General features: G+C 39.9%; 49 protein-coding genes and 4 tRNA genes (1 of these 53 running past the window's edge). 21 read left to right on the top strand and 32 right to left on the bottom strand.

Going from position 1 to position 57,671, the window contains the following annotated elements; translation table 11 throughout:
- The 5 genes from I6751_RS11245 to I6751_RS11225 form a co-directional block, all read right to left on the bottom strand.
- On the bottom strand, positions 1 to 618 hold the start of the coding sequence (locus I6751_RS11245) for an amidohydrolase family protein (RefSeq protein WP_231037776.1). 720 nt of this gene lie to the left of the window's left edge; the window shows 618 of its 1,338 coding nt (coding positions 1–618); it begins with the start codon at positions 616 to 618; its stop codon lies off the left edge, out of view.
- A 1-nt stretch (position 619) separates the two neighbouring features.
- Positions 620 to 1,891 carry a Zn-dependent hydrolase gene (locus I6751_RS11240; protein ID WP_196590295.1) on the bottom strand — a complete coding sequence of 424 codons (1,272 nt, stop codon included), beginning with the start codon at positions 1,889 to 1,891 and terminating at the stop codon, positions 620 to 622.
- 176 nt (positions 1,892 to 2,067) lie between these two features.
- Positions 2,068 to 2,928, bottom strand: a complete 861-nt coding sequence (locus tag I6751_RS11235) for a MurR/RpiR family transcriptional regulator (protein WP_196590294.1) — start codon at positions 2,926 to 2,928, stop codon at positions 2,068 to 2,070.
- Positions 2,929 to 3,056: 128 nt separating this feature from the next.
- Complete coding sequence (locus tag I6751_RS11230) at positions 3,057 to 3,629, bottom strand: HutD/Ves family protein (RefSeq protein WP_196590293.1); 573 nt, start codon at positions 3,627 to 3,629, stop codon at positions 3,057 to 3,059.
- Between the two features lie 316 nt (positions 3,630 to 3,945).
- Positions 3,946 to 4,236: a TIM barrel protein gene (locus I6751_RS11225; RefSeq protein ID WP_231037775.1), complete on the bottom strand. Its 291-nt coding sequence runs from the start codon at positions 4,234 to 4,236 to the stop codon at positions 3,946 to 3,948.
- 59 nt (positions 4,237 to 4,295) lie between these two features.
- Between I6751_RS11225 and iolG the strand changes: the two genes are divergently transcribed.
- Positions 4,296 to 5,330 (top strand): inositol 2-dehydrogenase, encoded by a 1,035-nt coding sequence (gene iolG, locus I6751_RS11220; protein WP_196590292.1) that lies wholly within the window; start codon positions 4,296 to 4,298, stop codon positions 5,328 to 5,330.
- Positions 5,331 to 5,467: 137 nt separating this feature from the next.
- Here iolG and I6751_RS11215 read toward each other — a convergent pair whose 3' ends face one another.
- Positions 5,468 to 7,309 carry an APC family permease gene (locus tag I6751_RS11215; RefSeq protein ID WP_196590291.1) on the bottom strand — a complete coding sequence of 614 codons (1,842 nt, stop codon included), beginning with the start codon at positions 7,307 to 7,309 and terminating at the stop codon, positions 5,468 to 5,470.
- Positions 7,310 to 7,596: 287 nt separating this feature from the next.
- Between I6751_RS11215 and fusA the strand changes: the two genes are divergently transcribed.
- From fusA to I6751_RS11190, 5 genes are all read left to right on the top strand, one after another.
- Complete coding sequence (gene fusA, locus I6751_RS11210; RefSeq protein ID WP_196590290.1) at positions 7,597 to 9,645, top strand: elongation factor G; 2,049 nt, start codon at positions 7,597 to 7,599, stop codon at positions 9,643 to 9,645.
- A gap of 79 nt (positions 9,646 to 9,724) precedes the next feature.
- On the top strand, positions 9,725 to 11,779 hold the full coding sequence (gene uvrB / locus I6751_RS11205; RefSeq protein WP_196590289.1) for an excinuclease ABC subunit UvrB: 2,055 nt from the start codon (positions 9,725 to 9,727) through the stop codon (positions 11,777 to 11,779).
- A 76-nt stretch (positions 11,780 to 11,855) separates the two neighbouring features.
- Entirely contained in the window at positions 11,856 to 12,761 is a 906-nt protein-coding gene (locus tag I6751_RS11200; RefSeq protein WP_182185981.1) for a LysR family transcriptional regulator, read from the top strand.
- A 177-nt stretch (positions 12,762 to 12,938) separates the two neighbouring features.
- Complete coding sequence (gene metE, locus I6751_RS11195) at positions 12,939 to 15,224, top strand: 5-methyltetrahydropteroyltriglutamate--homocysteine S-methyltransferase (RefSeq protein ID WP_196590288.1); 2,286 nt, start codon at positions 12,939 to 12,941, stop codon at positions 15,222 to 15,224.
- The gene (locus I6751_RS11190) at positions 15,221 to 16,333 is read left to right on the top strand and encodes a 5-methyltetrahydropteroyltriglutamate--homocysteine S-methyltransferase (protein WP_196590287.1); all 1,113 of its coding nucleotides are present in this window, start codon (positions 15,221 to 15,223) and stop codon (positions 16,331 to 16,333) included. The genes metE and I6751_RS11190 overlap by 4 nt, the downstream gene beginning before the upstream one ends.
- A 274-nt stretch (positions 16,334 to 16,607) precedes the next feature.
- On the opposite strand, the gene I6751_RS11185 is transcribed toward I6751_RS11190, so the two are convergent.
- Positions 16,608 to 16,832, bottom strand: a complete 225-nt coding sequence (locus I6751_RS11185) for a YjbQ family protein (protein ID WP_330998168.1) — start codon at positions 16,830 to 16,832, stop codon at positions 16,608 to 16,610.
- A gap of 284 nt (positions 16,833 to 17,116) precedes the next feature.
- Here I6751_RS11185 and uvrA point away from each other — a divergent pair, with 284 nt between their 5' ends.
- Positions 17,117 to 19,981 carry an excinuclease ABC subunit UvrA gene (gene uvrA, locus I6751_RS11180; protein ID WP_196590286.1) on the top strand — a complete coding sequence of 955 codons (2,865 nt, stop codon included), beginning with the start codon at positions 17,117 to 17,119 and terminating at the stop codon, positions 19,979 to 19,981.
- A gap of 123 nt (positions 19,982 to 20,104) precedes the next feature.
- Here the strand turns inward: uvrA and I6751_RS11175 are convergent, their stop codons facing one another.
- A complete protein-coding gene (locus I6751_RS11175) occupies positions 20,105 to 21,631 on the bottom strand; it encodes a diguanylate cyclase domain-containing protein (RefSeq protein ID WP_196599100.1) in 1,527 nt (508 codons plus the stop codon).
- 454 nt (positions 21,632 to 22,085) lie between these two features.
- On the opposite strand from I6751_RS11175, the gene I6751_RS11170 reads away from it, so the two are divergent.
- From I6751_RS11170 to lysS, 4 genes are all read left to right on the top strand, one after another.
- Positions 22,086 to 22,280 (top strand): hypothetical protein, encoded by a 195-nt coding sequence (locus I6751_RS11170; protein WP_196590284.1) that lies wholly within the window; start codon positions 22,086 to 22,088, stop codon positions 22,278 to 22,280.
- Positions 22,281 to 22,290: 10 nt separating this feature from the next.
- Positions 22,291 to 23,097 carry a Cof-type HAD-IIB family hydrolase gene (locus I6751_RS11165; protein WP_182186009.1) on the top strand — a complete coding sequence of 269 codons (807 nt, stop codon included), beginning with the start codon at positions 22,291 to 22,293 and terminating at the stop codon, positions 23,095 to 23,097.
- A 302-nt stretch (positions 23,098 to 23,399) separates the two neighbouring features.
- The gene (gene greA / locus I6751_RS11160) at positions 23,400 to 23,876 is read left to right on the top strand and encodes a transcription elongation factor GreA (protein WP_196590283.1); all 477 of its coding nucleotides are present in this window, start codon (positions 23,400 to 23,402) and stop codon (positions 23,874 to 23,876) included.
- A gap of 18 nt (positions 23,877 to 23,894) precedes the next feature.
- On the top strand, positions 23,895 to 25,388 hold the full coding sequence (gene lysS, locus I6751_RS11155) for a lysine--tRNA ligase (RefSeq protein ID WP_196590282.1): 1,494 nt from the start codon (positions 23,895 to 23,897) through the stop codon (positions 25,386 to 25,388).
- Positions 25,389 to 25,460: 72 nt separating this feature from the next.
- Here the strand turns inward: lysS and I6751_RS11150 are convergent, their stop codons facing one another.
- Positions 25,461 to 26,069: a hypothetical protein gene (locus I6751_RS11150; RefSeq protein ID WP_196590281.1), complete on the bottom strand. Its 609-nt coding sequence runs from the start codon at positions 26,067 to 26,069 to the stop codon at positions 25,461 to 25,463.
- Between the two features lie 228 nt (positions 26,070 to 26,297).
- On the opposite strand from I6751_RS11150, the gene I6751_RS11145 reads away from it, so the two are divergent.
- The 8 genes from I6751_RS11145 to I6751_RS11110 all read left to right on the top strand — a co-directional run bounded on the left by I6751_RS11145 (position 26,298) and on the right by I6751_RS11110 (position 28,792).
- Positions 26,298 to 26,371 (top strand) — tRNA-Gly (locus tag I6751_RS11145).
- Positions 26,372 to 26,385: 14 nt separating this feature from the next.
- Positions 26,386 to 26,474: transfer RNA gene (locus I6751_RS11140), tRNA-Leu, on the top strand.
- A gap of 15 nt (positions 26,475 to 26,489) precedes the next feature.
- Positions 26,490 to 26,575 (top strand) — tRNA-Leu (locus tag I6751_RS11135).
- 27 nt (positions 26,576 to 26,602) lie between these two features.
- A tRNA-Leu gene (locus tag I6751_RS11130) sits at positions 26,603 to 26,688 on the top strand.
- A 294-nt stretch (positions 26,689 to 26,982) separates the two neighbouring features.
- Positions 26,983 to 27,144 (top strand): rubredoxin, encoded by a 162-nt coding sequence (rd, locus tag I6751_RS11125; RefSeq protein ID WP_182186017.1) that lies wholly within the window; start codon positions 26,983 to 26,985, stop codon positions 27,142 to 27,144.
- 203 nt (positions 27,145 to 27,347) lie between these two features.
- Entirely contained in the window at positions 27,348 to 27,635 is a 288-nt protein-coding gene (locus I6751_RS11120) for a late competence development ComFB family protein (RefSeq protein WP_182186019.1), read from the top strand.
- An 11-nt stretch (positions 27,636 to 27,646) separates the two neighbouring features.
- Positions 27,647 to 28,297, top strand: coding sequence for an endonuclease III (gene nth / locus I6751_RS11115; RefSeq protein ID WP_182186021.1), 651 nt, complete (start codon positions 27,647 to 27,649; stop codon positions 28,295 to 28,297).
- A 42-nt stretch (positions 28,298 to 28,339) separates the two neighbouring features.
- Positions 28,340 to 28,792 carry an N-acetyltransferase gene (locus I6751_RS11110; RefSeq protein WP_196590366.1) on the top strand — a complete coding sequence of 151 codons (453 nt, stop codon included), beginning with the start codon at positions 28,340 to 28,342 and terminating at the stop codon, positions 28,790 to 28,792.
- A 227-nt stretch (positions 28,793 to 29,019) separates the two neighbouring features.
- Here I6751_RS11110 and htpX read toward each other — a convergent pair whose 3' ends face one another.
- From htpX to I6751_RS11090, 4 genes are all read right to left on the bottom strand, one after another.
- Complete coding sequence (gene htpX, locus I6751_RS11105; protein WP_182186022.1) at positions 29,020 to 29,886, bottom strand: zinc metalloprotease HtpX; 867 nt, start codon at positions 29,884 to 29,886, stop codon at positions 29,020 to 29,022.
- Positions 29,887 to 30,089: 203 nt separating this feature from the next.
- On the bottom strand, positions 30,090 to 31,091 hold the full coding sequence (locus tag I6751_RS11100; RefSeq protein ID WP_196590280.1) for a methyl-accepting chemotaxis protein: 1,002 nt from the start codon (positions 31,089 to 31,091) through the stop codon (positions 30,090 to 30,092).
- Positions 31,092 to 31,312: 221 nt separating this feature from the next.
- Entirely contained in the window at positions 31,313 to 31,633 is a 321-nt protein-coding gene (locus tag I6751_RS11095) for an SMR family transporter (RefSeq protein WP_196590279.1), read from the bottom strand.
- Positions 31,626 to 31,964: a DMT family transporter gene (locus I6751_RS11090; RefSeq protein ID WP_196590278.1), complete on the bottom strand. Its 339-nt coding sequence runs from the start codon at positions 31,962 to 31,964 to the stop codon at positions 31,626 to 31,628. Before I6751_RS11090 ends, I6751_RS11095 begins: the two co-directional genes overlap by 8 nt.
- A 579-nt stretch (positions 31,965 to 32,543) precedes the next feature.
- Here I6751_RS11090 and I6751_RS11085 point away from each other — a divergent pair.
- Complete coding sequence (locus tag I6751_RS11085; protein WP_231037774.1) at positions 32,544 to 33,446, top strand: DMT family transporter; 903 nt, start codon at positions 32,544 to 32,546, stop codon at positions 33,444 to 33,446.
- A 125-nt stretch (positions 33,447 to 33,571) separates the two neighbouring features.
- Here the strand turns inward: I6751_RS11085 and I6751_RS11080 are convergent, their stop codons facing one another.
- The 4 genes from I6751_RS11080 to kdpF form a co-directional block, all read right to left on the bottom strand.
- Positions 33,572 to 34,207: a K(+)-transporting ATPase subunit C gene (locus I6751_RS11080; protein WP_196590276.1), complete on the bottom strand. Its 636-nt coding sequence runs from the start codon at positions 34,205 to 34,207 to the stop codon at positions 33,572 to 33,574.
- Positions 34,208 to 34,420: 213 nt separating this feature from the next.
- Positions 34,421 to 36,475 (bottom strand): potassium-transporting ATPase subunit KdpB, encoded by a 2,055-nt coding sequence (gene kdpB, locus I6751_RS11075; protein ID WP_196590275.1) that lies wholly within the window; start codon positions 36,473 to 36,475, stop codon positions 34,421 to 34,423.
- A 14-nt stretch (positions 36,476 to 36,489) separates the two neighbouring features.
- Complete coding sequence (gene kdpA / locus I6751_RS11070; protein ID WP_196590274.1) at positions 36,490 to 38,211, bottom strand: potassium-transporting ATPase subunit KdpA; 1,722 nt, start codon at positions 38,209 to 38,211, stop codon at positions 36,490 to 36,492.
- Between the two features lie 17 nt (positions 38,212 to 38,228).
- Complete coding sequence (gene kdpF / locus I6751_RS14145) at positions 38,229 to 38,306, bottom strand: K(+)-transporting ATPase subunit F (protein WP_182188697.1); 78 nt, start codon at positions 38,304 to 38,306, stop codon at positions 38,229 to 38,231.
- 353 nt (positions 38,307 to 38,659) lie between these two features.
- Between kdpF and addB the strand changes: the two genes are divergently transcribed.
- Positions 38,660 to 42,091, top strand: a complete 3,432-nt coding sequence (addB, locus tag I6751_RS11060; RefSeq protein ID WP_231037773.1) for a helicase-exonuclease AddAB subunit AddB — start codon at positions 38,660 to 38,662, stop codon at positions 42,089 to 42,091.
- A 78-nt stretch (positions 42,092 to 42,169) separates the two neighbouring features.
- Here addB and I6751_RS11055 read toward each other — a convergent pair whose 3' ends face one another.
- The 15 genes from I6751_RS11055 to I6751_RS10985 all read right to left on the bottom strand — a co-directional run bounded on the left by I6751_RS11055 (position 42,170) and on the right by I6751_RS10985 (position 57,286).
- Complete coding sequence (locus I6751_RS11055) at positions 42,170 to 43,930, bottom strand: GGDEF domain-containing protein (protein ID WP_196590273.1); 1,761 nt, start codon at positions 43,928 to 43,930, stop codon at positions 42,170 to 42,172.
- 214 nt (positions 43,931 to 44,144) lie between these two features.
- Positions 44,145 to 44,678 carry a ferredoxin domain-containing protein gene (locus tag I6751_RS11050; protein WP_182186039.1) on the bottom strand — a complete coding sequence of 178 codons (534 nt, stop codon included), beginning with the start codon at positions 44,676 to 44,678 and terminating at the stop codon, positions 44,145 to 44,147.
- 251 nt (positions 44,679 to 44,929) lie between these two features.
- A complete protein-coding gene (locus I6751_RS11045) occupies positions 44,930 to 46,636 on the bottom strand; it encodes a proline--tRNA ligase (RefSeq protein ID WP_196590272.1) in 1,707 nt (568 codons plus the stop codon).
- Between the two features lie 39 nt (positions 46,637 to 46,675).
- Positions 46,676 to 47,731 (bottom strand): flavodoxin-dependent (E)-4-hydroxy-3-methylbut-2-enyl-diphosphate synthase, encoded by a 1,056-nt coding sequence (ispG, locus tag I6751_RS11040; RefSeq protein ID WP_196590271.1) that lies wholly within the window; start codon positions 47,729 to 47,731, stop codon positions 46,676 to 46,678.
- A gap of 83 nt (positions 47,732 to 47,814) precedes the next feature.
- A complete protein-coding gene (gene rseP, locus I6751_RS11035) occupies positions 47,815 to 48,852 on the bottom strand; it encodes an RIP metalloprotease RseP (RefSeq protein ID WP_229711315.1) in 1,038 nt (345 codons plus the stop codon).
- Positions 48,853 to 48,920: 68 nt separating this feature from the next.
- Entirely contained in the window at positions 48,921 to 50,081 is a 1,161-nt protein-coding gene (locus I6751_RS11030; protein WP_196590270.1) for a 1-deoxy-D-xylulose-5-phosphate reductoisomerase, read from the bottom strand.
- Between the two features lie 607 nt (positions 50,082 to 50,688).
- Positions 50,689 to 51,525, bottom strand: coding sequence for a phosphatidate cytidylyltransferase (locus tag I6751_RS11025; RefSeq protein ID WP_196590269.1), 837 nt, complete (start codon positions 51,523 to 51,525; stop codon positions 50,689 to 50,691).
- Between the two features lie 15 nt (positions 51,526 to 51,540).
- Entirely contained in the window at positions 51,541 to 52,314 is a 774-nt protein-coding gene (locus I6751_RS11020; protein ID WP_196590268.1) for an isoprenyl transferase, read from the bottom strand.
- Between the two features lie 81 nt (positions 52,315 to 52,395).
- Complete coding sequence (locus I6751_RS11015) at positions 52,396 to 52,566, bottom strand: DUF362 domain-containing protein (protein ID WP_182186051.1); 171 nt, start codon at positions 52,564 to 52,566, stop codon at positions 52,396 to 52,398.
- A gap of 3 nt (positions 52,567 to 52,569) precedes the next feature.
- Entirely contained in the window at positions 52,570 to 52,773 is a 204-nt protein-coding gene (locus I6751_RS11010; protein ID WP_182186052.1) for a hypothetical protein, read from the bottom strand.
- 2 nt (positions 52,774 to 52,775) lie between these two features.
- Entirely contained in the window at positions 52,776 to 53,333 is a 558-nt protein-coding gene (gene frr / locus I6751_RS11005; protein WP_182188700.1) for a ribosome recycling factor, read from the bottom strand.
- Positions 53,333 to 54,058 (bottom strand): UMP kinase, encoded by a 726-nt coding sequence (gene pyrH / locus I6751_RS11000; protein ID WP_182186054.1) that lies wholly within the window; start codon positions 54,056 to 54,058, stop codon positions 53,333 to 53,335. The genes frr and pyrH overlap by 1 nt, the downstream gene beginning before the upstream one ends.
- Positions 54,059 to 54,188: 130 nt before the next feature.
- Positions 54,189 to 54,842 carry a translation elongation factor Ts gene (gene tsf / locus I6751_RS10995; protein ID WP_196590267.1) on the bottom strand — a complete coding sequence of 218 codons (654 nt, stop codon included), beginning with the start codon at positions 54,840 to 54,842 and terminating at the stop codon, positions 54,189 to 54,191.
- An 81-nt stretch (positions 54,843 to 54,923) separates the two neighbouring features.
- Positions 54,924 to 55,658 carry a 30S ribosomal protein S2 gene (gene rpsB, locus I6751_RS10990; RefSeq protein WP_196590266.1) on the bottom strand — a complete coding sequence of 245 codons (735 nt, stop codon included), beginning with the start codon at positions 55,656 to 55,658 and terminating at the stop codon, positions 54,924 to 54,926.
- 230 nt (positions 55,659 to 55,888) lie between these two features.
- Positions 55,889 to 57,286 (bottom strand): S-layer homology domain-containing protein, encoded by a 1,398-nt coding sequence (locus I6751_RS10985; RefSeq protein ID WP_196599099.1) that lies wholly within the window; start codon positions 57,284 to 57,286, stop codon positions 55,889 to 55,891.
- Between the last annotated feature and the right edge of the window lie 385 nt (positions 57,287 to 57,671).

The following is a 57,671-nucleotide window of genomic DNA, read 5'->3' as shown; positions in this document are numbered from 1 at the left end:
TATCATTTCCGGTGAAGCTGCATGAAGGCTATGTGGTGCCGGTATTACTTTTACCATGCCGCCGGAATATTTTTTCATCAAGATTTCAGTACGTTTCCTAGCTATTTTTACATTTTCTACATAACCTGAAGGTGCTCCGCTCCAATCATACATAGTACTGGCAACAACCAGCCGTATACCGGCATCCTTTGCCGCTTGAATTACCGCTTCATCACTCTGGCTGCCAAACTGATGCAGATAAAAAAAATCTGACACGGTAGTAACACCGCATTTCATCATTTCAGTAAAAGCAAATAAAGCTCCTGTATAGATATCGTCGAGACGCATTCGCGGCGAAAACTTGTAAAGAGAATTATCCCGCCATTCTAAAAAAGGTCTGTCAGCAGCTATACCTCTCAATAGACTCTGAAAGCTATGATTATGAGCATTAACACTCCCCGGGACAATTATAAGCTCTCCCCAGTCCTCTATGTCTGCATCTGAATATTCCTGCTGCAACTCTTCAAATAGGCCTATTTTCTTGATATCACCTGTATCCATATTCACAGCAACAGCTCTTTTATTTTTTAGAATATTATCATTAAAAATTGCTGACGCTTTTATTATTTTTACCGTCATATTATTTTAACTCCCTATCCAAGATCAATAATGTATCAAGATAAACCTGTGCTGCTATTTCAATTTCCTGTGATGCTGTATATTCTTCCGGACAATGGCTGTATCCTTTCACACTTTGTACAAACAGCATTGCTGTCTTAGTAAGGCGTGCCATATTAGCCGCATCATGCCCAGCCATACTCACAAGCTGTATTGACTGCTGTTCTTCAAGTTCTGATGCCCGTAAAACAGCATTTATCACTTCCTTATCCATAGGCATTTCCGACTGATCAAGATTAAGTTCACGTATAATTTTTACACCGCGCCTATCAGTTATTTCTTTTACCTTTTCTGTCAATATTGCCAATGCCTGTCTTTTTCTCCCGGGATAAGCAGTTCTCATATCTATTGTGAATTTTGCTTCACCAGGTATTATATTAGAAGCATTTGGCTTTATTTGTATACGTCCAACTGTAACAGATACATCATTCAATCGTTTCATTATAGCCTCAATGGCAAGACACAATTCCGAGGCTGCGCACAATGCATCGCGTCTGTCCTGCAAATGAGTCGTTCCAGCATGATTAGCCTCACCTTTTACCGTTATTATTTCACGATATATGCCTGTGATACAGTTTACGGCAGCAACAGCCTTTTCCATCTTGTACAAACATTGCCCTTGTTCAATATGCATTTCCAAAAAAGCTGTCATCATACCTGGCACAAGCTTAGCCTCATCTATTCTCTGACTGCTGCCGCCAAGCTCATCAATAGTTTCCGTTAAAGTTTTTCCTGTATTCTTATCACTCAATAAATCTATATTCTTTTTAGTCAAGCGTCCGCACAATACTTTACTTCCTAGAGTTGATACAGAAAAGCTATTTGGTTCTTCACCTGTGAAAGAAATAATTTCCAACGGATGCTGCGTTGCAATATTATTTTCTTTTATCGTCTGAATAGCCTCCATTGCTATCAAAACACCTAATGCACCATCAAATCTGCCCCCATTAGGAACGCTATCGTGATGCGAACCAAAAACAATAGGCCTGTTTTTTAAATGCTGTCCATAGCTTCCCCAAATATTGGCAATAGCATCCACTGTAACATTGAGCCTCATTTCATTATTCCATATATTCTTCAGCCATTTTCTTGTATCTTTATCAGCCTGGCTGCCAAGCTGACGGTCAATTCCACCTGTTTTCTTATTCAATCCAAACTGTGACATTTCTTCTAAACGATATAGAAGTCTCTCTTTATTAATTGAGACAGTTCTTTTTTTCATCTGTTCTATCACAAGCATCATCCTCTGTTAAAATATATATCTCATTGCTAAATCGTTTCATTCACAAATGTTTTATAATGAAAATATCATTCAATAAATAATAAAAAAAAAGCACTCTATTCCCTTTTGAATAAAGCGCCGTTGCTTCTTATTGATATATCATATTATAAATTTCTATTAAATAAATGTCAATAGTAAACTTTATTTTGCAGTTCTATCTTCTCTATTTTATCCATGCGCATAGAAATTCCCGGTATTTTCTTTGCTGCATCCCGTAATAATATATTGAAAAAAATCATAGGTGTACTGTAAATATCAAAGATTGACGATACCGTAAGCGGTACACATACCGCAGCATCACTACATTCTATCAACGGAGAAAATTCACTATCAGTAATGCCATATATATGAAACCCTTTTTCTTTAAGCCGTTGACATTTTTCAACAAGTACACGCGGATAGCGCGGAAACATAACTGCCATTATATTTACTTTTTCAGGATCCATAAGTTCTACTGTATCCCATTGCGGCGTCGACGGCTTATATTCATAAACCATATTTCTCATTTTGTTCAATATATACCGTACATACGGAACAATAGTAGCCGACATTCTGGCTGACATTAAAATCAACTGTCTGTCAGAAGCTATCATATCAACTATTTTTTTGTAATTATCTGTTTCCATTATGCTGCCAAGCTTTTCCATATTAGCTAATTCATTGTCAAAAATTGAATGCATATATTTATCTTTTACACCATGCTTTTCAGTGAATTGAAGCCTCTTAGGAGCTGTTAATTCCTTACTTACTATATTCTGCAGATTCTGCAAAAAGTCATTATATCCTCTGTACCCTAAAGCCATAAAAAATCTTGATATACTGCCTTGGCTCACCCCAACCTGCTCCGCCAATTCATTTGTAGTCATGAATACTATCTGCAGATAATTATCATTTATATACATAGCAATCTTTTTATAGGTCGGAGATGTATCTGCAATAAGCTTAAGCATATTTGTCAGCTGCCCAAAGGTCTCAATATTCTTTCCCATATGTGTTTCCCTTAATAATATAATAATTAATTTTCATTGATTAATACTCAAGACATTATGCAAAACACAGCACTTACCTGCAGCCATTATTTCAATCAACGCTTATGGACTTAATGCCTGCATAAATGTTACCAATTAATTTTAAATACTACCATCTTTGACTGCATATCCAGTCTTATAATTTTTCCCGCAGAAAAATCATCAAGATGCATCATATGTAAAGCCTGAAGTGTATAACTGCTGCCATCTTGTGTTATTACCTTGTATTCACCTTTATATACATATAAAAAACACTCATCTGCATCACCATACAGATCGAATTGCCCTGCCTCATTAAGAAAAAGCTTTGCTTTATTATATGAACCGTGCTTAAGCATGACATTAAAGTCCTCACAACATCCATAGCTCATAGTTTTATCGCCGCCGCTGAAATAATATGCCTCAAAAGGTTTCAATATGACCTTTTCCTGCTTATTATGCTCGAGTTCTATCTTTTTATTAAGACTCATCAAAATACGGTCTATATTCTTCAAATCAGTAAATTCGGATACTGGTGTTTTTACAGTTGCTGAACTTAGCCGCAATTTAAAATTTCTTTTATTATACTCAGCGTTTTCCGGAAATATATACATCTGCGTAGTGGTTCCGCCGCTCCAATCAGTGACAGTATAGTTCTCTTTTAAAAACACCTCAACAGCCATCTATAATATCGCCCTTCTTTTAAAAATAAAAAGGCACTTACCCTTCTGATAAGCACCATTGCTCAGCATCAGTATAAAATTAACCGTCCAAAATGTCAAGATGGTTTATTATTAACAAATGTGCGAATATCTAATGATCTGTATCTCATATTCACCGTTACAATCTCACAAAACAGTGAGATTCATATTGACAACTCATATGCATCTTTTTATTACTAATAAAATTCTCTTTACTAAATTACTTAAACAAAAAATGCCTGAGTTATTATAAGATACCCCAAGCATTTCTATATTACAAGTATTACTTTCACTAAAATTAAATATTTGCTATCTTTTCAACATATTCATGTGCCTTTAATGCATATTCCAATGGGTTTGCAACAGCCGGATCTTGTTCGGCTTCTACTAATGCCCATCCACTATAATTGTTTTTATTTAAGATATCAAATATTGGTCTAAAATCAATGTCTCCATCACCGGGAACAGTAAACATTCCCATTCTTACACCTTTTAAGAAACTTAAATTTTCATTTTTTACTTTTTCAACAATACCTTTACGGACATCTTTTAGGTGCACATGTTTAATTCTACCAATATATTTATCCAATACACGTAAATGATCTTCACCTGAACAAACCAAATATTAATTAATAACAGGTGATATAAATGGTAAACATTGGTATTATTGGTATAGGACGAATCGGACGTGTTCACGGTGAAAGCATCACAAAATTTGTTAAAAATGCAAAGATCAAAGCTGTCGCAGATCCTTTTTTAAATGATAATAGCAAACAATGGGCAGCTTCCCTAGATATTGAGAACACTTATATCGATTACAAAAAAATCTTGGCTGATCCAGATATTGATGCCGTTCTTATATGTTCCTCAACGGATACTCACTCATCAATATCTATAGAAGCAATTAAATCTGGTAAACATGTATTTTGCGAAAAACCTATAGACCATGACGTAAAAAAAATAAAAGAAGTTTTGGATGTAGTAAAAACTTCCGGATTAAAGTATCAAGTCGGATTCAATCGTCGTTTTGATCATAATTTCAAGGCTGTAAAAGATGCCGTTACTGCTGGTAAAATAGGCAGACAGCAAATAATAAAAATAACCTCCCGCGATCCACAAGCTCCCCCTATAGAATACATAAAAGTATCCGGTGGTATTTTTCTTGATATGACTATACATGATTTTGACATGGTGCGTTATCTGTCTGGCAGCGAAGTAGAAGAAGTATTTGCTATTGGTTCTGTGACTGTTAATCCTGAGATTGGCAAAGCTGGTGACATAGATACCGCAGTGATAACAATGAAGCTAGCCAATGGTGCAACCGCCATAATAGATAACTGTCGTCAAGCTGCTTATGGTTATGATCAACGAGCCGAAGTATTTGGCACCAAAGGTGCTGTTTCAATAAATAATGATAGTAATTCTACCGCTGTAATTAGTGATAAAGATGGCGTTACAGGTGAAAAACCAATGTATTTTTTCCTTGAACGTTATATGATGGCCTACGCCGCTGAAATCAATTCTTTTGTCGATTCAATCAGCAATAACACCCCAACCACCGTGAATGCCAACGACGGATTACAGCCTGTACTCATCGGTCTTGCTGCCAAAAGATCTGTTGAGGAAAACAGACCTGTCACAATAGCTGAAATAAAAAAAGCCTTCAATCTGTCTATTGACTGACTATAATATAGATACTCACTATTTTATTTAATAAATTCCAATATAAATACCCCTTTATTGTTAGTTCTGCACAGCAAAAAAGCTTTTGTACCAAAATCGTACAAAAGCTTTTTTTGCTGTTTATCTCAATAATCAAGTCACATTTTTAATCTAAATGGTACGGTTACCACGATAACATTTTCCTTGTGTATCAACAAAGTCCGTAAAATCAAACCGGTCTGATTGTGTAAAAGACGATGCCACCATTTATTCGTCTGTACTTCAGGAATTAATACCGTAACATAATCTTCCGGATTTTTATCAACAAGCACCTTTTTAATAAAATCCAGCAACGGTTGTATAACCATCCGATAAGGTGATTTGATTGTAACAATACCAATCTCAGGATCTTGTATATGCCAGACTTTTTTCACATATTCAGCATTTTGCTCATCTGCCGCAATATGCACAGCTATGACTTCATCACCAATTTTTCTGGCATAACGCATGGCTTCTATAACACTTCGTGTCGGATAAGATATCGGCAGTATTACATAGTTTTTAGCAATAGGTGAACTTATATACCTAAATTTTTCACCGGGTTTAAGTGCCAGTTCTTTACCCATTTCCGTATAATGCGAATTAATCTTCTTAAAGCAATATATCGTCGCCGGAATAAAAATAAGAACGATCCACGCCCCATAAAAAAATTTAGTCACCGCTATAATAACAACAACAATACCCGTTATTACAGCACCAAAAGCATTTATAGCCGCCCGCCAATGCCAATGCTGTATCTTATTTCTCGACCAATATACCACCATACCGGACTGGGCAATTGTAAAGGAAAGGAAAACACCTATTGCATACAAGGAAATCAAATGTTCCGTATTTCCATTAAATGCAATAAGTAATACAGCTGTTGCTAAACTGAGCAATATTATGCCATTGGAAAAGTTCAAACGTTCACCGCGTTGTCCCAAATAGCGCGGCAGATAACCATCTTTGGCAATTATTGACATAAGCGGCGGAAGTCCGTTATAAGCGGTATTAGCCGCCAAAAATAATATCAACATCGTTGCCAGCTGAAAAAAATAATAAAAATATCCCCGGCCTACCGTCATTTCCGCAATCTGAGACAACATCGTTATATCGGGATTAGGCATGACATGATAATGTAATACCAAAAATGAAATTCCCACCATCATCGTTGCCAATAAGCCCGACATATAATATGTCGTATGAATGGCATTTTCATATGCAGGTTCTTTGAACATTGGCACACCATTGGCTATTGCTTCCAAGCCGGTCATGGAACTGCACCCATTGGCAAAAGCCCGCAATATCAGGAAAAATATCATCATATTCATTGGCTGACGCTGCATAGACACTTCCGGTACAACCGGTGCCGTACCAGTCAAAGCCTGAACCACACCAACCAATATTATCGCTAACATACTGCCGACAAATAAATATGTTGGCAGCACAAAAAATTTAGCAGATTCACTTACCCCACGCAAATTAATAATAGTAAGGACGCCAAACAAAACAAACAAATCCAAAGCAATCTTATAATCACCTAAAAAAGGAAAAGCCGAAGTAAGTGCAGCTGTCCCGGATGTTATACTAACAGCTACAGTGAGCACATAATCAGTAAACAATGCAGCACCTGCCACTAAAGCCGGTCCCTCTCCCAGATTTTCCCTGGCAACCGAATAAGAACCGCCGCCGCCCGGATTTGCTCTAGCCACTTGTGTATAAGAAATAGTTACTACTGCCAGTAGTATTACTATCGGAATAAGTGAATAAAGATAGTAACCATAAGTTACCATACCAGATAATGCCAATACGACAGCTATCTGTTCCGGGCCATAACTTACAGACGACAACGCATCTGATGAAAATATTGCCAAGGCTTTCCACTTTGGCAGACGCTGATAAAGGGCCTCTTCATTTTTGAGCGGACGCCCTATCAGCAGTCTTCTTATTCTGCTAAACACCGCAAAGTCCTCCAGTACACTAATTACATATTAAGATTGTATAAATTCAGCCTATTTACTATAATATACATTACTGTTTTATGCAATATAATATCCTTATAAAATTAAGATTAAATTAAAAATTTATAAAGATTGTATAAATATGATTCTAGCACATTTGATAATAAAATGTATACTATTGATAAAATTTCTCTAAACTTTCCCTTTTTGAATATATTACTATTAGAGGGAATTTTCTTTTTATACAGAATTATTATAATAATAAATTATACTAGGAGGCTGGAATTATGACGGAATTCAGCAGTGTTCAATTGAGAAACATCAGTGTAGTAGGACATAGCAAATGCGGTAAAACATCTATAGTCGAAAATTGCCTCTACAAATCAGGTTCGATCAACCGTATTGGTAAAACCGCTGATGGCAGTTCTGTTCTTGACTATGAACCGGAAGAAATAAAACACAAAATGACTATCAATACCACATTGGCTGCCTGTGAATGGCATGGTTATAAAATAAATTTTCTCGACACACCCGGTTATCCTGACTTTACAGCACAGGTTCAGTCAGCGATGTCTGTTTCCGAAGCGGCTTTAATCATTGTTTCAGCATCCTCCGGCGTGGAAGTTGAAACAGATAAAGCCTGGCAGTATGCCGAAAAAATCTCCCTGCCACGTGCAATTTTTATAAATAAGCTTGACCGTGATAATGTTGATTTCAATAATATAATAGATGAATTGCGCATACACTTTGGTAAAGGAGTTGTCCCTATACAGCTGCCCATTGGGCAGGCAAACAGTTTTCATGGTGTAGCTGATCTTATAACTATGAATACAAAAGTGCTGATTAAAAATCAGACCCAGATTTATAAAATACCGGACTATATGCAGTCGACCGTGACAGATGCCCGGCATATACTGATTGAATCATTGGCTGAATTTAATGATGAACTTTTGGAAAAATACCTGAATGGAGAAGAAATAAGTGAAACCGAAACGGCAGCAGCCCTTATCGAAGGCATTGTAACCGGAAAAATTTTCCCGGTATTATGTGGCTCGGCAGAAAAAGGCATCGGCTTCAGGCAGCTTTTAAATAGTATTATAGAATACCTACCGACACCTTATTTCAGGACATCTGTCGGCAGCAACCCCTTTACTAATAGTCTTGAGGAACGCAATACAGAAGATGCTTTTTCTGCTGTCATATTCAAAACTGTCGTTGATCAATTTATCGGTCGAACCAGCTATATAAAGATATTATCCGGTAGTATGCGGGAAAATAGCACATTATACAATTCGTCATCACAAAAAACTGAACGTATTGGCACTATCTGTACTGCCTGCGGTAAAAACATCCTGCCGATAAAAAGAGTATCTGCCGGGGATATAATTACTGTGACTAAACTCCAGTCCAGTAAAACCGGTGACACGCTCTGCTATGAAGAGACACCCATCTGTTATGAAAAACCAGATTATCCTGAACCAATGCTAAAGCTGGCTATAACCGCCAAAGATAAGACAGATGAGGATAAAATCAGTCCCGCTTTATCCCGATTGATTGACGAGGAACCATCATTAAAACTTGAAAAAGACAACAGAACCGGAGAATTATGTATAAGCGGCATCGGAGAACTTCATCTTGATATTGCTCTGGAAAAACTCCAGCGTAAATTTGGCGTATCAGCTTATCTTACTGAGCCGGCTGTTGCTTATCGCGAAACCATTAAGACTGCCGCTAAAGCTGAAGGTAAATACAAAAAACAAAGCGGCGGTCATGGTCAGTATGGTGATGTCTGGCTGGAAATATCTCCCTTGGAACGTGGCTGCGGCATACAATTCACCGAAACAATTTTTGGCGGAGCTGTCCCCCGTCAATACATTCCCGCCGTTGAAAAAGGTATCAGAGAAACATTAGCAAAAGGATTATTTTCCAACTATCCAATGACTGATATAAAAACAAATCTTACCGATGGTTCTTATCACACTGTCGATTCATCAGAAATGGCTTTTAAGACGGCCGCCGGATTGGCCTTGAAAAAGGCTGTTTCAGAAGCATCACCAACAATACTGGAACCATATTGTTCCATAAAAATAACAGTTCCTGAATACTATATAGGTACGGTTATCGGTGGCTTGAACACCAAGAGAGGTCGTATTCTCAATACAAGCAGCCCTGCCCATGATATCAGCATCATTGAAGCTCAAGTACCTGAAGCTGAACTTATAAAATATGCTACGGAACTTCGCTCACAGACACAGGGAAGAGGCAGCTACAGCATAGATTTTTCTCACTATGAAGAAGTCCCCGATAAAATTCGTGACAAATTACTGAAAAAATAACCGCAAAATAGATTTCAAAATCAGTGCTGTTACGCTATACTAAAAATAGTACTGATTTTTTTATTTCGAGGGATGTAATATGGCTACTGTACCAAAATTAAACACACTTCATTTGGTGGAAAAAACACCATTCAAAGTCGTTGCCCCATATCAACCTACAGGTGACCAGCCTGCAGCGATAAAAGATCTTGCCGCCGGCATTGAAAACGGACAGACTGCCCAGGTCCTGCTTGGCGCCACAGGTACCGGCAAGACCTTTACCATTGCCAAAGTTATTGAAAAAGTACAAAAACCGACTCTGGTAATAGCTCACAACAAAACTCTGGCAGCGCAGCTTGCCAGCGAGTTCAAGGAATTTTTCCCCAACAATGCTGTAGAATATTTTGTAAGTTATTATGATTACTATCAGCCGGAAGCTTATATTGCCCAGACTGATACCTATATTGCCAAAGATTCTTCGATCAACGATGAGATTGATAAACTGCGCCATTCAGCCACTTGTTCATTATTTGAACGGCGTGATGTCATAATTGTGGCCAGCGTATCCTGTATTTATGGTTTAGGTTCACCGGAACAATATTATGAATTGGTGTTATCGGTACGCCGTGGTGAAGACTATCCCCGCGACGCCATGCTGCGCAAGCTGGTGCAAATACAATATGAAAGAAATGATATCAACTTTGTCCGTGGTAAATTCCGTGTACACGGCGATATAATTGAAGTCTACCCGGCCGGTTATCAAGATCGCGCCGTTCGTATTGAATTGTTTGGTGATGAAGTGGATCGCATAAGTGAATTTGATCCACTGACCGGTGAGATACTCGGTGAACGCAAAAGCATAACAATTTTTCCCGCTTCACACTATGTCACTTCACCGGAAAACATGGACAGAGCCGTAAAAACTATAGAAGAAGAACTAAATGAGCAACTCAAATATCTTACAAGTGAAGGCAAACTGCTGGAAGCTCAAAGGCTCAAGCAGCGCACTAATTATGATTTGGAAATCATGCAGGAAATGGGGTACTGCTCCGGTATCGAAAACTATTCACGTCATTTGACCGGACGTAAAAAAGGCGAATCACCTTACACCCTTTTAGACTACTTTCCTGATGACTTTCTTATTGTCATCGATGAATCTCATGTCACACTACCTCAGTTGCGCGCAATGTATGCCGGTGACCGTTCCCGCAAGGTTTCTCTAGTCGATAACGGATTTCGTCTGCCGTCTGCCTTCGACAACCGACCATTGCGTTTTGAAGAATTTGTAGAAAGAATCAATCAAATAATTTATGTATCAGCTACACCGGCACCATATGAACTTTCACAAGCCAGTCAGATAGTTGAACAAATTATTCGTCCCACTGGTCTGCTAGACCCCAAAATCGAAATACGACCGCTGGAAGGTCAAATGGATGATCTGCTAAGTGAAATAAAAATCCGTATGGATAAAAAAGAACGTGTGCTGATTACCACTTTGACTAAAAAAATGGCCGAAAATCTGACAGATTATTTAAAGGAAATGGGCATAAAAGTCCGTTATCTTCATTCTGATATTGCCACTATTGAACGCGCTGAAATAATAAGGGATTTGCGCCTGGGCGTTTTCGATGTGCTCATCGGCATAAATTTATTGCGCGAGGGTCTTGATATGCCGGAAGTTTCGCTGGTAGCCATTCTTGACGCCGATAAAGAAGGCTTTTTACGCTCAGAAACTTCCTTGGTTCAAACTATTGGCCGGGCAGCTCGCAATTCACACGGCACAGTAATCATGTATGCTGATCGCATCACTGATTCCATGCAAAAAGCCATTGATGAAACAGATCGCCGCCGTGAAATTCAAGATAAATACAATAAAAAATATGGTATCATCCCCAAGACCATTCAAAAAAAAGTTAAAAATCTCATCGAAACAACAATGGTTGCAGAAAATAATTCACAATATAAACCCGGACGGAAGAAATTAAAAATGACTGCCAAGGAAAAGCAAAAACTGCTCAACACCCTTACCAAAGAAATGCAGGCAGCTTCACGGGCCTTAGAATTTGAAAAAGCAGCCGAACTGCGTGACGTAATTTTCGAACTGCAAAACGAAAAAAACAGCAAAAAGAAAAACACACCCTCGCAAACTGCCTGAATTTATGCCATTTATAACTCTATAGACAAACCATCAATTATTTTGACTCAGTCAGGAGGAATGTAGAACGACTTTATTGCAACTAAAATATATCGTAACCGTCGCTGCCGTGGGAACTATCAGTAAAGCCGCCAAACAGCTTTATATTACCCAGCCCAGCCTCACAGCTGCTATAAAAGAACTGGAAAATGAGCTGGGTATTACTATCTTCGTCCGTACCAATAAAGGTGTTATACTTTCGACTGACGGTGAAGAATTTCTTGGTTACGCCCGTCAGGTTATCGAACAAACCGACTTAATAGAAGAAAAATATTTTGGCATCACACCAACAAAGCATCAATTTTGTATATCCACCCAGCATTATTCTTTTGCCGTAGAAGCATTTGTTACACTGCTGAAAAATCATGGCGGTGAAGAATATGATTTTCGTATCCGGGAGACTCAGACTTATGAGATTATTGAAGATGTTGCTAAATTGCACAGCGAAGTAGGTATTTTATATCTTAACAAATTCAATGAAACTGTCCTTCGCAAAACTCTGCGGGAAAATGATTTGACTTTTCAACGGCTTTTTATTGCCAAACCTCATGTGTTTGTCAGCACTTTTAGTCCGCTTGCCGGCCAACACACCGTATCACTTGAAGATCTTGCTCCCTACCCTCGTTTATCTTACGAGCAGGGTACACATAATTCTTTTTATTTTTCAGAGGAAATTCTAAGTACCCGGGACAGCAAAAAAGATATTATGGTTTCTGACCGCGCTACTTTATTCAATCTACTCATTGGACTCAATGGTTATACGATCTGCAGCGGAGTTATCAGTGAAGAATTAAATGGAAAAAATATCTTGGCTTTACCACTCACTGTTGATGACTATATGGAAATAGGCTATATCACTCACACAAAAGTACGTCCAGGTCGTTTTGCCCAATTGTATATCAATGCCTTAAAACATTATGCTGCAGAGTTATCAGAGAAATAAAACTGCTAATGTAAATGGTTTATTTTCATTTAATAAAGCTAATTTAAATTAATTTATTACTAAATAACGGTTGTTATAGATTCAAGCTATAGCAAACCGTTATTTTTTTATATTTTACGTTAAACGATCATTGCGCTATTCTATATACAAATAAAACATTAATTTGGAGATGAACTTATGCAATATTCAGTAGTCGGGTTTCCGCGAATCGGCGCCCAAAGGGAGCTAAAATTTACTGTCGAAAAATACTTTCGCAACGAAATCAATACAGATGAACTTTTACAAACTACGGCTAAACTCAGGGCAAAGCAATGGAAACTCCAGCAAACCGCTGGTGCTGCTTTCATTCCTTCTAATGATTTTTCCCTGTATGACGGCATGCTGGATACTTCTTTTATGCTCAACGCCATTCCACAGCGTTATCTTGATTTGAATCTTGATGATACCGCTGCATATTTTGCCATGGCCCGCGGTTACCAGGGTCACCACGGTGATGTTAAAGCGACTGCCATGAAAAAATGGTTCAATACCAATTACCACTACATGGTACCGGAACTTGATGACACAACCAATATCCTGCTCCGTTCTGATCACTTTCTCGACGGTTTTCATCAGGCACAATCTCTTGGTATTAATACCAAACCGGTAATAATCGGTCCGTTTACTTTTCTGAAACTTGCCAGCTTTACCGGTCATAAAAACATTGCAGATTATGTGGATTCGATAAAAACCGCTTACAATAACATCTTAAAGAGCTGTGCAACAAACAAAGTTGACTGGCTGCAAATTGATGAACCATATCTTGTAATGGATTTGACTGCAAATGATATAGCACTGTTTACCGATATGTATCAATTTATATTAGAAAAAAAAGGAACTGTTAAAGTCTTACTGCAAACTTACTTTGGTGACGTGCGTGACTGCTGCCGTCAGCTATATAATCTGCAATTTGACGGAATCGGACTCGATTTTCTTGAAGGAAAGGAAACTACTCGATTAACAACTAATTTCCCTGATGATAAAATTCTATTTGCCGGTCTGATAAATGGCAAAAACATCTGGAGATGCAACTATAATTCAGTTTTATCGCAGCTGAAAAATTTAAAAGCCCATTGCCGTAAAATTATTCTCAGCACTTCCTGTTCATTACTCCATGTTCCCTATACAGTAACCAATGAGCCTCAGCTCGCACCGGAAATCACACGCTGTTTTTCCTTCGCCTATGAAAAACTTGAAGAATTGCGGGAAATATGCCGGCTGACCGAATTACCTGACTACCAAAACGACCCCGCTTACCAGCAAAATTGCCAGCTGTTTCAATCCACTGAGCTGCGTATAGACAAGACAGTACAAGAAAAAGTTGCTGCCTTGACCAATGATGATTTCACCCGCGCAATGCCGCGGAAAAAACGTCAGGCACTGCAAAGAAAAATCTTAAATCTGCCATTGCTGCCTACAACCACTATCGGTTCATTTCCTCAGACCAAGGCTGTAAAACAAAATCGCTCCCAATACCGTCACGGTGTAATTAATGAAACACAATATCGCAGTACTGCCAAACATTTTATTAAAGATTGTATCAAATTCCAGGAAGAAATTGGCCTTGATGTACTTGTTCATGGTGAATTTGAACGTGATGATATGGTCGAATTTTTTGGAGAAAATCTCAAGGGTTACGTGTTTACCACCAATGCCTGGGTACAGTCTTATGGTACTCGCGGACTTAAACCACCAATTATCTTTGGTGATATCAAAAGAGAAAAATCAATTACTACCGATTATATCAAATACGCTGCTTCACTAACTGATAAAGATGTTAAAGGCATGCTGACCGGTCCGGTTACTATCTTAAACTGGTCATTTCCCCGTGAAGATATTTCCACAAGGGAAATGATGTATCAAATAGGTCTTGCTATTCGGGAAGAAGTACTGGAATTGGAACAGGCCGGTATCCGCATCATTCAGATTGACGAAGCCGCTCTGCGGGAAAAATTACCACTGCGCCATGCCGACTGGCACAGTGATTACCTTGATTTTGCCATCAAAGCCTTCCGCCTTTGCCATGCCAAAGTAAAACCCACGACCCAGATTCACACTCATATGTGCTATAGTGAATTTGAAGATATCATCCCTGAAATAGATGCCATGGATGCCGACGTGATTACTTTTGAAGCCTCACGTTCCAAGCTTACGATACTGACAGCACTGCAAAATAATCACTTTGAAACTGAAGTTGGTCCTGGTGTATATGATATTCATTCACCACGTGTTCCATCCGTCACCGAAATTGAGGCAGCTATTCATCTGATGCTGCAAAAAATTCCTCAAGAAAACTTATGGATAAACCCTGACTGCGGTCTAAAAACCCGCGGTAAAACAGAAACTGCAGCCAGTCTTAAAAACCTTGTCCAGGCTGCCAAAAACGTACGCACACAATTAACCAAGGGAGATAAAAACTTATGAATAAATTACAGGTACCATTTCGCTATGATTATGTAGGCAGTTTCTTACGTCCTGCCGCTTTAAAGCAGGCGCGGGAAGATTATAAAAACAAAAAAATAACGCAAAATCAGCTAACTGAAATAGAAAACAAAGAAATCACTGCGCTGATCACCAAACAAAAAGCAGCCGGCTATCATGTGATTACTGATGGTGAATTCCGCAGAAGTTACTGGCATCTTGATTTTATGTGGGGATTTAATGGTATTGATGCCATTGAACTTAACCATGGCTATTTTTTTCATGATGAAGAAACTACTCCGGGTTCTATCAGACTAACCGGAAAAATTGACGGAAAAAATCACCCTTTCGTCGAACACTTTAAGTTCGTTAAACAATTTGAAGATGAAAACACCGTTGCAAAACAGACATTACCGGCTCCGGCCCAGTTGCTGGCTGAACTGTTTCGTGAAGACAATGCGGCTTATACCAAAAGCATTTATCCCAATCTGGAGAATCTAATCCAAGATATCGTCCAAGCTTACCATACCGTATTGCATGATCTTTTTACCGCTGGCTGCCACAATGTCCAGTTTGATGATTGCACCTGGGGAATGTTTTGTGACACAAAATATTGGTCAGCCAGGCAAAACAGCAATATTTCTCTTGAAAACGAAGCAAAAAAATACCTGCGTATCAACAATTTAGTAATCAATGGCAAACCACAAGGTTTAACGCTTACAACCCATGTGTGCCGCGGAAATTACCACTCCACCTGGGCTAGCTCCGGTGGTTATGCACCAATTGCGCCATTTTTGTTTGCCAACGAAGACGCTGCTGCTTTCTATCTTGAATTTGACGACGAACGTTCCGGTAATTTTGAACCTTTACAGTATGTACCGGCAAACAAAAAAGTCGTGCTTGGCCTGATTACCACAAAATCTCCCCAACTGGAAGATAAAGCTTCCGTTATTGCCCGCATCCATGAAGCAGAAAAATACATTCCATTAGATAGGCTTTACCTAAGCCCACAGTGTGGCTTTGCTTCCTGTGAAATCGGCAATCAGCTGACCGAAGCTGAACAATGGGCGAAACTCGCTTTAGTAAAACAAATAGCCGAAACAGTTTGGTAAAACACCAAGTGATATATTGGCAGTATCTATACAAAACCGTATGCAGCCCGCGTATTGACTGCATACGGTTTTGTCTTTTATCTATAGCTATATCCGCGCTCATTAGTACTTCATAAAAAGAAACTGTCACACCTAAGCATTTTTATTCATAAATTGCAATTTCACTTTCTTTATCCGCCAAAAGTATAGAAAAATACAATTACATCTTCATGAGATCAATGCTGTCATTCGACAGTCCCTTTTCATTATATCAATTTACTTCTTAACCTGTACTTTATTCACCTAATACTATTACTTTACACTTACGTGCTCTGGCCCTTGTCCTGTCAAAATCAACAAAATAAACATATCCCGTTGGTCCTGCTCCGAATTCACCATCGTCAACATCAAATATTTGACTGGAACCAAGCAATGTAGCCTTTAAATGTGCATCACAATTCAATAATGCTCTACGGTCTCCATTCGGTAAATATTTTTCGGCATCGGGCCATGCTTCCACTGCCTGATAATGTTTTTCACCAGGATAATTATACTGACCTTGTGCTACATTATCCGGAATTATTTTTTTGCATTTGTTCCAAGATCCTAATTTAAGTTCTATTTTCAGTAACTTGAACTTTTATTTTCAGTTTTTATCAATATATACTGGAAAAAATATATTATTTAATATATACTATTCCTATAATAAATTTATTGCTATTTTACATTAAATATATCAATATAAACACCTTCATTTTGCATATATTTGCTGTGACTATTTCGTAAATACAGGAGTTGACCATTTTGCCGGATTCACTAAAAATAAAAGGTGCCCGTGCTCACAATTTAAAAAATATTAACGTTTCCATTCCCCGTGACAAATTTGTAGTCATTACCGGTCTGTCCGGTTCGGGAAAATCCTCCTTGGCTTTTGATACTATCTATGCCGAAGGACAAAGGCGCTATGTGGAATCCTTATCTTCTTACGCCCGGCAATTTCTCGGGCAAATGGATAAACCGGATGTCGATTATATTGAAGGACTTTCTCCAGCCATATCTATCGATCAAAAGACCACCAGCCGTAATCCCCGTTCAACAGTTGGGACCGTCACTGAAATTTACGATTATCTCCGCTTATTGTTTGCCCGTGCAGGAAAACCGCACTGTCCAAAATGCGGCAAACCTATTTCACAGCAGACTGTAGATCAAATTCTTGACAGTATTTTAAAACTGCCGGAAAAAACAAAACTATTAATAATGGCGCAAGTTATCCGCGGTAAAAAGGGTGAGCATAAAAAACTGCTGGAAAATATTCGCCGTCAAGGCTATGTCCGCGTGCGTATTGACGGTGATATCATGGACATCAACGATGAAATCAATTTGGAAAAAAACAAAAAACATACGATAGAAGTAATTGTTGACCGTTTAGTAGTAAGGGAAGGCATTGAATCCCGCTTGGCCGATTCCATTGAAACTGCGCTTGACCTCGGCAATGATATTGTTTATGTCCAAATAATCGATGGTGAACTTTTAATGTTTAGTCAAAATTTTGCCTGCATTGATTGCGGCATCAGTCTGCCAGAAATCGCACCACGCCTGTTTTCCTTTAACAGTCCCTATGGTGCCTGCCCTGAATGTGACGGACTGGGCAGTAAACAAGAATTTGACATCGATCTTGTCCTGCCTGACAAAAGCCTGACATTTGCACAAGGTGTATTTGCTCCGCTGTCAAAAAATCCGGCATCTTATGCCATGTGTCAAATTGATGCCGTATTAAAAGCATATAAATACACGCTTGATACTCCTTGGAACAAAGTAAAATCTAATGTTCAAAAAATTCTCTTGTATGGCAGCATTGACGAAACCTTTCACTTTTTTTACGAAAACATGTTTGGTGAAGAAAAGGAATACAATACGGCTTTCGAAGGCGTAATGCCGCTTCTGGCACGTCGTTATAGAGAAACCGGCTCAGACATAATGCGTGAAGGATACGAGGCTTATATGAGTACGACACCTTGTCCCGTATGCGGCGGTGCCCGTCTTAAACCGGAAGCGCTGGCAATAACTATCGGTGAAAAAAATATTAATGAAGTCACCAATATGACCATTGCTGAGGCAGATAAATTTTTCCGCCTGCTAAAGCTGGACAAACGCCAATTACTCATTGCCGCACAAATATTGAAAGAAATAAATGCCCGTCTGGGATTTCTTCTTAACGTCGGCTTGGATTACCTTACCTTAAGCCGTGCTGCCGGAACTCTGTCCGGCGGCGAAGCTCAACGAATAAGGCTTGCCACACAAATAGGTTCTGGTCTCACCGGTGTCTTATATATACTTGATGAACCCAGCATCGGACTGCATCAGCGCGACAACAACCGTCTGCTGTCTACATTAAAACATCTGCGGGATCTCGGTAATACTCTTATTGTTGTTGAACATGATGAAGACACAATGTATGCTGCTGACGACATCATTGACATTGGCCCGGCTGCGGGCGCTCACGGTGGTGAAGTGATTGCCCAGGGAACAGCAGATGAAATAAAAAAAATCCCCGCATCCATAACGGGGCAATACTTAAGCCGCAAAAGATTCATTCCGGTACCGTTGCAACGCCGTAAGGGAAATGGAAACTACATTGAAGTAGTCGGCGCTGCTGAAAACAATCTCAAAAATATTAATGTAAAATTTCCTCTTGGTGTTCTGACTGTCGTCACCGGCGTATCCGGGTCCGGCAAATCAACGTTAGTAAACGAAATACTATACAAGGGACTTGCCGCGCATTTTTACAGCAGCAAGGGAAAACCCGGTAAACATAAAATTATAAAGGGTATCGACAATATCGATAAAATAATCAATATTGACCAATCACCAATCGGACGTACACCACGCTCCAATCCCGCTACTTATACTGGTATTTTTGATACCATACGTGAAGTTTTCAGCCAAACAAACGAAGCTAAAATACGCGGTTATAAACCGGGCAGATTTAGTTTCAACGTCAAAGGCGGACGTTGTGAATCCTGCCATGGTGATGGTATCATAAAAATTGAAATGCATTTTCTTCCTGATGTATATGTCCCCTGCGAAGTATGCAAAGGCGCACGCTACAATCGTGAAACCCTTGAAGTCAAATATAAGGGAAAGAACATTGCCGATGTACTGCACATGGTAGTCGACGAGGCTGTTGATTTCTTTCAAAATATTCCTAAACTAGCCAGACAGCTAAAAACTCTTCAGGATGTTGGGCTCGGTTATATCCAGCTTGGACAACCGGCCACAACATTATCAGGCGGTGAAGCTCAGCGAATAAAATTATCTACTGAATTATCCAAACGCAGTACCGGCCGTACACTTTATATTCTCGATGAACCCACTACAGGCCTTCATACAGCAGATATCCACAAATTAATGAATGTGCTGCAGCGACTTGTTGACAACGGTGATACAGTCATTATCATTGAGCATAATCTTGATGTAATAAAAACAGCTGATTACATTATCGATCTTGGTCCGGAAGGCGGCGACAAAGGCGGTACAGTAGTCGCCAAGGGAACACCCGAACAAATAGTAAAAATAAAACGGTCCTACACCGGACAATTTCTTGCATCTGTCCTGAAAGAAGGCATCACCCTTACAAAAAAAGCTCTTACTGACCATCAAAAGATTTGATTTCATACAAAAAAATCATTCATCGGCAACTGGCATCTCAACAATAAGCATCATATCTAACCATAAAATAATCGGAATTAACCGCAGGATATTGCAGTTAATTCCGATTATTTTTTATACCAATTAAAAGTCCTCATAAACATTGCCCTTAATCCCATCAGTATTTGCCGCACATAAATCATTCACGCAAATTCGGTTACGTCCTTCCCGTTTGGCCTGATATAGAGCTTTGTCCGCTGCATCCACCAAATTGTGCGGAGATAAATTATCGTCAGGAATAATAATTGACACCCCCACACTTATAGTAGTCAGTCTTTTCAAGTCTTTCAAAGCAGCAATATTCATACGTATTTTTTCCGCTATAGCAATGATATTTTCTTTTTCCAGCTCCTCTATTAAAACAATGAACTCTTCTCCTCCAAAGCGGACTGCCAATGCATTATTTTCTTTTGCAATATTTTTCATAACCGATGCAACTATCTTAAGACAGTCATCACCCGCAAGATGTCCATAAGTATCATTATACTGTTTAAAGTGATCTATATCAGACATAATAATTGCTATTTTATTCTTATGCTGTTGACAAATATTCCATGTTCTTCGCAAACATTTTCTAAAAAACCATCTATTGGCAATATTTGTCAAAGCATCCACAGAAGATAGCCGCCACAATTTTCTATTAGCTTTTTCTAATTTACTGTTGGCCAATTTCAAATCACAAGTCCGCTGCTCAACCTCAGATTTTAATTGCACATTCATTTTTTTTATTCTCACTATGATTACTCCTGTTGCAAATAAAATGACAAAAATAAATAACATACTTCCCCATAAGATTACTTTTTTTATGTCACTTTGCGTAAAAAATACAACTTTCTGGTTATGCCAATTATCCAAAATAGTTCTCATAGTGCCATCATTTTTCATTTTCTGTAATCCTTGATTAATCGAATTGAGTAAATCCCTGTTACCTTTTTTCACGGCAATACGTGAATATGATACTTCCACAGGATTTTCAATCAATTTTATATTTTTGATATTACTCTTTGCTAATACATATTCTCCCACCCAGCGATCAACAAGCACAGCATCCAATTTTCCTGATTCAACCATACTAAAACCAGTTTTCCAGTCAGGAATTACTACTGTTTCTATCTCCGGATGTTTTTGCAAAATCTGTATAGGATACCCTTCTTTCTCAACTCCCACTTTTTCTTTGTTCAAGTCATCTATCGTCAATATATCCCGTCTGTCTGCAGCAACAAATATTGTAAATTTTGATTCCAGCAATGAATCGGAAAAATCATAATCTTTTTCTCTTTGTTCAGTAGGATTTATCTGCAACAAGGCATCTGCCTCCCCTGAAACGACTTCTTCTTGCGCTTCTTGCCAATTCATAGCCTTTATTTCCACCCTTCTGTCCATTTCGCTGCCAAGGGTTTTAGCTATATCAACAATAATTCCTTCCGGTTTTCCATTATTTAAGTAAACCATTGGTGGAATGTCCTTATTGCCTAAGAAAATTAACGTTTTTTGTTCCGCAGTGAACGATGATTCTGCCAATGATGAATTATCTTTATTGTCAAACAGCCAGTCAAAAATAAAAAAACTAAACATTAACAGAAAAAAGGATATAAATATTCTCCTTATCAACTCAGTATCACTCCTGTAACAAATATAGTCATAAGCAATTTATACCTTTATTATTTAATGAAACCAATAAAAAATTACTATTTGTTAATATTTATATCGGAATTTATTCCGAATGTATTAATACCCTAAAATCAAATAATATATTAATTTATTATAAATATGATGCTAAGATTTAATGAGGTATACAACATGTCAATATCTGATAATAAGTAACTTGCGATTTACAGCCAAACCTGCACTTATTGGACATTAAGTGTCACTGTGGCGAAATAGCGACCGCAAATATTTGTTGATTTTAAATATTTAAAACATTTGTTCTACTATTTGCATTTATTTATTTTTGTTATTATACTTATATTAGTATATAAAATGTAAAAACTGCTTTCAAATAATTTTCAAGGTGTCCCTTATAATAAAATCGAGGTCATGTAAAACTTAATAAGAGATGCTCTCTGTGATGAAAATGAATATTTCAACAATCAGTAATGTCATGGAAACAGCTATTTTACCGCCGAAATTCAAAAAATATTCTCTATCCATGCTTATAGCTGACAATGAAACCAAAAAAATAATTGACGGAACCATTCCGCTCAACAATGCCTTGAATAAGGTACAAAAAAAGTTAACGATTTTTTACAAAATTAATTAATGGAGGTATTATGTCGTTTAAAATTATATTTTCCGACATTGATGGCACACTTCTCAATTCTCATCATCAAATTTTACCAAACTCAATTTCCGCCATACACACACTCAGTAAAGCAGGTATTACCTTTGTACCTGTTTCCGCCCGCATGCCGGCAGCAATCAAACCAATAATCTGCCAAATTGGCATCAAAACGCCCATCATAAGTTATAATGGTGCTTTAATACTTTCTGCTCAAAATAAAAAAATATACAGCAAACAATTACCGCCTGACTCTTGCCATGCAATTATCAAAAAAATCCATCAGCAATGGCCGCAGTGCATCATAAATTATTACACCAATGATTGCTGGTATGTAGAAAATATTTCTCCCGCCAATATCCAAACAGAAATACAAATCACCGGTGTCACTCCGGTCATAAAAAATTTCCCTGCATTATTAACAAATAAAAATCTTTTACCGCATAAACTTTTATGCATGGCTTCCCCTATGGATTGCGCACACATGGAAACAATGTTATCTGATGTTTATCCCGAACTCACCATTGTACGTTCCAGTCCCACCTTGTTGGAGATAGTTGATAAATCAATATCCAAAGCTCGGGCAGTGAAGATTTTTCTATCCCACTACGCCGTCACACCGGCACAATCAATAGCTTTTGGGGATAATTACAACGATATTGGTATGTTAGCGGAAGCCGGTATAGGTATTGCCATGGGCAATGCCCCTCAAACCGTAAAGGCAAGTGCCGACAAAATAACAGCCACCAATGATAATGACGGAATATATGCTGCTTTGCATACACTCGGATTAGTATAATATTTATATATAAAGTACATTTGCGGCTAAATTGACAAACAAATAAAAACAACATATAATCAGAAGGAGTGTCAAGGTTGCTTGACACTCCTTATCGTATTTACCATTCAGGCCTTATTTACATAAAACTGGCCTGCGTCATCTATCCGGAATATTCCACCTTGCCGCATCATTTGCCATACAATAATCATGTTTATGGTTTTATTTAGTGGACAAGTTCAATGGGTTGATGATTCCTAAATTTCAAGGGCAGTCAGCACTCCTTTGAAATAAGAACTTCATTATAAGGGAGAAACATTATTATGGCAGAAAAACGCGGTATTCTAACCGAAGAAGGCTTAAAAAAAATTGAGCAGCAATTAGATAATTTAAAAAGTGTTCGCCGTATCGAAGTAGCACAGCGTATAAAACAGGCTATTGACTTTGGCGATATCAGTGAAAACTCTGAATATGACGATGCAAAAAATGAACAGGCATTTATCGAAGGTGAAATTCTCCGTTTGGAAAAAGTCCTGCGCGAAAGCGATGTCATCCATGATACCCAAGGCGATGGCAGCGGTATCATCCGGCTCGGTAACAAGGTAGTTATCCGTGACCTTGAATTTAAAGAAGATGAAACCTATACCATAGTAGGCTCTGCTGAAGCTGATGTCACTGATGGTAAGATTTCCAATGAATCACCGGTTGGTGCAGCAATTCTCGGGCACAAAGTTGGTGATACAGTTAACGTAAAAGTTCCTGCCGGACTATTAAAATACAAGATAGTGGACGTAAAATAATAATATTGGAGGATTTCAATGGCTAAGCATCAACCTCAGGAAAATCAGGATATAAATGAATTAATGATAGTGCGCCGTGACAAAATGCAGGCGTTTATTAATAAGGGAATAGAACCGTTTGGTAGAAACTACCCCGTAACACAGCACGCACAAGACATATTAAAGGATGCGGATAATTTAGAAAATAATGCTGCAGAAGTTCGTATAGCCGGACGTCTTATGGCTATACGGGGTCATGGCAAAGCCAGCTTTGCGGTTTTGGCCGACATCACTGGTGATATCCAGATCTATTTTAAATTGGATGTACTCGGTGAAGAGCGCTATGCTAATTTCAAATTATTGGATATTGGTGATATCATCGGTGTTACAGGAATTGTATTCAAAACGCATCGCGGTGAAGTGACCGTAAAAGTTCAGGATTTTTCCATTGAAGCCAAATCACTGCGTCCGCTGCCGGAAAAATTTCATGGTCTCAAAGACATTGAAACCCGTTACCGCCAACGTTATTTAGATTTAATCGTCAATCCGGCCGTAAAAACTACCTTCATCAACAGGACGAAAATCATTCAGGCAGTTCGCCGTTTCCTTGATAACAAAGGTTTTTTGGAAGTAGAAACGCCGGTAATGAATCCGATAGCCGGTGGAGCCAATGCGCGTCCTTTTATCACTCATCATAACGCATTGGATATGGATATGTATCTGCGCATAGCGACTGAATTATATCTAAAACGTCTTATTGTCGGTGGCCTGGAACGTGTGTATGAGCTAGGCCGCATCTTCCGCAATGAAGGTGTTGATAACCGCCATAATCCGGAATTCACTTCTGTTGAAACATATCAGGCTTTTGCCGACTATAATGAAGTAATGGATATGACCGAGCAACTCATAGCTCAGGTTGCCAAAGATGTATCAGGCACCGCCAAAATAACCTACCAGGGTACTGATGTTGACCTCAGCCACATCCGCCGCATTACTATGATCGATGCCGTAAAAGAAGCTGTAGGAAAAGATTTTACCACGGTTACGACGCTTGAGCAGGCTCGTTCTATTGCTGATGAATTAAAAGTGCCATACGAAACTCATCATGGAATTTGGGAAATAATGTATCAGATTTTCGACGAAAAAGTTGAAGAAACACTCATTCAGCCAACTTTTGTAATACAATATCCCACAGCCGTTTCACCACTTGCTAAACGCAATCAGCAAAATCCTGATTTTGTTGACAGATTCGAATTATTTATCTGCGGCCGGGAACTGGCCAATGGTTTTTCCGAACTAAATGACCCAATCGATCAGAAGCAACGTTTTATTGATCAGCAAAAACAACGTGAACTCGGCGATGCTGAAGCCCATATGATGGATAATGACTTTATTACGGCCCTAGAATATGGTCTTGCCCCAACCGGCGGACTTGGTATCGGCATTGACCGCTTAGTCATGTTGTTAACTGACAGTCCATCCATACGCGATGTAATACTGTTTCCCCACATGAAAACAAAACCAATAGAATAATTAAAAAACTGACTCTTTAAATCAGCTTATGAATTGAATTAAAGAGTCAGTTTTTTATTGTTATTATATTTGCTAAATATATTGTTTAACATTTGCATCTTTCAAAAGATAATACATTGCATCCTGCGTAAGTACTTCAACCGTTCCAGATGGAGAATATTCATCACTGTAATATTGATTGTTTTTGTATATGCTATATGTATTTGTCCTTGCATCATAGACAACCAATTGTAAACCCACCCGACTGAACAAATAAGGATTTACATCATCATGCACACCATATGTTATTTGCTGCATCATTGAGTTGACTTTAACTCCAATTATGAGATCCGCTCCGAGTGATTCAGCTAATTGTTTCATACCATCCTGTCCTATGACATTAACTTTTGCATTAATTAACCTGCTTGTCTCATCCGCAGTTCTTTTTTCATCAATATAAGTAATCTTTTTCAAAATGCCATTCAGCGGAACATGCAATGCTTTTTTCAAACTTTGGTAAATATATGCATCAGCCTGCCCATATTCCTCATCTGCCCCAATAACAGGCATAACGGCTGCTATTGTCGGTGATTTTGTCTGACTTGCCATATCCCCGGTGACTTCTTGCGCTGCGCTTATCTTATATGGCATTACCAGACTAAATACTGATAAAAACATAACCAATCTTATTATTTTTTTCATTAAATCACCCGTTTTTATTTAAAAAATAATTTTTTTCCCGTAAAGGTATTGCAATATCTCTATGTATATGATATTATAATATCCGTTGCTGATGCTGACCTCGTTACGGTAAATTACATTAGTTAATCTGCTGAGGCAAGTATACAGTTTAATGGCGCCTTCGTCAAGCGGTTAANCGATTCCGCTCTGAGGCACCATTTTTATATAGTTCTTTTTCCAGTTCAACATGCGGGTGTAGCTCAATGGTAGAGCCCTAGCCTTCCAAGCTAGTCACGTGGGTCCGATTCCCATCACCCGCTCCATTAAAAAGATATATGCCGGGGTGGCGGAACTGGCAGACGCACGGGACTTAAAATCCCGCGGATAGAAATATCCGTACCGGTTCGATTCCGGTCCTCGGCACCATTTTTTTATTTATATGCGGCCGTGGCGAAACGGCAGACGCGCTAGCTTCAGGCGCTAGTGAAGGCAACTTCATGGTGGTTCAAATCCACTCGGCCGCACCAATTTTTCTCGCCTTAGTTTGTTTATATGCGGTCGTGGCGGAATCGGCAGACGCGCTACTTTGAGGGGGTAGTGACCACAAGTCATATGGGTTCAAGTCCCATCGACCGCACCAGCTTTGTGTATTAGCCAAAATCTTTTGATTTTGGTTTTTTTGTATTTAAAACCTTATATAAACATACTTTGCAATTTGCAAGCTTGTCACACATAAACATTTTCATTCATAGATACCACTCATACAGCAATCATTTAGGACCGCGCAGCGGTGATGGGCTGCACATTTGCAATACTGTTCACACTGCAGCTTCAACTTTAGACTATTGTTATACAAGCATTGCAAAATCGACCTTGATATAATAGAATATATACAGTCTGTAATTTAAATTATTCTTTTGGGAGGCTTTTTATTATGAAAAAATGGATATGTTCCGTATGCGGTTGGATTTATGATGAAGAAAAAGGAGATCCCGATTACGACTTGGCACCAGGCGTTCCTTTTGCTGATTTACCAGATGACTTTGTCTGCCCCATCTGCGGTGTAGGTAAAGATCAGTTTGAAGAAGAAGCATAATTTATTAAACTGAATAATACTACTTAAGACACCTAAAGTAAAATATTTGCTTCAGGTGTTTTTTATTATAATTAGACACTTACCATATAACTATCATTTTTTTCGACAACTATGTTATAATATCTTATAGATATTTGTTTAATTATATTATATTCTAACAATTTATTTACTATGTGTAACTAATTGCCAAGGAGGGAATTGCTATGCCTGTAAAGAACTGCATGGAAGCTTTTGTATATGAAGCAATTGAAAATATGCTTGATTCATATCCTGGTATATGCACCTGTGAACAGTGTCAAAAAGATATAGCCGCTTATGCGCTCAACCATCTCCCACCCAAATATATACGGACCAATATTGGTGATATATATACACGGCTTGACCTATATGACAAGTCTCAATATACTCAAATCATGCGGGCAGTAGCTCAGGCAATTGAAGTTGTCAGTAAAAATCCGCACCATCAACCAGGTATCAATATCAACAAATAAAGGTGATAAACTTGCGTATTACCGCAAAAATAAAAAACGAAATGATCAGCCGGCTGGAAAAAATATATCATGATACAAAATCTGCACTCAACTTCAATAATCCTTTTGAACTTTTAGTCGCAGTTATCTTATCAGCCCAATGTACTGATGTACGAGTTAATGTAACTACCGGCCGTCTATTTAAAAAAGCTGCTACTCCTGAAGCCATATTATCATTAGGATTAGATGGCCTGGAAGAAGAGATACGTGACTGCGGCCTCTTTCGCAATAAGGCAAAAAATATAATGAAAACCTGTCAAAAACTCCACGATGATTACGCTGACCAGGTCCCCAGCGACTATGATGAACTGCTATCTTTGCCCGGTGTGGGACGAAAAACGGCCAACGTTGTCTCCAGCATAGCATTTGGTCGTCCGGCTATTGCCGTTGATACTCACGTATTTCGTGTTTCCAATCGGTTAAAGCTGGCCGTAGGCAACTCACCGGAAGAAGTCGAAAAAAAACTTCAAAAGGCCATTCCTGTAGAAAAATGGTCTGCTGCACACCATTGGCTTATCTGGCATGGTCGAAAAATCTGCAAAGCCCGTCATCCGCTTTGCCAGAAATGCCCGCTTAATGACCTGTGCCCATCAGCGTCACTATTGGAAACTCCAATAGCCTGAAATATTGCATATTATAATTTAACAAAAGAAAGTGTGATTCAGATAATTTACCGTAATGCCATACTATCCGATATAGAAGTCATTCACCCACTGGTCTATAAATATGCCCAGGAAGGTCTCATGCTGGCCCGTTCACGCAACCAATTGTATGAAACCTTACGTGACATGATTGTTGCCGAAGAAAATGGTGAAATATTAGGTGTGGGCGGTCTGCATGTTGTCTGGGATGAAATAGCTGAAGTCAGGACATTAGCCGTTGCCAAGCAGGCTACCAGACGCCACATTGGTTCCGAAATAGTTTCCCGCCTGATAGCCGATGGAAAAAAGCTGGGTGTAAAGAAATTTTTCACCTTAACTTACCAGCCAGAATTTTTTAGCTCATTAGGATTTAAAGAGGTAACGAAGGATGAACTGCCGCAAAAGGTCTGGAAAGAATGTATAGACTGTCCCAAATTTCCCAACTGTGATGAAATTGCTATGATATTATCTGACTAAAAATCAACCGAGCAGCCCATAGGAATTTCACCTTGTTTGTCAGACCAGAAATTTGCCGTCGGTTTCCTTTAGATCCCACCTCGCGTTGGGACATCCCTGCCTCCGGCAATGTTCTTCCCGCTGCCGGGTAGATTCCGGACTTTCACCATCACCAGTTAGGAACGTGCGCCACCAGGCGCACCCATAATAAAAAGGCACTATGATCAAAATTCATAGTACCTTTTTTATTATGCCATATGTGCCGCTTGTTCTTTAAGCCGTGCTATCCGGTCAGCCGTAGCCGGATGAGTCGAAAACAAACTGGCAAAAGATATATCCTTACCCGCCAGCGGATTTATTATATACATATGCTCAGTCGCCTGTGATGCCTGCGGCATCGTACGATGATGAGCATAATAATCTATTTTCTCTAGAGCAGAAGCCAATGCCAATGGATCTCCACAGATTTTTCCGCCACCTTTATCAGCAGCATACTCGCGTGAACGGGAAATAGCAAGCTGAATGACTGTAGCAGCCAATGGAGCAACAATTACTGCTACCAGCAGTCCAATTATCCCACCACCGTTATCTTCATCATCATTGCTGCGCCCAAAACCGAATATAGCTGCCCATTGAGCCATATTCGCAAGCATGGAAATAGCCCCGGCAAAGGTCGCCGCTATTGAGCTAATGAGAATATCACGATTTTTCACATGGGTTAACTCATGTCCCAGCACACCAGCCAGCTCTTCATATTCAAGTGCTTCCATAATCCCAGTCGTCACGGCCACAGCCGCATGACTGGGATTTCTTCCTGTCGCAAACGCATTAGGAACATCCGTATCGATAATATACACCTTCGGCATCGGTAAGCCGGCTCGCCCTGCCAGATCGGCAACCAGCTTATATAAACTAGGTGCATCTTCAGCACTTACTTCATGCGCCCCTGACATTTTAAGAACAATCGAATCACTAAACCAATAGGAAAAAAAATTCATTCCTACCGCCACTACAAACATTATCAAAGCACCGTGCTGTCCGCCAACAAGCCCGCCCACAGCTATAAGCAGCGCCATCAGCAATGCCATCAACGCAGTTGTTTTAAGCATATTCATAACATATATCCTCCATAAAACCATTATCAACAAATTAAAATCCTGCAGGCAAAACCTTTGTAATAACTAACCTACATGCAGAACAACTTAATCACATCCTCATAATCTTCCTATAACAATTATAACCTATATTAGCAATTATATAAATATAAAACTATATAAGAATAAAACCAGCAGGCAAACAACGCCTGTTGGTTTTATCATCAAAGTATTTCGCTGACTACACACGACCAGCCTTTACCCTTATAAGCGTTGTACCCACGAGAATTAGCGTAGCCATAGATTTTTGAATTGCCCCGGACATCACTTTCGATTTTATATCCATACTCGGCACCACTGATAACCTCCTGTACTGCCGCAATATTTTTTAAATTATTTTTCAACACATTACTGTGGTCCTTGGCAGCAATTACCCATCCTTCTGAGTTAATCACATAAATCTGCGCTGCTGTACCAATTTTAGCCGAATCAACAATATCATAGATATAATCCCAATTAAATCGCGATGAAAAGTAACCAATTATATCACCGTTATCTTCTAATATAGGTGTAGTATAAGCAACTGTGGGCTTATTTACCGTTGGTGATACATATAACTCCGAGGCAGATATCTTATTTGATTTCTTAGCATCACTGAACCAAACACGCTCATGCATATCCTCACCTATAGAGCTGTCATTCACGGCTGCCGCAACAACTTTGCCTGATAAATCCAATATATATAAATCAAGGTACACTTCGTAAATATTAACAATATTTTTCAAAAAAACACAGCCGGTTTTTATAACAGACGATGTATTATCTCTCAGACAATTTTTAACCGGTTCAAATTTTGCCCACGCCTGTGCATCACAGTTACGCTCAAAAAGATTGCGTTCAATTTTATCCATTATATCATAAGCCACGTCAGCTGTACGAACACCCATTACTTCATTAGCCTTGCTTACGATATTCTTAATTATCTCATCACTTTCCTTAGTCGAAGAAAGACTCCTTGTTGCTAATTTTTTTATTTCTTCAGCAACGACACTGAACCCTTTTCCCGCTTCACCGGCCCTGGCCGCTTCTATTGCCGAATTGAGCGACAGAAGATTGGTCTGTTTGGCAATTCCCTGGATAGATTTATTTACCTCACCCATTTTCTGAGTGGCTTCTTTCAATTCCACCAATAATAACGATGCATCAATTTTCTTATCCTTTTTCATCCAAACTGCCCCTTTTGTATAATTACCTGAAATGTTAAATTATGTGTTAAATATCTTTATACTAATAAAATCATGAGGAAAAGCTTCTCTAGTTATAAGAGTATAAAGGAAAAACACTACTAAATCAATAAAAAATACACTCCAAAAGTAATTTTTGTCAATTTACACAAAAGTCAACAGTTGATTTTAGTATCAGTGACACTGCCTGACATTCCCAAAAATCAATCCAATGACTGAATAAGAACAATACCGGTTATCATGCACAAGATTCCGATCAAAGCACTTCCCTTGAGTTTTACATGGAAAAAAGTCGTATCAATAAAACTGGTCAGCAGCATTCCGGCTGCTCCCCACAAAGCATAAGCAATACTCAGATCCATTGTCCTAATCGCCTGCCCCAGCATAAAAAATGCCGTTACTATACATAATATAGCACTAATTCCATAAATCTTATTTCTAAAACCCGCTGATTTTTTTAACAGAACATTTGATGCCATATCCAGCAGGACAGCCAGCAATAAAAATATAACTCCGTTATTCATGCTTTTCACCGCCAGTCGTGCCTGTCTTTAACAAAAATATCCCTAAAAGTATTGCCGAAAATCCGACCAGTTTAGGCAGCGGCAGTGTTTCTTTAAACATAAGGCAACCGACAGCGGTAATGATCATCAATCCCAGACCTTCCCAAACAGCATATGCTGTACTCATCGGAATTAAAGTTATAGCCTTTGATAAAAGAAAATATGATAATCCAATCATACCAAATATGAAGAAATATCCTTCAATTGACTCACGTCCTCCTAGTATCTTCATCATCGTAGTTCCGGTAACTTCTGCAATGACAGCCAATATAAGTGCATACCATTGCTTCATAATATCTAACTCCTCACATAAGATCCCATTGCCCATCCGATAAAACTATTGTAAGATTTGATATGAGCACAGCAGCTATGGGCACTTGCTGCATTATCAACCTTTACTTTACATATATATTATATCATGATGTCATATGTATTGACGAACGGGATTAATCAGGGTTACTAAATCCTATCGCCGGCTATTTGCATCCAAGATAATTGGCGGCATTATTTCTCAATTCTTCATCATTCTCCTTCATTTTCCTTACTTATTCATGTATTTTTTTTACCAATTAATGTTTTCTCAGAATGTATTTTAACATTATTTTTATCTATTTTTTTGTATTATTTATTTTTTTAATTTTATCTTACATCAATTGATTCTGGTTGTATTGCAAGAAAATGTATACTACAATGTAATCATAATTTATTGTTGTTTCATTATATTTTCAAATATTCTGTCGCACGTAATCAGTTTCATTCATACGTATGCCATATACCGTTTTCTTTGTCCGCTCCGGAAAAGGAACCAGTCAAAATGGGCTATGAATTAATAGCGTTCGTGCAGCAGTCCTATATTCATGGAGGTGCCATTTTGTTTTCCTACAATAAAGCTTATCTGGCTGCTATAATTTATACATTTATAATCGGTTTTTCCTTTATGTTTGTCAAAATAGCCTTACTTACAGCTGATCCATCAGACATACTGGCACATCGGTTTACTGTTGCCGGTTTAGCTTCAATTATTGTATTTTCCTTTAATAAAACAAAACTCCGCATGCCAAAACAAGACTTCATCAAAATTCTGCCCTTAGCTCTGCTTTATCCGGCTTTATTTTTCTGTTTTCAAGTATTCGGTTTATTCTATACGACATCTGCCCAAGCCGGTATCATTCAAGCCTGCATTCCAATATTGACACTACTGTTGGCAGCATATTTTTTAAAAGAATATGCCAGTGGCAGGGAAAAACTTTTTACTTTTCTGTCAGTCACCGGGGTTATTTATATTTTTGCCATGAGCAGTTTTTCCGGTAAACAGGGAAATTTACTCGGTATCCTGCTGATTTTTTTATCAGCTTTGTCAGCCTCGTGCTATAATGTTCTGGCCCGCAACCTGACAAAAAAATATACTACTTCAACACTGACATATTTTATGACGATATTTGGCATGATCATATTCAATTTTATTGCAATAATTAAACATTTATCCACCCACACCCTGACAGACTATTTTATGCCTTTTACCAGCAATAGCTTTTTATTGTCGATTCTCTATCTGGGTGTGCTTTCTTCTCTACTGACAGCCTATCTGTCAAACTATGCTTTATCCAAAATAACAGCTTCTAAAATGAGCCTTTTTTCTAATTTAGCCACTCTCATAACTATATTTGCCGGTATAATTTTCCTAAAAGAAACACTGCAATACTACCACATTATAGGAGCTGTATTTATCCTGGCGGGAATAATCGGAACAAACTGCTCTTCATCCAAGAAGTGATTTTTTCAGACAACTTTGCTTACTAAAAAAACACATTGACCAGCAGTTTTATGACAACTGCCAATCAATGTGTTTTTTATTGCCGATTTCATATTAACTTATAACTAAATTATTTATATTGCATTCTAATCCTGCCCGTCGACTATTCCCAAAATCTGTCCTATTTGCAAATTCACTCCGAGCACATTTACTGTAGGTTCCCCAAATACCCCCAAAAATCTATCTTGTGTATTATGCGCCACAATATCTTTCAATACATCTTCCGTAAGTCCTGTATTTTGTGCCAGTGCGGGAATCTGCACTGCAGCTGCAGCCGGACTGATATGTGGATCAAGTCCCGAACCGGAAGCCGTCAGCAAATCCGTGGGGATGTCTTCTTTGGCAATTGTCGGATTTGCCGCTAAAAAAGTATTCATGTCATTTTCCACTCGTTCTGCCAGTTCAGGATTAGTTGCTGAATAGTTTTTAGACCCAGAGCTCACTCCACTATAAGTACCATCATCCTTTTGTTCCTGAGTATAAGTATTGTAATCAACCGCCGAAGGACGTCCCTTCATAAACCGCGGATCACTAAAATCCTGCCCGACAAACTTTGATCCTACAGCTGTACCATTAACCTTGATTATACTGCCATTGGCCTGCACCGGAAAAATCAGCTGACTCAATCCGGTCATCAGCAACGGATACCCTAGCCCACACAACAGTAAAAAAAATATTGTCACTAAAAAAGGCCTTTTAAACCCCTTTATTACTTCAAGCATAAATATACCTCCCATTAGCATACATACCACTGTTATATTCCCCATCGTCTTAGCATACAAAACTGCTCAGGCATCTTTGCTGTATCCTGCTTTTTATAAAACATGAATACATTATAGAAAATTTACTATCTGCACTTATCAACCAGAGCATGTTCAAGTATGACCGGCCAAATTGATTAAATTTGAGTCCCACAATGCGAATAATGTTTTTATTTATAAACCAACCATTGACAGTAATGGTGCAATTACCATATCAATTACTTTTATACCAATAAATGGAGCAATTATACCACCCAATCCATAAATCAGCATGTTATGGGAAAGCATTTTTTCCGCACGCTGCGGTTCATATTTTACCCCTTTCATCGCCAACGGTATCAAGCAAGGAATAATAATCGCATTAAACAGTAGTGCCGACAATATTGCGCTGTAAGGTGTAGCCAGTGCCATTATATTTATCACTTTCAACTGTGGAATAACGACCATGAACATTGCCGGTATTATGGCAAAATACTTGGCAACATCATTGGCAATGCTAAACGTTGTTAATGAACCGCGCGTAATCAAAAGCTGCTTGCCGATTTCGACAACATCCAGTATTTTTGTCGGATCTGAATCAAGATCCACCATATTGGCAGCTTCTTTGGCTGCCGAAGTACCGCTGTTCATGGCAATGCCTACATCAGCCTGGGCTAAAGCCGGGGCATCATTAGTTCCGTCGCCGGTCATTGCTACTACTTTACCTTTGGATTGTTCTTCTTTTATCGCTTTTATCTTATCTTCCGGTTTACAGGCAGCAATAAAGCTGTCCACACCGGCTTCCTGTGCTATTGTGGCTGCCGTCAGCGGATTATCCCCCGTGCACATTATTGTCTTGATACCAACGGCACGAAGCCGTGCAAAACGTTTTACCAAACCGGGTTTTATTGTGTCTTTCAAATAAATAACACCATAAACCCTATTATCAACACTTACAACCAGCGGTGTTCCGCCTAGTTTGGCCACATCATTCACTTTTTCTTCCAAATCAGTTGGTATATTTCCGCCATTTTCCTGTACATAGCGGCAAATGACATCATAAGCCCCCTTGCGTATTTTCCTGCCATCCGGCATATTTACCCCACTCATCCTGGTCTGTGCAGTAAAGTCAATAAATTCCATATCCGATGAAACTGTTTGTTTCTTACCGCCTAAACCATACCCCAGCGTGATTATAGATTTTCCTTCCGGAGTGTTGTCTGACAAAGAACTGACGACAGCACTGTCTATCAATTCCTGTTGTGGTATATTACCCACAGTAATAAATTTTGCCGCCATCCGGTTACCATAAGTGATTGTTCCTGTCTTATCCAAAATCATCGTATCAACATCACCGCAGGCTTCAACCGCTTTGCCGGACATCGCAATGACATTAAACCGCGTAACCCTGTCCATACCAGCGATGCCGATTGCTGAGAGCAAACCGCCAATCGTTGTTGGTATCAGACAGACAATCAATGCTATCAAGGTAGAGATTTGCAACTGCACGCCACTGTACACGGCCATTGGATAAAGTGAAACGATAACAATTAAAAATATAATTGTAAGACTCACCAATAGTGTATTTAATGCTATCTCATTAGGTGTTTTTTTCCGTGCTGCCCCTTCGACAAGTGCAATCATTTTATCCAGAAAAGATTCCCCTGAATTTGCTGTTATCCTGATTTTCAACCAATCACTGATGACCTCAGTCCCCCCGGTAACTGAGCTGAAATCACCGCCATTTTCTTTTACCACCGGAGCTGATTCCCCGGTAATGGCTGATTCATCGACCGATGCGATACCTTCAATAATCTCACCATCATTAGGAATTATCTCACCGGCTTTGACCAATACTATATCACCTTTTTTTAATTTGCCGGCACTTTCTATTTCATCTGTACCATCAGCTTTTATAATACGAGCCTGCATATCTTTCTTAGCATGCTTCAGACTTTGTGCCTGTGCCTTGCCGCGACCTTCAGCTACGGCTTCCGCGAAATTAGCAAACAATAATGTTACCAGCAAGATTAAACTCACAATGCCATCATATAAACGCAGGTTAGTTCCCTGATCACCAAACAATCCTGGAAAAAAAGTCAATATCAATGTAACAAAAAAACCTATTTCCACTACAAACATCACTGGATTTTTCATCATATAAGACGGATTTAATTTTACAAAAGAATCTTTTACCGCGTTTTTTAATATATCATCTGTGATAAATCTCTGTTTTGTCTTTCTACTCATCAATAGCAACCTCCTCAATTGAATAAGGCCAGATGTTCAGCAACAGGCCCCAGTACCATTGCCGGGAAGAATGTCAAGGCCGCAATGATTAAAACTACCATAAACAGCGAAATGGCAAAGGTAGTTGTATCTGTTCGTAAAGTACCGATTGATTCGCTGACTGGCTGTTTCATTATCAATGAACCGACTATTGCCAGCTGAATTATCATTGCCAGATAACGGCCAAAAAACATTGCCAAACCAGTTGTTATATTCCAAAAATATGAGTTATCGGCGAGTCCCTCAAAACCTGAACCATTATTAGCTGCCGAAGATGCATATTCATATACTACTTGTGAAAGTCCATGGTAACCTGGATTGGTTATCCCCGCCAGACCGCCGGTCGTTGAAAGTGCCAGCGCCGCAAAAAACAATATAATAAACGGATGGATAATGATTGCCAATGCAGTGAGTTTCATTTCCCGACCTTCAATTTTTTTACCGAGGTACTCTGGTGTACGTCCAACCATCAGACCGCAAATAAATACTGCCAAAATAGCATAAACCAGCATATTCATAAGGCCGACGCCTTTACCGCCGAACACGACATTGAGCATCATATTCATCATGGGTACAGCCCCCCCTAATGGTGTCAGCGTATCATGCATATTATCAACGGAACCAGTTGTAAACGCTGTCGTTACAGTTGTAAAAAGTGCCGACTGTGTTACGCCAAAACGATCTTCTTTTCCTTCCATACTGCCCATTGACTGACTCAATCCAATATTTGCTAATATCGGATTTCCCTTACTTTCTGCCGACCAGCATATACCAAGACCAATTATGAATATTGCTGCCATAACTGCAAAAATGGGACGTGCTTCACTGCCGAACCAGACTGTTTTTTCCTTGCCGCCAACAACAGTCTTTTTTCTGCGGCTGCGTACCATATGCCCAAAAGCAATCACACATGACCCCGGCATCAACATCATAGACATCATTTCTATCATATTAGTAAGTACATTAGGATTTTCAAACGGTGCTGATGAATTTGCTCCAAAGAAACCGCCGCCGTTAGTTCCTAAATGCTTGATTATTTCCATTGAAGCAACAGGCCCCATGGCAATATCCTGATAACGTCCTTCGATTGTCTGTACTGTTACATTAGGTGACAGATTCTGCGGTACCCCTTGTGAAACCAGCAACAACCCGACAACAATTGAAATTGGCAGCAATACTCTGGTAGTTATTCTCGTAAAATCAACATAAAAATTACCAAAAGTTTTTGTTTTACCTGCCAATCCACGAATAAAAGCCATTGCTACGGCGAATCCGGTGGCTGCAGAAGTAAACATCATAAAAGTAATCACTGCCATCTGGCTAAAATATGACAATCCTGATTCACCGGCATAGTGCTGGAGATTGGTATTGGTCATAAAACTAATAATTGTATTAAATGATAAAGTCGGCTCCATATTGCCTATTTCATTAGGATTAAAAACAGGCATCACCTGAATACGCAAAATCAAATAACCGACAAACACCATTACCGCATTAGTTGCCAGCATAGCCATTGCATATTGCTTCCAACTCATTTCTTCCTTTTTTATCCCGCACAAACGATAGATAAATTTGTCCACCTTATCAAACACCGGATCAGCAAAGGTGTGTTTTCCTTCGGCAATATGATAGAGATATTTTCCCGTTACCAGTATGAGGGCTATAAAAACTATTAAAAATAAAACTACTTGTGTCATTATTCCTTTTCCCTCCGTTAAAATTTTTCCGGATTAATTAACGCATATAGCAGATATATTGCCACTGCAATGATTAAAACGCCTATTAACAGCATGACTAATTCCTCCCTACGATCTTTTATTAAGCCGTTCACACCAGTCGGCTAACAACTTAATCAGTAGAAAACCGATTACCAGTACGCCAATCATCAAAAAATCCATCTTCAATTCCTCCTGTATCAACTTAATTCTTGAACATTGTAGCATCTAAATCATTAAGTTGGTGTAAGAGTTTCTTGCAGGAAATTAAGATCGTATTAAGATTAATTATTTTTTTTAAACCCCTGCTACAATAAAAATGACAATATATTGATCGTGCCGAAATAATTAATATTTGTCCTGCGAACTTACACTCCCCGGTAAATTAAAGTATAATTATAACAATAGTAATTTTACGAGGTGAAAAATCTTGGTTGAATTCATAATAGGAACTGCCGGAACCGGTAAAACCAGTCGCTGTCTCAGCGATATCCAACAACAGCTGCAAAAGTTTCCTGAAGGAACCCCTTTATTGATGATCCTGCCGGAACATATGACATTTAAAATAGAACGCCGCCTGGCTATATTAATGAATGATAAGGGTGGTTTTTCCCGGGCTTTTATTTTCGGATTTCGTCGGTTATGCCAAAACATTCTAAACCGCGAGGGTGGAGCCATCACACCGCATATCACTGAAACAGGTAAAAATCTGCTATTGTCACGCATTGTCCTTGAACATAAAGACGAGCTGACTGCTCTTGCCAAAGCTGCCCGGCAGCGCAATTTTACTGTTTCTTTAAATACCATAATCAGTGAACTAAAAACCTATGGCGTATCGGCCTCAGCATTGCAAAAAACGGCTAAAACTCTTACCGATGAAGCCTTGCAGCAAAAATTAAATGATATTTCTATACTCTATGACGCTTTCAACGCAGCCACTGACGGACATTATAATGACTCCGAAGACATGCTCGCGGCGGCAGCACAAAAAATAACTGCCCCTGGCTGGCTAAATAAGTGTGAAATATGGATAGACGGATTCATCTTCTTTAATCCACAGGAACTGGCTATTTTAAAGGCTTTATTTAAAATAGCTAGTACTATCCACGTCACTTTATGTATTGATAGTCTGCAGGATACAGCCAACAGCAGTGAAACTGCCCTTTTTCACCGTCAATATCAAACGTATCAGGAAATACAAAGTATATGCCATGAACTTAATCTAAAAACAAAAATTACACTGCTCACCGCCACACCTCGTTTCCTGATGCCGGCGCAAAAAGCTATTGCCCGGAACATGTTTTACTTTCCACTGAAAAAAGCTGCCGAAGCTGATGGCATTATTATAGCCGAAGCCGCCAACCGGCGCTTGGAAGCCGAAGCGGCAGCCATTGATATCATTCGTTTATGCCGCGAAGAAAAATTTACTTATAATGATATCGGCATCATCACCCGCGATCCGTCCTATGATTTTTTACTGCAGGCAGTGCTCAATGACTACCAGATTCCTTTTTTTAGTGACAGTAAACGGTTGTTTATTCATCATCCGCTGGCCGAATTGCTGCGTTCCTGTCTGGAAGCAGTCCGTACCTGGCAATATGAACCACTAATGAGGTGTTTTAAAACAGATTTCTTTCCGGTAACACGTGATGATGTCGATTCATTAGAAAATTATTGCCTCGAATTTGGTATTCGCGGCAAAAAACAATGGCTGTCGGCTGAAGACTGGCATTATACCCGTCGACCGTTATCCGACGAGCCATTATCCGTTGAAGAAACGGATTATCTTGCCAAAATAGACAATATACGCCGCCGATTAACAGCTTCACTGCAGCTGTTGTCTACCGGATTGAAAAATGCTGCCACAGCGCGGGATATAACACAAGTGCTTTATCAATTCCTCACTTTGCTCAATGTTCCGGACAAACTTACCCTATGGCAAAAGCAAGCCGAAAATTCCGGTGAGCTTGCGCTGGCCGAAGAACAGCAACAAATCTGGTGTGATGTTGTCGAACTTTTTGATGAAATTGTCGAAACCTGCGGTGATGAAGAACTTTCCTTAAAAGAATATTCTGCCATATTGAATGATGGCTTGGAAAGTCTGCAAATTGCTTTGATACCTCCGGGACTCGATTATGTAACTCTCGCATCCTTTGATCAAAATAGTCTGGAAAATAAAAATGCCATTTATATAATCGGCGCCAATGATGGCATTATGCCCCGTCGTGTAAAAAATGAAGGACTGCTGACCGATTCCGACCGGCTCTATTTATGCCAGTCAGGTATTAACCTGCCGAACGGTACTGGCGCTGACAACTTTTTAGAAACTTTCCTGTTATATAAAGCTTTTACACTTAGCCGCTGCTATCTGTGGGTATCTTACGCATTAGCCGATACTGAGGGCACTGCTCTAAATAAATCTATGCTTATAGATCGTCTTCGCTTTATTCTGCCCCTGAAAAAAAACCAGCTAATCTCTGTCTTACTCGGAAATAACTCCGCCGCCGGTGAAACACAGTATGTAGTAATACCGCGCCGCAGTATTTCCCATCTGACAATGGCACTGCGTCAATATAAGGAAAAAGCCACGCTTGCCGATTTTTGGTTTGACGTCTATAACTGGCTTTTAAACCAGCCGGACTATCAGGCACCGTTATTTACCGCACTGGCAGGCTTATTTACCACCGCACCGGATACATTGCTCCCACCCGGGCTTACTTCGCGCCTTTACACTAAAAACGGTTTTCTCAGCGGCAGTGTCACCCGTTTTGAAGAATTTCACAACTGTCCTTTCAAACATTTCGCCAACTATGCTTTAAAACTGTCTGAACGGCGGGAGTTCAGTTTTGCAGCACCTGATCGCGGTATTCTTCTGCATGAAACTATGCGGACATTCGGAGAATTACTATTACAGCAAAAACGCCGCTGGAATGAAATAACCAGACAGGAACGCCACGTTCTTTGTCAAAAAATTGTAGCTGAACTTTCCTCCCGTCTGCAAAATAAAATATTACTTAGTACCCGTCAGTATCACCATCTCACTAAAAGGATTGCTCAGACAGCTGAACAAGCTATTAACCGTCTCAGTGAATTTTCCGCTCATAGTGATTTTTCCACCATTGCCTTGGAAAAAGCTTTTGGCGCCGGCAGTATTTCTCTGCCGCCACTCATTTATGACCTGGATAATAATCATAAAATCAGTCTTATTGGTCAAATTGACCGTATTGATGCTGATAGCAGCGGCCGTTACTTTCTCATAATAGATTATAAATCCGGCAATGCTTACATTAACCTGACTGAAGTTTACTACGGTCTCAGATTACAGCTTTTAACCTATCTTCTTGCAGTGCAAAATGGCACGCAGAACCTGAAACTTGCTGCTGATACCATACCCGCCGGTATCTTGTACTGCTTCTTAAAAAGTACCCTTTTGACCTTCGACCGGCAAGTATCTGACGAACAAATAAGAACCGAGCTGATAAAACGTATGCGTATGCCCGGCTGGGTTCTAATGGACCCGGACGTGATAAAAAAAATTGACGACTCAGCTTCATTTATCAAAGTCCGCTTCAATCGTGATGGCTCGATAAGCAAAATCAGCCGTTCTACCGTGAAAAGCACCGATGAGTTCAATGCTTTGCTGGAATATATGGATAAACTGCTGGTAGACACCGGCAATCGCATCTTATCAGGAGAAAATTCCGTTACCCCTTACAAATTAAAACAAAATGTTGCCTGCACATTTTGTCCTTACATGGCATTATGCCGGTTTGATATAACCGTCCCCGGTTATCATTACAATGAATTGCCTGATCTTGATGATGACACGATAATGCGGCATATCACCAATAAAACTCATTAATTACAGTATATGTACTGTCCCATAAAAAAACCTTGATTGAAAAATTTTCAATCAAGGTTTTTTTGCTAATTGCAACAATTATTCCCCGGAATATACATCAACAATAAAATTACTCACCGTGACCGCCTTGCATTTTTTCTTTATTACCGCAGCCCTCGACGCAAGATTAGTCAATGTTATTCCTGCTTTTTTATTAATGCGGATCACCGCCAGTGAAACTGTCATCAATGGATATCTTTGCATTTTTTCTTTTCTGTCGTGCGCCATAATGTATTTATTTGCCAGGTCTTCCGGTGAATAAAATTTCTTTGTTTTACAATCAAAACTATCTATTATCATCTGACATACTGTCGTAATCTTATCAACCGAAATAATTGCTATAAAATCATCACCACCAATATGTCCCAAAAAAAACTTGTCAGCATACTTGCAAAGTGTTTCATTAAGCAATTTTGCGGCAGCGACCAGTACTTTGTCACCAGCTTCAAAACCATAGCTGTCGTTATACGCCTTAAAATTATCTATATCAACATAAATAACACCAAACGGCATATCTTTTTTTAAACAGTGTATTAAATTCCATTCTATAGCATCATTTCCTGGTAAACCTGTTAACGGACTGGCGTGCCGGGCACTATTCAATTTAACTTTAGTAGTAATTTCGAGTAACTTTTTTATCGTAACAGTCCCATAATATTTACCGTCTCTTACCACGATTATCGAATCATACATGTACCGTGCCTGTCTGTTCAATGCCTTCTGCGCAACTTCCTCTATTGAAGTTTCATAATCTACCACCAAAGGATTTTTATCCATAATTAATCTAATTGGTCTGTTGCAGTAAAGCGACATTCCATATGCAGTAGCTAATTGCTGATAAAAAATATTGTGGTTCAATATTCCTACCGGAACAGTCTCATCAACAATGATTACATCCAGCGGTTCCTTCAAAGACTTAAGATACTCCAAAATAATATGACCCGGTGTATCAGAGCTAAACGTATCCTGCCTGATAATTATTTTCCCAATAGTTATATTAAGCAGAGTATTCATACTAATAATTTCCTTATTCTCATATGCTTTTTTTATCTGCCCTACGACACAATCACTTATTTCTTCCAGTCTCGGTTTTGGTTTAGCAAGGAAAAAACCCTGTCCATAATCAATTCCCAATTCTATTAAAAGTTCCAGTTCCTCTTTTCTTTCAATACCTTCAGCTATTATTTTAATATTCGCCGCATGGGCAAAATCGACCAGTGCTTTCACTACCGATCTTTGAACATAATTTTGGTCGATATTACTTATCAAGCCAATATCAAGCTTGATAAATTGCGGTGATATCTGCACCAACAGGTTAAGTCCGCTGTACCCTGCGCCAAAATCATCTATTGCTATTTGATAATTTTGACATTGATAATTTTTCAAAACCGAACGAAATATTTCATAATCGTCTACCGCAGTTTTTTCACTTATTTCAAAAACAATATTCTTAGTGTTTAAATTACATTGCTTTAAAAATCTGGCTGTTGTTCCCTGATGAAAATTATTGTCATACAAAATTTTTGCATCAACATTCAAAAACAATTCTCTGTCGTTAATATTCTTTTCAGCGTGGCTGATTGCCATACTGCGGCAAAGATAATCAAGCTGCCACAAACATTTTTCCATCTTGGCAGCGGCAAACAACTTATCCGGATGGTACAGGCTGCTGCCTTCCGGTCCACGGCTAAGCGCCTCATAAGCAAAAATCATTCCTGTCCTTAAGTTAACAATCGGCTGGTATACTGGTGTAATAAGCTTGTTACATAAAATTTTCTTAAGCTCCCTGCCTTCATTCAATAATAATCCTTCTCTCCCTATCAACTGATTCGATTTTACCAGATTATTATTATACCTTTATTAACAAATTGTAAATTATCCGCTAAAATAATGCCGCAATTTCATATTTACTGCTATAGAGAAAATGAACCTACAATATGTTTAAATGCCAAATAAAAACAGACTGAAATTACTGAAAAATAAACAGCAAAATCCATATAACCTGTAACCGAACTCACACTCTATCAAAAAATGGTGATTTTCCCTTAGCCGCAAGTGGAATACCGATGACTTGACGGGCTGTTCCGCCCAGAAATTTCAGATTCATGCCGGCTCGGCCCGCCGAAAACATTACTCTGTTATCAATTCTGTTATCCGCCGCTACAGACACTGCCGAACCGATTGCAATTCCCAGATCCATCGGATCATATGCACATAAAGCCCCATTTGACAGTGCTTCCTGACAATTTTTAAAGTTACAGTATCCACAAGCTTCATTGAGTCCCCGTACACTAAGCCTGACTCCCAGCAATACAACAGCAGCACTGCTGCGTATGCATTTGGCATCACGCAGGAAAAATGCCAAGTTATTCTCTTTACCGATTCGTTCCATTTCAGCCGCCATGCGGTCTTTTTCTTCTGCCGTGATTATACAGGTCAGTATATGATCCGTACCTCTCGTTTTTGGTGCAGTGCGGGCAGCTGTACACATCTTTTCGGCAACAGCCAAAATGACTTTTTCTTCTGCTTCATTTCCCATGATAAGCATTATATTCTCTCCCTCATTACAGATAAATAAACATCGGATAAATATTAAACCCGATGTTTTTTCTATATATTGCCTCTTTATATTAATTACCCAGTTAATGCCTCTATTATACTTTATTTACCTGCGCAATGCAAAATCAATTGACCTACTATTAAGCAGAAAAAAAGTCCCCTACAGCAAAAAACAAATAAATTTGCCATAAGGGAACCAATTAACCAGAATAACTCATAATATCATCAAAACTATAAAATTTACAATTGACTCAATAGCTTTTGTACTGCCGGCAAATAACTGTTCCGATCAAAATTGAACACTTCGCCGGTTTTACGTACTTTCACCTCAATTATATTTTCCTTAACAGCCTTAGGTCCTATCGTGATTCTCACCGGATAACCGATTAAATCAGCATCCTTGAATTTTACACCGGCCCGTTCTTTTCTGTCATCCAAAAGGACATCTATTCCGGATTTTTTCATTGCGGTATAAATTTCTTCCGCCAATTTCATCTGGGCACTATCTTTTGCATTTATTGCTACTATAACAGCTTCATAAGGTGCTATCGCCTTCGGCCAAATAATGCCGTCAGCATCATGATACTGCTCTATTGCAGCAGCCATCGTCCGACTGACCCCAATACCGTAGCATCCCATAACAAATGGCTTTTCCCTGCCGTTTTCATCAAGGAAAGTTGCCCGCAAAGAACCTGAATATTTTATTCCCAGCTTAAATACCTGTCCGATTTCGATACCACGTGTCAGCTGCACCGGAGCTCCGCAATGCGGACAGGGATCCCCATCCTTTATCTGGCGGATATCTTTTACCAGAACATCGCCAAAATCACGCTGCGGATTGACATTTATATAATGTTGTCCTTCCTCATTGGCACCACAGCAGGCATTTTTCATATTCATTACACTTTGGTCAATTACAATAACCGTATCCTTCTTGAGCCCTATAGGCCCAGTGAATCCCGGCACACCACCAAATGCTGTAATAGATGCTTTTTCAGCCATATGCAGTTCTACTGCACCTACAGCATTTTGCAGCTTTACATCGTTTACATCATGGTCACCACGAATGAAAGCAAAAATCACTCTGTCCTTTTCATCCTGGAACATTACTGCTTTAATGCTCTTTTCAATCGACAGATGCAGATATTCTATAACTGCTTCTATAGTCTTTGTACCTGGTGTGGCAACTTTTTTCAATTTCTGTTCAGTTTCATCACCGGATTTAATGGCTGACAGTTCGGCCTTTTCAACATTTGCTGCATAATCGCATTTTGTGCAGACAGCTATCTGTGATTCACCCGTTTTGGCCAAAGCCGTGAACTCATGAGTATTGCTGCCACCGATGGCACCACTGTCGGCTTCCACCGGCCTGAATACCAGTCCACAGCGGCTGAAAATCTTAGTATAAGCATCATACATTTTCTTATATGATACATCAAGCCCGGCTTCATCTTTATCAAAAGAATACAAATCCTTCATAATAAACTCACGGCCGCGCATGAGACCAAAACGAGGACGTATTTCGTCACGATATTTATTTTGTATCTGATAAAGCAGCAACGGCAGCTGTTTATAAGAACGCACCTCATTGCGTATCAAATCAGTAATTATCTCTTCATGCGTCGGGCCAAGGCAAAATTCGCGGTCATGCCGGTCATTTAACTTGAACATTTCTTCACCGAACACATCCCAGCGGCCCGATTCTTTCCAAAGCTCTGCCGGCTGCATAATTGGCATGGCAATTTCCTGCCCGCCGGCCGCATCCATTTCTTCACGGATTATCCGTTCAATTTTACGTAAAGTCCGCCAAGCCAGCGGTAAATACGTGTAAATGCCGCCAGCCGCTTTTCTTATAAAACCGGCTCTAAGCATCAGCTTGTGACTCGGTATTTCGGCTTCTGCCGGTACCTCTCTCAATGTAGGGGCATAAAGATTAGATGCACGCAATTAAAAAAACTCCTCTTTTGATAATTTACGGTCCGCATATTATAAGATTCGATCAATTTCTTTAAACAGCTCTTCTACTAAATCGGCCTCCGGTACTTTACGAATTATTTGGCCTCTGCAGAACAGCAAGCCTTCACCCTTGCCGCCGGCAATACCCAAATCGGCATCGCGGGCTTCCCCAGGACCATTTACCACACAACCCATAATAGCAACTTTTATTGGTGCCTTTACATCAGCCAGTTTCTTTTCGACTTTATCAGCTATCGCCTGTAAATCAATATTACAACGACCGCAGGTCGGACAAGACACCAAAGTTGGTCCATATTCCCTCAAATCCAGTGACTTTAAAATTTCATTAGCCACTTTTACTTCATTTACAGGATCACCGGTCAATGAAATCCGAAAAGTATCACCGATACCTTCCGCAAGCAATGCGCCGATACCGACTGCCGACTTGATAATTCCCGTATGTACAGTTCCCGCTTCAGTTATACCAAGGTGCAGTGGATAGTCAGCCGTCTCACTCATTAAGTGATAAGCGGCAAGTGTCAATGGAACATCATGTGCCTTCAAAGATATCTTAATATCATGAAAATCCATGTTTTCCAATATCCGCACATGCTGCATAGCACTTTCAACCATTGCCTCCGGCGTCACCTGCCCATATTTTTCCATTATCTTTTTGTCAAGTGAACCGGCGTTCACTCCGATACGTATAGGAATATCTTTCTTTTTAGCTGCAGTCACAACTTTGCGCACTCTGTCAGCATCACCAATATTACCGGGATTTATCCGCAGAGCATCAATGCCGCGTTCAATTGCCGTCAATGCCAACCGATAATCAAAATGGATATCGGCTACCAAAGGCATATTAGTATTTTCTTTTATATTACTTATATTTTCTGCTGCCGTCATGTCCGGTATTGCCATACGCACAATATCACAGCCGGCTGCCGCCAATTTGTTTATTTGATTTATGGTTGCCTCAGTGTCCTCAGTCTTTGTATTAGTCATCGACTGCACAGAAATGGGCGCTCCGCCGCCAATCTTAACCTTACCGATATGAATTTGTCGGGTAGGTCTTCTCTTTATCATTATTACGCGTTTTCCCCCGCTCATTCAGATATCTTGAAATACATCACAAAACAACTTTAAGGCACACAAACATGCTAAAGATTTTAACCGAATAACCGAGTAAAATCCTGTGCCGTTGCAAAAAACATCAGCATTAGCAGTAATGCCAGCCCTACAAACTGTGATTTACGCATTAAATCCGGACTGAGAGGTTTACCTCGCAGAGCTTCTACCACCAAAGTAAAGAAATGTCCGCCATCAAGCGCCGGAACCGGCAACAGATTGATTATTCCCAGGTTGATACTCAGCAAAATCATAATATTAAGCACTGATTGAACTCCCAATTCAGCTGCCTGACCAATTATCGTAGCTACACCAATCGGCCCGGCCAAATCAGCATGAACAGTTCCCATAACCATTCCGCCGATAGCCGCAATCATTGCATAAGTGATATATACGACCTGCTTGCCGGCCATCACCACTGCATCAGGAAAGCTTATCGGCGTATGCCTTGTTGCCGCCATTACTCCGACCATGGCTTGTTTGGCTGTTTTATCATATTCCGGTATCACACTGGCCGAATGTTCTTCTCCATTACGCAGATAGTCCATTTGCAACACTTGTCCATCAGAATTCTTTACTTTTTCGGCAAAATCTTCCCATGTTGCAACTTTCTCACCATTTATTGCCACGATCACGTCACCCGTCTTCAAACCCGCTTGTGCCGCCGGTTTTTGTGACACGACACTGCCAAGTTCCGCCTGCGTTACCGGTGTTTGTATACCTGATGTGACAAGAATTCCAAAAATCAATACATAAGCCAAAAATATATTCATCGCCCCACCGGCGACAATGACAATCATTCTTTGCCATACCGGTTTTGCCCAGTAAGCACGGTCACCGGCCTCTTTATCATCCTGCTCCATACCGGCTATTTTATTAAAGCCGCCTAACGGTATACTCCTTATGGAATAGACTGTTTCCCCCCGCTTAAAACTGCACAGCTTAGGGCCAAAACCTATGGCAAATTCATCTACCCGCATACCGGTAAGTTTAGCCGTAATAAAATGTCCCAGTTCATGAACAAGAACCAATACGCCGAACACTACCACCACGGCAACTACCATTGTTATACTAAACATAAGTATCCTCCATCATAACAAAACATTCTACAATGAACATGCCAAATATTATCCGCTGCCGGCCCAAATTATCTCACAGATAACTTTTCTACCAATTTGCGGGCAAAACCACGCACCGCCGCATCAACTGCAAAAAATGTTTCAGCCGTCACATTTTGGATAACGTTGTGCTTTTGCATCGCCTGCTCGATTATCGAATAAATATCCAAAAATCTAATTTTCCCCTTCAGTAAGGCATCAACTGCCACTTCATTGGCCGCATTGAGGACACACGGCATTGTACCACCGATTCGTCCGGCTTCATAGGCAAAATCTATACCCTTAAAAGTATCGGTATCCGGTTGTTCAAAGGTCAGCTGCGGCATATTCCAAAAATCAAGTTTTTGCGCCGTCAGACCAAAACGCTGCGGATAAGTCAGTGCATACTGTATAGGCAGGCGCATATCAGCAGTTCCCATCTGCGCCATTACAGTACCATCCACATACTCTACCATTGAATGAACAATGCTTTGCGGATGGACTACTACTTGAATTTTATCATAAGACATGTCATAAAGCCAGTGGGCTTCAATTATTTCTAAACCTTTATTGACCAAAGTAGCGCTGTCAATGGTTATTTTTCTGCCCATTGACCATGTAGGATGATGCAGACATTCTGCAATATTAACATGCTCGAGATCTGCCGTCTTTTTACCGCGAAACGGTCCACCGGAAGCTGTAAGTAATAGCTTGCTTACTTTATCCCGCTCATTTCCCTGTAAACACTGAAAAATAGCACAATGCTCACTATCGACCGGCAGAATACTGACATTTTTCCGAACGGCCTCCTGCATTACTATCTCACCGGCTACAACCAGAGTTTCCTTATTTGCCAATGCAATATTTTTTCCTGCTTCAATCGCAGCCAATGTCGGCCTAAGGCCGGCAAATCCCATCAATGAAGTTACCACAGTATCAGCTTCATCGATCACAGCCGCTGCAATAAGGCCTTCCTTGCCTGACAGAATTTTAGTTGTTCCGCTATAGCGGGCTCTCAGGCGATCTGCTGCATCTTTATTATATAAAACGGCTGATGCCGGCTTAAACTCATTTATCTGCTGCTCCAATAATTCATCATTATTATTGGCAGCCAACGCACTTATACTGAATAAATCAGGGTGCTGCCGTACTACCGATAAAGTCTGTGTACCGACAGAACCGGTGGAACCTAATACAGAAATATTTTTCATCTATTTACCTTTCCTATACCAAACACCGGGACATGGTAACCACTTTTTAAGTATTTTATAAAACTGCCAATCAAAATTCTCCATTTGAAGACGGCAAAGCGTAGTGAGTGTTTTTGCCCTAAACCCTCCCGTCATGGCTGAGCGGTACGGTGGGAGGGACAATTGGAGGGCTTTAAAGAACGTAGTTCATTATACCTAATAAATAGTACTATCAAAACAGTTGACCATTAAAGAATAATAATACAATGTATTAAAAAACACAATAAATGTTTCTTTCTACCTCATAAAAAAATCACTAACCCAAAGGCTCTCCTCAAGATGTAAAAATATGGTCAGTATCTTTCGACATGCTTTAAAGAATCACTAACCTAAAGGCTCCCTTCTAGGGGAGCTGTCGGCGCAGCCGACTGAGGGGTTACCCTTAAACAAGCCAATATTTTGATACGGAAGTTTAAAGAGTAGACCCTCCCGCCATGGCTGACGCCATGCCACCCTCCCTGTTAAGGAAAGCTTTAAATACTGGCTGAATCTGTTAACACACAGCCCAGTGTCCGCCATACAGTATAAATCATCTAAGCAAGAGATTTCATACCGTTTCACTTTAAATTCATTTAAGTATATATGCCTGACCCAGCATATAAAAATAATAAACCAACGGTGCCGTGAACAACAGACTATCAAATCGATCCAGCACACCGCCATGTCCGGGAATCAAATTCCCCGAATCCTTTATCCCAGTGCAACGCTTAAACATTGACTCCACCAAATCGCCCAAAGTAGCCACTATAGCAATGACGATCCCCAGCAGTGCCATCGGCAGCAGTTCAAAACCAAACAACATTCCCAGCAGCATAAGTGCCACAGCTGAGCCGGCAGTACCCCCGATAAGCCCCTCTATTGTCTTTTTAGGGCTTACCTCAGGGCATAATTTATGCCGGCCAAAAAAATACCCCGTAAAATAAGCAAATGTATCACTTGCCCATGTACCAATAAGCGCGATCCATAAGAACAGACAACCAATTGAAATACTATACGGTTCAACCAACTTATCAGCAAACATCAGACGCAGCTGGGTTATGTAATAAAAACCGCCGCCTATATAAAAGATACCAGTTATTGCAATACAAGCTTCAATCGGTGAAAAAGTCTTATGGCAAAAAACCATCTTCAATAAAAATATTGCCAGAATAATTGCTCCTATAGGCATAAAAAAGCTTAAATCAATATTGCTCTCTACCGTGCCACTCAATGTCAGACATGCCGCGGCAACAGTCCCGGTCCAAAGCGGCAGATTCATGTTCTTATGTTTAAAAGCGCGGACATACTCCTGCCATGCCAATACCGCCAAAGCGGCACTGCACAGCATAAACAAAAAACCACCCTGCATTATCACTATAAAGGCTGCGATAATACCGATTATTCCCGATATTATTCTCGTTTTCACTCTCAGTCCTCCATATCATTTACTCAGGCCGCCAAATCGCCGGTCCCTTGTCTGATAGCTCTGCACCGCTGCCGCAAAATCATCCGGCTTAAAATCCGGCCAATTTTTTTCTGTAAACCAAAGCTCGGCATAAGCGCACTGCCACAGCAGAAAATTACTGATTCTCATATCCCCGCCGGTCCTTATCAGTAAATCTACCGGCGGCTGATATGCCGTATACAGATTATTATCCACCATCTGCTCATCTACAGCAGATGCATCCAGTTTTCCCGCAGCGGCCATCTGAGCAATTTTCCTGACCGCCATAACTATTTCATCGCGGCCGCCGTAATTGACCCCTACATTTAAAGTGAGCCCGGTATTTTCTGCCGTCCTGTCTTCTGCATTATATACCTGTTTTTGCAGATTTTCCGACAATTTTTCTACATAACCAACCACTTTGAGCCTTACATTATTTTTATTCATTTCTTCTATCTCCGAATCAAGATAGTAAGAAAACAATTTCATTAAAAAATCCACTTCAGTTATCGGACGCTTCCAATTCTCCGTGGAGAAAGCATAAACAGTGAGATATTTTATATCAATGGCAGAAGCTGCCTTAACGATTTCCCGCAGAGCATCGACCCCTTTTTTATGGCCGGCTGTACGGGGAAGGCCGCGCTTTTTCGCCCAACGTCCATTACCGTCCATTATCACGGCAACATGAACCGGCAGCAAAGCTTTGTCCAGATTGTCTAAAGCTGCTTTTCCCTCATTTTTTTCATTTTTATATAAAAACTTCTTCCACATACTTATAATAACCTCTTCGTTATGTCTAATACAAAATAGGTCCCTCTCCACAATAGCTAAAAAGAGAAGAGGGACCTTTTATCAGGGAGCTTCAATAGCTGACGCCGGGCAGGCAGCCTGACAGGCACCGCATTCTATGCAGGTGCTTTCATCAATTTCATAATGTTTTTCACCTTCGGAAATAGCGCCTACCGGGCAGGTAGCCGCGCAGGTGCCGCAGGAAATACATTCATCAGTGATCTTATATGCCATAATTTACACCTCCTTTCGCATTTTGGCGGCAGCCATAAGCTGCAAAACACCATTTTCAAGGTATTTTTCCCTTACAACATAAAGTATATCTGGATTTACCCTGAAAAAACCTCTATCCGGTGGAACGGTATAATCTATGACAAATTCCTTTTTCTTACTTTGCAAATCTATAACAGCGCTTGTCAAAAGCTGTCCCACATATTCCATAATCAAACTTCCATTATTTCTTTTTCTTTGCCGGTCTTTATATTATTAACTTCACTGACATATTTGTCAACCAGTTTCTGCATATCTTCCTGGGCCTTTTTAGTTTCATCTTCCGTCACTTCTTTTGCTTTTTCCATTTTTTTGACGGCGTCATTGGCATCGCGGCGCAAATTGCGCAGCGCTATTTTTGCTTCCTCTGCTTTCTTATTGACCGTTTTGACAAGTTCAGCCCTACGTTCCTGAGTCAGCTGCGGAATAGAAAGCCGTATAACATTGCCGTCAGAGTTAGGGCTAAGCTCCAGATCTGATTTCATAATAGCCTTTTCGATAGCATGCAGCAACGATTTTTCCCACGGTGCTATCACTATCATCCGTGGTTCCGGAACCGAAACATTGGCCACTTGATTGACCGGTGTCGGTGTTCCATAGTAGTCCACCATGACTCTTTCCAGCAGTGCCGGTGTAGCCCGACCGGCGCGCAATGAACTATACTCCCGTTTCAACGAGTCGATTGTCTTCTTCATTCTATCTTCACTTGATGTGAATATATCCTTTATCATCATTTTTCCCCTCCGATGACCGTACCTATAGATTCTCCCAAGGCCGCCTTCAAAATATTGCCAGATTTATCAATATTAAATACAATAAGAGGAATCTTATTATCCATACACAAACTGGTAGCCGTAGCATCCATGACTGCCAGACCGCGCTGCAGTACCTCAATATATTCCAGTGTGTCAAACTTTTTGGCATCAGGATTGCAATTAGGATCACAATCATATACGCCATCGGTGTTTTTTTTGGCCATGAGAATAACGTCGGCTTCTATTTCTGCCGCCCGCAAAGCCGCCGTCGTATCTGTAGAAAAATACGGATTACCGGTCCCGGCGGCAAATATTACTACCCGTCCTTTTTCCAAATGGCGCACAGCACGTCTTCTGATGTAGGGTTCTGCCACCTGACGCATTTCAATGGCCGATTGAACACGTGTCGTAACATTGATCTTTTCCAAAGCATCCTGCATTGCCAAAGAATTCATCACTGTGGCAAGCATCCCCATATAATCGGCAGTTGTCCGATCCATTCCCTTAGCACTGCCGGCAAGTCCCCGCCAGATATTACCGCCGCCAACTACAATGGCTACTTCCACACCTTTTTGATAAACTTCCTTCACCTGCTGGGCAATTGATTCCACAACTACAGGATTTATTCCAAATCCTTGATCTCCAGCCAAAGCTTCACCGCTTAATTTCAAAACCACACGTTTATATTGTTTTACCGTCAACGATACATCCTCCGTCTAATATTAAATTGTTAATCAGGCATAATCATTTTCTATCCATTATTATATAATATCTCATATCTTCAAAAAAGAGAACACAAACTTTGTGTTCTCTTTTTGTTTTTTCCGTATATTATCCCTTCGCCGCAGCCATTACTTCAGCAGCAAAATCATCAGACTTCTTTTCGATCCCTTCGCCCAGCTGATAACGGGTAAAACGGCGTATGGAAATATTTTCCCCGACTTTGGCAATCTTAGCCGTAACCAAATCAGAGATACTTTGATCCGGATCTTTAATGTAAGCCTGATCCATAAGGCATACTTCCCTATAATACTTTTCGATACGACCGTCCACCATCTTTTCAACGATTTTTTCCGGTTTGCCTTCAGCCAGAGCCTGTTCACGCAAAACCTTGCGTTCATGATCGAGTTCCGCCGGATTGACTTCTTCACGACGAATGCATTTAGGGTTGGCAGCAGCTATCTGCATAGCAATATCACGGGCAAATTCTTTAAAATCATCCGTACCGGCAACAAAATCGGTTTCACAGTTCACTTCCACCAATACACCAATACGGCCATTACCGTGAATATAAGAAGTAACAACACCTTCTGCCGCTACACGATCAGCTTTTTTAGCCGCGGAGGCCAATCCCTTTTCCCGCAAGAAATCAACGGCCTTTGCCTTATCACCATCACATGCCGTCAAAGCCTTCTTGCAGTCCATCATTCCTGCTCCGGTCTGTTCACGCAGTTCCTTTACCATTGCTGCTGTAACATTTGCCATTAATGAAACTCCTCCTGTAAAAAAAGGGGCAAAGGGATAACATTCCCCTTACCCCCTCTTATATTTTAATTTTATTGTTGATTAATCTTTTACCGTTTCAGCTTCCTGGTCAGATTCTTCTTCAGCATCTTCGCCGCCTTGACGGCCTTCAAGAACTGCATCAGCCATGCATTCAGTCAAAAGCTTAACTGCACGGATAGCATCATCATTACCAGGAATAACATAGTCGATTTCATCCGGGTCACAGTTAGTATCGACGATTGCCACGATCGGAATATCAAGCTTTCTGGCTTCAGCTACGGCAATATGTTCCTTGCGCGGATCAATGACAAACAAAGCTCCCGGCAGTTTGTCCATTTCTTCGATGCCGCCTAATGCTCTTTCCAGTTTATCCTTTTCCCGGCGCAGCATCTGCACTTCTTTTTTGGTAAGAACTTCAAATGTGCCGTCTTCTTCCATAGCTTCAAGTTCTTTCAAACGATTGATGCTCTTTCTGATCGTACCAAAGTTGGTAAGCATACCGCCGAGCCATCTTTCATTTACATAATACATGCCGGCCTTTTCAGCCTGTTCCTTTACTGATTCCTGAGCCTGCTTTTTAGTGCCGACAAATAATACCGACTTGCCTTCTTCAGCAATTGAACGGACAAAGTTATAAGCTTCGTCGATCTTTCTTACGGTCTTCTGTAAATCAATGATATAAATACCATTTCTTTCAGTGAAAATGTACTTAGCCATTTTCGGGTTCCAGCGTCTGGTCTGATGACCAAAATGAACGCCTGCTTCTAATAATTGTTTCATGGAAATAACTGCCATGATAGTGCACCTCCTGTTTTATCCTCCACATATCCGTACTGCGGTTACAAACCTTGTGACAGGCACAGCGCCGCATATAATATGTGTGTGTTTTTACACCGTCAAATATTATATCATAAAAAAAATCCGCTGGCAACTAAAAAACAGCCTCCGCTGTTTGCGGAGGCTGCCAGGCTATGACCCATCAAGCCATAGTCAGATATTGCTCTGATAAACTAGATACATCAAGATCAGAAGAAGAATTCAACTGAACCGTAGATTCTATTGAAATCAGCATCATTTCCAGCAGTATCAGTACCCAAATCTTTACCTTTGAAATAACGCAGTGAAGTCAGGATATTCTGGGCAACAGTCCACTGACCGCCAACTTCCCAGCCTTTATAGCCACGCGCTGCAGCATCATAAGTAGGAGCAATGGTAGCGAATTCACCAAGATAACGATATGCAGTATAAAGACCCCATGTACCGGCTTTAGTAGAATCAGCACCCTTATATGCTAAAGTGATATCATAAGCCTTGTCCTGATCGTCGCCCTTATAACCAGTTTCTGCATCAAGATTACTCTTTGCATATACGCCATAGATATTAAAATTATTATCAAATTTATAGCCTAAACCTGCTGACCAGATATTATCATTGTCACTGCCGGCTTTTTGATATTCCGATAACTGAGCCTTACCAGATGCAGAAGAAGCATTATCTCTATCAATATTTCTTAAAGAATAGTAGCCAGCCACGCCGCTAAGACCCTTAGCTGCCGGTTTGTATCCAACTTCAAAGGCAGCATAATCCCCCGTTCCATCATAAGCTGTGGATCTACCAATATTAGCATCAGTGTCAAAATCATAACGACCGACAACAGCTTTTACATAGCTGGTCTTGTTTTTGCCAAGATTCCATTTGAACTGGGCACCGCTGATATTATCATCGATGATCATACCGGAACCCATTACATCATCACTGTAGGTGTCGAGTTTGCCGAGTTTGGTATCAGCACCGAATAAAGGACCTTCCACATAGATACGGTCAACAACTGTATCGCTCTTATCTGTACCGCCATTAGCATTGTTGCTGCCAGTTACATTTGTACTGCCGCCGTTATTGGCAGAAGCAGAGTTGGAATAGTATCTGATACGGGCATTAGCAGTCCATCCGCTGTTGCCGATGAAAGCCTTTGGCATCAAACGGAATTCATACTGGCTATCGTTAGTTCTATCTCCACTTTCAGCTTTATCACCTTTGTAATAGTACTTTAATTCGCCGCCCCATTTAACATTGTCAGATTTCTTTTCGAGATCTGATACTCGAACACCGAGGTTGTCGAGTTCTTCAGAGAATTCAGCAGCCAGTTTGTCAACAAGAGCTTTATCAGCTTTGTCGATATCGGTCTTGGTCATGGCTTTTGCTACGATCTGAGCCATTTCATAACGGGTCATTGTTTCCTGACCTTTGTATGTGCCGTCGCCATAACCGTCAACGATACCGTCAGCAGGGTCAAAACTATGTCGCAGTATTGCCCAGCTGTCAGCCGGTACATCGCTGAAAGGATTAGCTGCAGCAAAAGTCGTGCTGGCAGCACCGATGACTAAAGCACCGGTAATCATTGATACGAGAGTTTTTGTTTTCATCAAAAATTCCTCCTAAAATTTTGTGTCCAAAATCTCAGCAGGGAAATCGTATGAGTATCCACGTTTCCTCAACATTTTCGCCTTGCCTGTTTTGAACCTGTGACCATATTACCATATCGTTAAAAAAAAAGCAAGCTATTTTGAATTTTTTCTGACATATTTTTATCCGTTATTTATCCTGTTGTTTCAAGCTATTTTATATAAATAGTTCATACTTAATTACTTTTTTCCAGAATTGTAAGCGTAAATAATCTGTATTTTCCTAATTATAAAAATAAAATTCAATGTATTGGCGAACGTGATAAATGTTTCCTTTTTTTATAAGGAATCACTAACCCAAAGGCTCCCTTCCAGGGGAGCTGTCGGCGCAGCCGACTGAGGGGTT

The organism is Pectinatus frisingensis (genome assembly GCF_015732285.1).
GTDB lineage: Bacteria > Bacillota > Negativicutes > Selenomonadales > Selenomonadaceae > Pectinatus > Pectinatus frisingensis.
Note: the sequence above shows the minus strand (reverse complement) of the source record. Positions and strands in the feature narration are given on the sequence as shown.

Coding starts and splice junctions, on each gene's coding strand:
- I6751_RS11235 (WP_196590294.1), bottom strand. CDS start 2,928: ATGGGAAAGAATATTGAGACCTTTGGGCAGCTGACAAATATGCTTAAG.
- I6751_RS11230 (WP_196590293.1), bottom strand. CDS start 3,629: ATGGCTGTTGAGGTGTTTTTAAAAGAGAACTATACTGTCACTGATTGG.
- iolG (WP_196590292.1), top strand. CDS start 4,296: ATGGTAAACATTGGTATTATTGGTATAGGACGAATCGGACGTGTTCAC.
- fusA (WP_196590290.1), top strand. CDS start 7,597: ATGACGGAATTCAGCAGTGTTCAATTGAGAAACATCAGTGTAGTAGGA.
- uvrB (WP_196590289.1), top strand. CDS start 9,725: ATGGCTACTGTACCAAAATTAAACACACTTCATTTGGTGGAAAAAACA.
- metE (WP_196590288.1), top strand. CDS start 12,939: ATGCAATATTCAGTAGTCGGGTTTCCGCGAATCGGCGCCCAAAGGGAG.
- I6751_RS11190 (WP_196590287.1), top strand. CDS start 15,221: ATGAATAAATTACAGGTACCATTTCGCTATGATTATGTAGGCAGTTTC.
- I6751_RS11165 (WP_182186009.1), top strand. CDS start 22,291: ATGTCGTTTAAAATTATATTTTCCGACATTGATGGCACACTTCTCAAT.
- greA (WP_196590283.1), top strand. CDS start 23,400: ATGGCAGAAAAACGCGGTATTCTAACCGAAGAAGGCTTAAAAAAAATT.
- lysS (WP_196590282.1), top strand. CDS start 23,895: ATGGCTAAGCATCAACCTCAGGAAAATCAGGATATAAATGAATTAATG.
- I6751_RS11150 (WP_196590281.1), bottom strand. CDS start 26,069: ATGAAAAAAATAATAAGATTGGTTATGTTTTTATCAGTATTTAGTCTG.
- rd (WP_182186017.1), top strand. CDS start 26,983: ATGAAAAAATGGATATGTTCCGTATGCGGTTGGATTTATGATGAAGAA.
- I6751_RS11120 (WP_182186019.1), top strand. CDS start 27,348: ATGCCTGTAAAGAACTGCATGGAAGCTTTTGTATATGAAGCAATTGAA.
- htpX (WP_182186022.1), bottom strand. CDS start 29,886: ATGAATATGCTTAAAACAACTGCGTTGATGGCATTGCTGATGGCGCTG.
- I6751_RS11100 (WP_196590280.1), bottom strand. CDS start 31,091: ATGAAAAAGGATAAGAAAATTGATGCATCGTTATTATTGGTGGAATTG.
- I6751_RS11095 (WP_196590279.1), bottom strand. CDS start 31,633: ATGAATAACGGAGTTATATTTTTATTGCTGGCTGTCCTGCTGGATATG.
- I6751_RS11090 (WP_196590278.1), bottom strand. CDS start 31,964: ATGAAGCAATGGTATGCACTTATATTGGCTGTCATTGCAGAAGTTACC.
- I6751_RS11080 (WP_196590276.1), bottom strand. CDS start 34,207: ATGCTTGAAGTAATAAAGGGGTTTAAAAGGCCTTTTTTAGTGACAATA.
- kdpB (WP_196590275.1), bottom strand. CDS start 36,475: ATGAGTAGAAAGACAAAACAGAGATTTATCACAGATGATATATTAAAA.
- kdpA (WP_196590274.1), bottom strand. CDS start 38,211: ATGACACAAGTAGTTTTATTTTTAATAGTTTTTATAGCCCTCATACTG.
- kdpF (WP_182188697.1), bottom strand. CDS start 38,306: ATGCTGTTAATAGGCGTTTTAATCATTGCAGTGGCAATATATCTGCTA.
- I6751_RS11050 (WP_182186039.1), bottom strand. CDS start 44,678: ATGCTTATCATGGGAAATGAAGCAGAAGAAAAAGTCATTTTGGCTGTT.
- ispG (WP_196590271.1), bottom strand. CDS start 47,731: ATGATAAAGAGAAGACCTACCCGACAAATTCATATCGGTAAGGTTAAG.
- rseP (WP_229711315.1), bottom strand. CDS start 48,852: ATGTTTAGTATAACAATGGTAGTTGCCGTGGTGGTAGTGTTCGGCGTA.
- I6751_RS11030 (WP_196590270.1), bottom strand. CDS start 50,081: ATGAAAAATATTTCTGTATTAGGTTCCACCGGTTCTGTCGGTACACAG.
- I6751_RS11020 (WP_196590268.1), bottom strand. CDS start 52,314: ATGTGGAAGAAGTTTTTATATAAAAATGAAAAAAATGAGGGAAAAGCA.
- I6751_RS11015 (WP_182186051.1), bottom strand. CDS start 52,566: ATGGCATATAAGATCACTGATGAATGTATTTCCTGCGGCACCTGCGCG.
- I6751_RS11010 (WP_182186052.1), bottom strand. CDS start 52,773: ATGGAATATGTGGGACAGCTTTTGACAAGCGCTGTTATAGATTTGCAA.
- frr (WP_182188700.1), bottom strand. CDS start 53,333: ATGATAAAGGATATATTCACATCAAGTGAAGATAGAATGAAGAAGACA.
- tsf (WP_196590267.1), bottom strand. CDS start 54,842: ATGGCAAATGTTACAGCAGCAATGGTAAAGGAACTGCGTGAACAGACC.
- rpsB (WP_196590266.1), bottom strand. CDS start 55,658: ATGGCAGTTATTTCCATGAAACAATTATTAGAAGCAGGCGTTCATTTT.
- I6751_RS10985 (WP_196599099.1), bottom strand. CDS start 57,286: ATGAAAACAAAAACTCTCGTATCAATGATTACCGGTGCTTTAGTCATC.